This is a genomic window from Pseudophaeobacter sp. 1A16562 (assembly GCF_041008785.1).
Taxonomy (GTDB): Bacteria; Pseudomonadota; Alphaproteobacteria; order Rhodobacterales; family Rhodobacteraceae; genus Phycobacter; species Phycobacter gallaeciensis_A.
Map to the genome: position 1 here is coordinate 57541 of NZ_JAXGFT010000001.1, position 56590 is coordinate 114130.

Here is a 56590-nt window from a genome sequence, read left to right on the forward strand (position 1 = left end):
ATGCGGCACCCGCTTTTCTGATAAAAAGAATCGACTTTGTCATGAGAGGAAGTTGTGCACCTCCCGGGAGCACCCTTCAAGCGTTTTCCGCATCTTCTGAAACGCCGCGGCCTCCAGCTGGCGCACGCGTTCCTTGGACAGGTTCAGCTCGTTACCAAGGCTTTCCAGCGTGCGCGCCTCTTCCCGCAGTTTGCGTTCGGTGATGATGAACCGCTCCCGCTCGTTCAGGGCCTGCAGCGCCTCGACCAGCCAGGCCCGCAGCTGGCGCCGGTCGTGCCGCTCTTCCACCAGTTCAGCGGCCTGCGCGCTGTCATCCTCCAGCGCCTCGATCCATTCGCGGCCCTCGTCCTCGGAAGATTGCACGGCGTTGAGCGAGAAGTCAGAGCCGGACAGCCGCCCGTCCATCATCTCCACATCGCGCAATGGCACGCCGATTTCCGTGGCGATCTGCTGGTTCAGCTGATGCTTGTCGAGTTTGACGCCAGCCGCGCGCGCCTCGCGCTCAAGCTGGGCCTGCACCCGGCGCATGTTGAAAAACAGGGACTTTTGCGAGGAGGTGGAGCCGGTGCGCACCATCGACCAATTGCGCATCACATAGTCCTGGATCGACGCCTTGATCCACCAGACCGCGTAGGTGGAAAACCGCACCCCCCGGTCGGGGTCGAATTTGTCTGCCGCCTTCATCAGCCCGACACCGGCCTCTTGGATGAGATCATTCATCGGCGCGCCGTAGCGTTTGAATTTCGCGGCCATCGAGATCGCCAGCCGCATATAGGCGTGGATCAGCCGGTGCAGTGCTTCTTCGTCACGGTCATCGCGCCAGGCATAGGCTAGGCGCAGCTCCGTTTCAGCGTCCAGAAGCTCGGCCTTCATGGCCTGCTTTGGCAGCGGGTTTTCACTGGTCGTGTCAAGTGCCATGATACTCCCCTCCAAACTGATTACTAATGTTACGCAGTGGCGCCGGGATCGGATCACTTTGGCTGTATTTTTTCTCCAATCAGGCCCGGTTTTCAGCGCCTTACCCCGGTGCATCAGGCCGTTTCAGGCCATCGGGGGCGCCGCTTTGCTCCCCACCTTGGAATCTGTCCGCCCTTGGTCGTGTCCCTGCTGCAGATCCCGGTCCGCATCTGCGGGGCGTCATTGGACATGGCAGGTTCAGGCTTGTTTCAGGCCGGATCAGCAGATACCCAAACTCCTGCAACCATCACCGAACTCAGGGTAGAAGACGTGTCCGCAGCTGTCACATTCATTCTTGGCGGGGCCGCATCGGGAAAGTCTGCCTTTGCTGAAAGTCTATGCTTTTCCTCAGGCAAGCCAAAAGCTTACTGGGCAACTTCACAGATATTTGATGATGAAATGCGCGAAAAAGTTGCAAAACACCTGGCCCAGCGCGGCGCGGACTGGACCACACATGAAGAACCATTCGATGCCGCAAAGGCCCTTGGCGCCCTTGGGGAAGGACAGATCTGCCTGATCGATTGCGCCACCATGTGGCTGACCAATCAACTGCTGGCGGACCATGATCTAGAGGCCGAAACCGAGACCCTTTTGCAGGCGATTGATGACTGCCGCGCAGAAATCGTGATCGTGTCGAACGAAACCGGACTTGGCATCGTGCCCGAGAACGCGTTGGCCCGGAGGTTCCGCGAGGCGCAGGGGCGGCTCAACATCGCAATCGCCGCCCGCGCGCAGACGGTGGTGCAGGTCACCGCAGGCCTGCCGCTGGTGCTGAAAGGAAGCCTTCCATGACCCGCCTCTTCCTTGTCCGCCACGGCCCGACCCACGCCAAATCCATGGTCGGCTGGTCGGATCTTCCGGCGGATCTGTCCGACAGCGCCGCGCTGCACCGCCTGTCCGCTGCCCTGCCCGAAGATGCCTTGGTTGTGTCATCGGACCTGTCCCGCGCAGCAGATACCGCCAGCGCCATCCAAGGCGACCGTGCGCGCCTGCCCCACCTGCCCGACCTCAGAGAAATCCATTTCGGGGAATGGGAGCTGCGCACCTGGAAAGACATCGACGCCGAAGATCCCGAACGCATCCGCGCCTATTGGGACACCCCCGGCGATGTGCGGCCCCCCGGCGGAGAAAGCTGGAATGAGGTCTGCGTCCGCGTGGACCGGGCCATCGACGATCTGATCGAAGCCCACCGAGGCCGCAATCTGATCGTGGTCGGCCATTTCGGCCAGATCCTGACCCAGATCCAGCGCGCCGAACGGCTGACCGCAGAAGAGGCTTTTTCGCACCGGATCGACAACCTGTCGGTCACCGAAATCCACCACCTTCCTGGGGAAGGGACCGATGGTTGGCGCACCGGAAAGATCAATCACCTTCCGTGATGGCACCGCGCACAAATCAGCGATTTGGCACCCCGTGAAGCTGCGCTAGCCTGCTTCCCATGACATATGATCTTTTTATCGGCGACCGCATGTATTCCAGCTGGTCCTTGCGCGGCTGGCTCATGCTTGAAAAATTCTCGCTCCCCCATGTGGTGCATATGGTGGGGCTTTATTCCGGAACCATGGCGGCGGATCTGGCAGATCTGGCGCCTGCCCGGCTGGTACCCACACTTCGCACGCCCGAAGGCACGGTGATCGGCGAAAGCTTGGCTATGGGGGAAACCCTGGCCGAACGGCACCCGGATGCAGGCCTGTGGCCCAGCGATCCGACTGCGCGGGCGACTGCGCGCTGGCTGGTGGCCGAAATGGCCTGCGGGTTTTCTGCACTGCGCGGTGATTGCCCCATGCAACTGAGCCATATCTGGCAGGGATTTACCCCCTCCGAAGCGGTGCAAGAGGATCTTGCCCGGATCGAGACCCTGTTTGCGCATGCCCGCCGGGTGTCTGGCGCTGCGGAGGGCTGGCTTTTTGGCGACTACTGCCTCGCCGATGTGTTCTACACGCCGGTTGCGGCCCGCATCATCGGATATGACCTGCCGGTGTCAGCTGAAACCCGCGCCTATTGCCGCGCGCTCCTGTCCGATCCGGCGGTGCTGCGCTGGCAGGAACAGGCGCGTGAGGTGACTTTCGACCCCGAGCCTTATGTGATGGAACTGGAGCACCGCCCCTGGAGCCTTGACTGACGCGCCGCGTCGTCTGCCCGCAAAGCCAACGACAAAAATACACGCATAACGTGCTTTAAGGGCGACTCCGGTCCACCGTTCGCTATGATTTTCTCTGGTATCTTCAGAGGGATAGCGCAGCATGATTTCACGGGCCTACACAGTCGCCTTTCAGGGGGTGGAGGCCCGCCCGGTCGAAGTGCAATGCGCCGTGGCGCCGGGCCTTCCGGCCTTTTCCATCGTCGGCCTGCCGGACAAGGCGGTGAGCGAAGCGCGCGAGAGGGTGCGCTCGGCCTTTGCCGCCATGTCGATTGCGCTGCCGTCAAAACGGATCACGGTGAACCTGTCACCCGCCGATCTGCCCAAGGAAGGCAGCCATTTCGACCTGCCCATCGCACTGGCGCTTCTCGCCGCGATCGAGGTAATCCCAAGCGAGGCCGCAAGCGAGACCATCGCGCTGGGGGAATTGTCGCTCGACGGGACGTTGATCCCTGTGGTGGGCTCCCTGCCCGCTGCGATGACCGCGGCCAGCGAGGACCGGTTGCTGATCTGCCCCAAGGCATCGGGGGCAGAGGCCGCCTGGGTCGATGCAGCTCGGGTAATCGGCGCCGCCAGCCTGATCGACGTGGTGCGCCATTTCACCGGCAAGATGCCCCTGGCGCAGGCCATCGCGGGGGAAGTCCATGACGACACCGGCGCGCGCGATCTGCGCGACGTGAAGGGGCAGGAACGGGCCAAACGCGCATTGGAAATCGCCGCCGCCGGACGGCATCACATCCTGATGGTCGGCCCGCCCGGGTCCGGCAAATCCATGCTGGCGGCGCGGCTGCCGACGATCCTGCCGCCCCTGACGGCGGCTGAGGCGCTGGAGACCTCGATGATCCAGTCCCTGTGCGGCTTGATCGAGGATGGTGGCATCAACCGGAGCCGCCCCTTTCGCGAACCGCATCACACCGCATCCATGGCCGCCATCGTCGGCGGCGGGCGGCGGGCACAGCCAGGCGAGATCAGCCTCGCGCACAATGGCGTGTTGTTTCTGGACGAGCTGCCCGAATTTGCCCGCCCGGTGCTGGAAACCCTGCGCCAGCCCCTTGAAACCGGCGAGGTCATGGTCGCCCGCGCCAATGCCCATGTGAAATACCCGAGCCGCTTCATGCTGGTGGCTGCGGCCAACCCATGCAAATGCGGCCATCTGGCGGATCCAGCCCGCGCGTGCTCTCGTGCGCCGCTCTGCGCCGAGGATTACATGGGGCGCATTTCCGGTCCGCTGATGGACCGCTTCGATCTGCGCATCGACGTGCCGCCAGTGTCTTATGACGATCTGACCCTACCCGCTGCCGCCGAAGGGTCCGCCGAAATCCTACAAAGGGTGGAAACCGCGCGCGCGCGGCAGGAGCGGCGGTTTTCAGACCATCCCGGTGCGCAGCAGAACGCCGATGCCGAAGGGGCGCTGCTGGAAGACATTGCCGTATTGGATACGGAAAGCCGCGAGATGATGCAGCGCGCCGCCGATCGTTTCGCCCTGACCGCGCGCGGCTATCATCGGGTGCTGCGGGTGGCGCGCACGATTGCCGATCTGGAAGGGGAGCCGGAAATCCTGCGTCCACATGTGGCTGAGGCGCTGGGGTTCCGGCTGGCAGGCTGAAGTGTCGCCAGCCGGAAGTGTCTTACAGTTTGGATTCGATCGCCTGCCAGACTTTCTCGGCGATATTCACGTCATCAAATCGTTCCAGTTCCTGAATGCCGGTGGGTGAGGTCACGTTGATCTCTGTTAGGTAATCACCGATCACGTCGATGCCGACAAAGATCTGCCCCTTTTCCTTCAGAAGCGGGCCAATGGCAGCGCAGATCTCACGGTCGCGCTCGGTCAGGCCGATCTTTTCCGGGCGTCCGCCCACATGCATGTTAGACCGGGTTTCACCGGCGGCGGGCACGCGGTTGATGGCGCCGACGGGTTCGCCGTCCACCAGAATGACGCGTTTGTCGCCATTGCTGACATCGGGCAGGAATTTCTGCACGATCAGCGGCTCGCGGCTGAAACCGGTGAACAATTCGTGCAGCGAGGTCAGGTTGCGATCGTTGGCATCCAGACGGAACACCCCGGCGCCGCCATTGCCATAAAGCGGCTTCAGGATGATGTCGCCATGCTTGGCCTTGAACGCCTTGATCGTGTCCAGATCGCGGGCAATCGCCGTGGGCGGCGTCAGGTCGGGGAAATCCAGAACCAGCAGTTTTTCCGGGTAGTTGCGCACCCAGAAGGGATCATTCACCACCAGTGTCTGCCCCTTGAGGCGGTCCAGCAGATGGGTCGAGGTGATGTAATGCATGTCGAACGGCGGGTCCTGCCGCAGCCAGACCACGTCGAAATCCGCAAGATCCACCTCGCGCTCTTCGCCCAGCACCGCCGGGGTCCCGGCGACGCGCTGCACGGTCATGTCATAGCCGCGGGCGGTGATGCGCCCTTCCTGATAGGCGAGGTGATCGGGGCTGTAGTAAAACAGTTCGTGCCCGCGCGCCTGCGCCTCTTCAGCAAGGCGGAAGCTGCTGTCGGCATTGATGTCGACGCCCATGACCGGGTCCATCTGGAAGGCGATTTTCATGAAGTGCATCCCTTTTGTTTCGGCAAATAGATGGCCCAGCGGGCACAAAGGTTCAATAGAGCAGAACGCTGTCAGCCCTGACCAAAGGCGTTTTCGAGGATCTCGACCTGCCCTTCGCCGTTCACAAACACGGCATCAAGCCGCGCCTCGGTCAATTGGCCCCGTGGTTCTCCTTCCAGAAAATGCGCAGCACTGGCCTGGATCCGCTGCATCTGTGTGGGCGTGATGCGAGCGGCGGCGGATGCAAATGTGGCGCTGTGCTTGACCTCGGCAAAGACCAGCATGTCCCCCTTGCGCAGGATCAGGTCGATCTCACCCCCGGGGCCGCGCCAGCGCCGGGCTTCCACGTGGTAGCCCCGCGCCTCATAGGCGCGCGCAGCCACGTCTTCGGCAGCCTTTCCGGCCAGATGGGCGCGCTGACCTTGATGGTGCCGCCCCTCCATCCGCTCAGCCTGCGTCCTTGGCCAGTTGCAGGGCAAGCTGGTAGACCTTGCGGCGCGGCAATTCGTGGGTTTCCGCCACGATGGATGCGGCATCCTTTACCGAATTGTCCTTCAGCGCCGCGCGCAGGTCTTCCTCAAGGCTGGCTTCGCTCACCTCTTCGCCATGGGCGCGATCCACCAGCATGACAATCTCGCCTTTCACCGGTTTCTCCTCCAGCCCGGCCGCGAGATCACTCAGGCTGCCGCGCCGGATCTCTTCGAATTTCTTGGTCAACTCGCGGCAAAGGGCGGCAGGCCGGTCCCCGAGAACTGCCGCCATATCCGCCACCGAGGCAGCGATGCGTTTGGGCGATTCGTAGAAAATCAGGGTTCCGGGCACGTTTCGCAGCTCTTCCAGCCGCTTGCGTCGGGCGCCGCTGGCGTTGGGCAGGAATCCGGCGAAAAAGAACGCATCGGTCGGCAAGCCCGCCAGTGTCAGCGCTGCCAGCGCCGCCGAGGCACCCGGCGCTACGGTAACCTTATGCCCGGCTTCAGCTGCCGCGCGGCTCAGATCATAGCCCGGATCGGCGATCAGCGGCATGCCTGCCTCAGACGCATAGGCAACCGACTGCCCCGCCTCCATCGCCTGCATCAGCCTTGCCCGGGCGCCTGCGCCGCTGTGATCATGGTAGGCGATGATCTGGCGTCCGTTCAGCGGCACACCATGAATTTCCATCAGCTTGCGCAGCGACCGGGTGTCCTCGGCGGCGATCACATCAGCCGACGCCAGCACATCCAGCGCCTTGAGGGTGATGTCGCGCGCGGTGCCGATGGGCGTGGCCACAAAGTGCAGCCCCGGCAACAATTTGACGATCTGATGATTCACGCTGGACCCGCCTTTTTGGTCGTTTATGATCCCCTTAAACCAATACGGCCACCAACACGGCGCCTAGCGCCGGAAAAGGGGAGTTTCAGGTCCATCATGTTCGCCGTTTTCAAACAGGCCCGCAAGGCGGCATTCGCCGCGATTACCGCAATTTCCGCCTTTGCTCTGAGCGCCTGCAACCCGACCAGCATCGGAAGCGGCCCGAGCATCAACACCTCCAAACCGGTTCCCGTGGCGCTATTGGTGCCGCGCGGATCGGCCAAATCCGGCGACAGCGTTCTGGCGCAAAGCCTAGAAAACGCAGCGCGACTGGCGATCGGCGATTTGAAGGGCGTGCAGGTGGACCTCAAGGTCTATGACACAGCAGGTGATCCGGCGACAGCAGCCAATGCGGCCACCCAGGCCATCAACGACGGCGCACGCATCATCCTTGGCCCGGTCTATGCCGAAGCCGCAAATGCTGCAGGCGTCGCTGCGGCCAAGCGCAACGTCAACGTGCTGGCCTTTTCCAACAACACCGCAATCGCCGGCGGCAATGTCTTTATCCTGGGGGCGACCTTTGCCAATACCGCCCAGCGCCTGACCGAATACGCTGTACGCCAGGGGCGCGGCAATATCGTGATCGTCAGCGGCAATGACGCCGCGGGCCGTGCCGGAAGCGCCGCCATTCAGACCGCAGCCGGGCGCACTGGTGCAACCATTGCCGGGTCGGTCGGATATGAGCTGTCCCAAAAAGGCGTGATCGACGCCGTCGGCCCGATCCGCGACACCGCGCGTGCCAACAATGCCAACGCCGTCTTCATGACCGCGACCACCGCAGGCGCCCTGCCGCTGCTGACCCAGCTTCTGCCCGAAGCGGGCCTGGATAAGGAAAGCACCCAGTACATCGGTCTGACTCGCTGGGACATCCCCTCGCCAACCCTGTCCCTGCCCGGTGTGCAGGGCGGCTGGTTTGCCCTGCCCGACCCGAGCAAATCGCAGCAGTTCATTACCCGCTACAGCTCTGCCTACGGGGGCGCTCCGCATTCCATCGGCGGACTTGCCTATGACGGCATCGCCGCGATCGGGGCTCTGGTCAGTGCCGGGAAATCCGACGCCCTAACCGGCGCCGCCCTAACCCAGGGCGCAGGCTTCCAGGGTACTGGCGGAATCTTCCGCCTGCGCGCCGATGGAACCAATGAACGCGGCCTTGCGGTCGCAACAATCCAAGAACAGAAGGTGGTCGTCATTGACCCAGCTCCCAGCAGCTTCTCCGGCACAGGATTCTGATCCGGCCCATCAAGGCACCCCGCCCCTCGCCCCGGTCAAAGGCCCGCTGATCTGCGCCGCAGACAAGATTTTTGACGCTGCGGCGATACACGAGCAGATTGCTGCCGCAGCCAAGGACATGGAGGCGGCAGCGCTGCGCGCAGAGGTGGTCAGTCTGCTGCGTGAGGCCAACAAGGAAGGCCGCGCGGCGATTGCCGAAGCATTTACCGCGGCGCCCTTTGCCGCCCGTGCGCTGACCCAGTCCTACAGCCACCTGACCGACGGGCTGGTCACGACCGCCTTTCGGGCCGCCACACAGTTCCTGCATCCGCTGGCCAACCCGACCCAGGGCGAACGTATCGCCGTAATGGCCGTGGGCGGTTACGGCCGGGCCGAAATGGCGCCGTTTTCGGACGTCGACCTGCTGTTTCTGACCCCATACAAGATCACCGCCTGGGCCGAGAGCGTCATTGAATCGATGCTATATATGCTGTGGGACCTGCGGCTGAAGGTCGGCCACTCCAGCCGCACGATCAAGGATTGCATCCGCCTTGGCGCCGAGGATTACACCATCCGCACCGCCATGCTGGAACACCGTTTCCTGTCCGGTGACGCCGACCTTGCCCAAGAGCTGGACAACCGGCTGCGCAGCGATCTCTTTTCCAAGGATGCCCGCGAATTCGTCGAGGCCAAGCTGGCCGAACGGGATGAACGCCACCTGAAACAGGGTGAGCGTTACATGGTCGAACCCAATGTAAAGGAAGGCAAAGGCGGGTTACGCGACCTGCAATCGCTGTTCTGGATCTCCAAGTATCTTTATCAGGTGCAGGACGTCGCCGAATTGGTGCCGCTGGGCCTGTTCAGCCGGGAAGAGTTCGAATTTTTCGCCGAGGCAGAAAATTTTCTCTGGGCGGTGCGCTCGCACATGCATCTGGCAACCGGGCGCGCGACCGAACAGCTCACATTCGATTTGCAGGTCGAGGTCGCCGAGCGCATGGGCTATCAGGACCGCGCCGGGCGGCGCGGCGTCGAAGTCTTCATGCAGGACTATTTCCGCAAGGCCACCCAGGTCGGGGATATCACCCGCATTTTCCTGACTAAGCTTGAGGCCAGCCAGCAAAAGGGCGAACCGCTGCTGGAACGGATTTTCCGCCGCCGCCCGAAAATCAAACCCGGCTACAAGGTGGTGCACAACCGGCTGGATATCGTCGATCCCGAAGCATTTCTGGCGGACAAGCTGAACCTTTTGCGGATCTTCGAAGAGGGCCTGCGCACCGGCATGCTGATCCACCCCGATGCGATGCGTCTGGTCACCGCCAATCTGGACCTGATCGACGACGAGATGCGCGCCAACAAGGAAGCGCGCCGCATCTTTCTGGATCTGCTGCTGAAGCACGGCAATCCCGAACGCGCCCTGCGCCGGATGAACGAGCTTGGCGTTCTCTCTGCCTTCCTGCCCGAGTTCGAGCCGATCGTGGCGATGATGCAATTCAACATGTATCATTCCTACACGGTGGACGAGCACACCATTCAGGTGATCTCGAACTTTGCCTCGATTGAACGCGGTGAACTGGAAGACGAACTGCCAGTTTCCTCCGAAGTGCTGCGCAAAGGGGTCAACCGGAAGGTTCTGATGGTGGCCATGCTGCTGCACGATATCGGCAAAGGGCGGGAACAGGACCATTCGATCCTTGGCGCCCAGATCGCCCGCAAGGTGGCGCCGCGGCTGGGGCTTAACAAATCGGACAGCGAGACCGTCGAATGGCTGGTACGCTATCACCTGTTGATGTCGGACATGGCACAGAAACGCGATATTGCCGATCCGCGCACCGTGCGCGGCTTTGCCAAGGCGGTGCAATCGGTGAAACGGCTGGATCTGCTTCTGTTGCTGACCGTCTGCGATATCCGTGGCGTCGGACCGCACACCTGGAACAACTGGAAAGCCGCCCTGCTGCGCTCGCTTTACAACCAGACCCGCCGCGCGCTGGAAGACGGCATGGAGGCGCTGAACCGCGAACACCGAGGCACAGCCGCCAAGAAGCGCCTGCGCGCGGCGCTGCCAGACTGGACCAAATCCGATCTCAAACGCGAAACCTCGCGCCATTATCCGCCCTATTGGCAAGGCCTGCATGTGACCGCGCATGTGGATTTTGCCGAGATGCTGCGCGAGTTGGAAGAGATCGGTGATCCGGGTGAAGTCATCATCCGCATGCATCCCGATGAAGACCGCGATGCCACCCGCGCCTGTTTTGCCATGGCTGACCATCCCGGCATCTTTGCCCGTATGGTGGGCGCCCTGGCACTGGTCGGGGCCAATGTCGTCGATGCACGCTCTTATACGACCAAGGACGGCTATGTGACCGATGCCTTCTGGATTCAGGACGCCGAAGGCCACCCCTATGAGGCCTCGCGCCTGCCCCGCCTGACCCAGATGATCCTGAAAACCCTGAAGGGCGAGGTCATCGCCCGCGAGGCGCTGGTGTCGCGCGACAAGATCAAGAAGCGTGAAAAGGCCTTCAACGTGCCGACCCACATCACCTTTGATAACGAAGGGTCAGAGATCTACACCATCATCGAGGTGGATACCCGTGACCGGGCTGGCCTGCTGTATGATCTGGCGCGCACCCTTGCAGATGCCAATGTCTATATCGCCAATGCAGTGATCGCGACCTACGGCGAACAGGTGGTCGATTCCTTCTATGTCAAAGACATGTTCGGCCTGAAATACCACTCGGAATCCAAGCAGAAGACCCTTGAGCGCAAGCTGCGCGAGGCCATTTCCGCCGGGGCCAAGCGAGCCGGTTCATGAAGCCGATCAAACTGCTGTCCGGCTTTGTCACGGTTGGTTTCTGGACACTGGCCAGCCGCATCCTCGGCTTTGTGCGCGAAATCCTGATCGCAGCCTATATCGGCCCCGGTCCGGTGCTTGATGCCTTTGTCGCCGCCTTCCGCCTGCCCAACCTGTTCCGCCGCTTCTTTGCCGAAGGTGCCTTCAACGCGGCCTTTGTGCCCCAGTTCGCCGACCGGCTGGAGGCCGATGAAGACGCAGAAGGCTTCGCCCAACAGGCGTTCAACCTACTCGCCGCTGCGGTACTGGCCCTGACCGGCCTTGGCATGGTCTTCATGCCCGCGCTGGTCTGGGCAACGGCCGAAGGTTTTGTCGGGGATGCGCGTTTTGATCTGGCTGTAGGATATGGTCATATCGTCTTTCCCTACATCCTGTTCATGTCGCTGGCGGCGCTGTTTTCCGGTGTCTTGAACGCTACGGGGCGGTTTGCTGCTGCTGCGGCGGCGCCTGTGCTGCTGAACATCTTTGCCTGCAGCGCGATGATCACTGGGGCCGCGCTTGGCCATGAGGTCATCACCTGGCTGGTCTGGACCATCCCGGTTGCTGGCGTTGCGCAGTTGGCGCTGGTCTGGCGCGCGACCGAGCGTGCGGGCATCCGCCTGCGCCCCGGCCTGCCGCGCGTCACCCCCGCCATGCGCCGCCTCGTGCGAGTGGCGGTTCCGGCCGCGCTGGCCATGGGCGTCACCCAGGTCAATCTGGTGGTGGGGCAGCTGGTCGCCTCGGATATTGAGAACGCGGTCAGCTGGCTGTTCATTGCCGACCGTCTGTATCAACTGCCGCTTGGCGTGGTCGGGATTGCTGTTGGCATCGTACTGCTGCCGGATCTGACCCGGCGCCTGCGCGCAGATGATGATACAGGCGCGCGCGAGGGGCTTTCGCGCGCCGGGGAGTTCTCATTGTTGCTGACGCTGCCCTCGGCCGCCGCTTTCATCGCGGTGCCGGTGCCGCTGGTCTCCGTGCTCTACGAACGCGGCGCAACAGGCCCCGAGGACGTGGCGGCCATTGCTCTGGCTGTGGCGATCTACGGCGCCGGGCTGCCTGCCTTCGTGCTGCAAAAAGTCCTACAACCGCTCTATTTTGCACGGCAGGACACCCGCACGCCGTTCTACTACGCGCTGGTAGCGATGATCCTCAACGCGGTGCTGGCCATCGGGTTGAAGCCACTTGTGGGCTGGGTCTCTCCCGCCATCGCCGCATCGACGGCAGGCTGGGCGATGGTCGCTCTGCTGTGGATGGGGGCCGGGCGCCGCATGGGGGATGTCGCCCGCTTTGATGCGCGTTTCTTCCGACGCGGCTGGCGCATTCTTGCGGTCTCGCTGCTGATGGGAGCGGTGCTTCATATCGGCACACAGCAGCTGGCCTGGCTCTTCTACCTGCCAAGCTGGCGCTATCTGGCCCTTCTGGGACTGATCCTGACCGGGGCGGTGATCTACTTTGGCGTCGGACAGGCCGTTGGCGCCTTCCAGCTCGCAGAATTCAAAAAGGCACTCCGCCGCAACCGGGGCTGACCGCGCCGCGCCCTGGCACGGCGCCCGGCCCAACGGGATCAGGCATGGTGTCCTGCCGCAATCCGGGCGGGAGCCCCCTGCCCGCGTTCAGTCGTGACGGATCTTGTTGCGGAACCGCGCCCAGCCGCCGGGCGCCAGGAAAAACGACAGGAAGAACCCGGTGGCAAAGCCCGTCAGATCCGCGATCCAGTCGGGTTGGCCGCCAAACAGCAGCGCAAACAGCAGCTGGATCCCCATCAGAAAGGCGATCAGCGAGAACGCCCGGCTCTGCTGCGCGCCCACCAGCGACAATTGGCGCCACAGGATATAGGTAAAGGCCCCGATCAACCCGTAAACCGCCGGAAATCCGCCAATCAGGGGCACCGGACTGCCGGAGAAGATCGCATAGCCCAGGGCGCCACCGATGGCAGAAAGGATAAAGATCAGGATCATGGCAATATCGCCGAAGACCTCTCCGACCATCTTGCCCATGGCCAGCACGAAGACGCAGACAAATAGCGCATGGGTGAAACTGCCGTGCACAAAGGCAAAGGAGACAAACCGCAGCAGATGCTGCGCTGGCCATTGTCCGGTCTCCCACATCCACCAGAAGATCTCGGCCGAAAACGCGTAAGACTGGAAAGCCTCCAGCCGCCAGCCCACGGCGGACGGGCCGCCGACGATGCCGCGCGCGCCAAGCGAAAACGCCGCCTCGATCCCCATGATCACCAGCACCAGCGCCACCACCACGGGCGGCAGCGGGTTCACGGGCGATGGGTTTTCACTGCTGCTCATATCTTTCCTGCCCTTCTTGCCTGTCCCGGCCTTTTGACGCGCCCTTGTGCACCCGCCACCTGGACGGGCTGTTGACGACCGTTGCGCCCATGGTTAAGCCACCGCAGGCCCTATTTCCAGACGGGAGTTTCTCGATGACCGAGACCACTTTCACGCCGCGTGTCTTTTCCGGCATCCAGCCCTCGGGCAACCTGCACCTTGGCAACTACCTTGGTGCGCTCAAACGGTTTGTCGACTGGCAGGACAAGGACATGGAGACCATCTATTGCATGGTCGACCTGCACGCGATCACCGTCTGGCAAGATCCCAACGATCTGAAAAAAGCCACCCGCGAACTGTGCGCCGGGTTCATTGCCGCCGGGCTTGATCCGGAGAAATCCATTCTCATCAACCAGAGCCAGGTGCCTGAACATGCGCAACTGGCCTGGGTTTTTAACTGTGTCGCCCGCATGGGCTGGATGCAGCGGATGACCCAGTGGAAAGACAAGGCGGGCAAGAACCAGCAGAACGCCTCGCTGGGTCTTCTGGCCTATCCGTCGCTGATGGCGGCGGACATCCTAATCTACCACGCCACGCATGTGCCGGTGGGCGAGGACCAGAAACAGCACCTTGAACTCACGCGCGACATCGCGGCCAAGTTCAACCACGACTATGGCGTTGATTTCTTCCCGCTGACCGAGCCGGTGATCGAAGGCGCCGCCACGCGGGTGATGAGCCTGCGCGATGGGTCCAAGAAGATGTCGAAATCGGATCCTTCGGATGCAAGCCGTATCAACCTGACTGACGATGCCGACACAATCGCCAAGAAGATCCGCAAGGCCAAAACTGACCCGGAAGCCCTGCCGTCGGAAGCCGCGGGCCTGGAAGAGCGCCCCGAAGCGCGCAACCTCGTCAACATCTACGCGGCCCTCGCCGAGCAGACCGTGGACCAGGTGCTGGCTGATGTTGGCGGGCGGCAGTTCTCGGAGTTCAAGCCGATGCTGGCAGATCTGGCCGTGTCCAAGATGGCGCCGATCTCGACCGAAATGGCCCGGCTGATGGGTGAGCAGGACGAAATCGACCGCATCCTGTCGCGCGGCTCTGAACGTGCCCGCGAAATCACAGCGCCGATCCTGCGCAAGACCTATGACATTATTGGCATGGTCGGACCGGTCAGCCTGTGATAGGCATTTGAATACCTTCGCACGTTGCGGAGGAAGTCTATACTGGAGATATCGGATGGCCAATGGCACCGTAAAATGGTTCAACGCAACTAAAGGCTACGGCTTTATCGAGCCCGAAGCTGGCGGAAAAGATGTGTTCGTGCACATCTCGGCGGTTGAACGCTCGGGCCTCAACGGTTTGAACGACAACCAAAAAGTTTCCTATGAACTGGAAACCGGCCGTGACGGCAAGCAGTCCGCAGGTTCGCTGGAACTGCTCTGAGGTTGTTGGCAGAGTAACCCTCTGCACAAACCACATTAAAAATGATGACGGTGCTTTTGCTTCCCGAATCACCAAAGGCCGCCCTCCCGGGCGGCTTTTTCGTTTCCTGGGCACCCCTCGGGCCTTAGAGCCCCTTCACACCGTTCAGCGTCAGCGTGGTGACAATATCGGCATAGCCTTCGCGGGCGTCGGAGCCTGCGCCGGAATTCCACATGTAATACCAGTTCAGCATGCCAAAGACCGACATGGTCGCTGCGCGCAGCTTCGCCGCATCCCCGGCAAAAACCTCGGGCGCAACCGCGCTGATCGCATCGCTCATGAAGGTCACCAGCTCTCGCTGATAGCCCCGCAGCAATGTCTGCTGTTCTTCCGGCAGGGCCGACATGGCGCTGATCTGCACCTGATGCTCGTCATCGGCCCCCTGATAGGCGAGCAATATCTCCGCCACGATGCGGCGCAGGCGGGCCTCTGCCTCAAGGCCCGACAGGTCCAGCTCGCAGACCCGATCCCGCAAATCGCTCAGATAGGTTTCAAGGAGGCCGAAGAGAACGGCATCCTTGCTGTCATAGTAGTGATAGATATTGGCCTTGGAGATCCCGCACTCCCGCGCCAGCTGGGTCATCGACGCGCGGTCATAACCGGCGTCAGCGAAGACCTTGGCCGCAGATTTGAGGATCTGCGCCCGTTTCAGGTCATGGTCTTTTGCGATCGTGCGGGCCACTGCTCTGGTTATCCTTTGTCGCGGTTGTCGACGACGCGCTTGGCCTTGCCCTGGCTGCGCTCCACCTCGCCCGGCTCGCCAACAATGATCTCGGTCGAGACCCCGACCATATCCTTGATCCGTTTGGTCAGCATCCGCGCTGCAGCGGTTTTCGACATTTCGTCGGTGGCATCCGGGTTGGCTTCGACAAAGACGCGCATCGCATCCATGCGGCCCGATTTGTAAAGCTCGATCTGGTAATGCGGCGCCAGACCACCGGTGGCCATCAGCTGCTCTTCGATCTGGCTGGGGAAGACGTTGACGCCGCGCAGAATGATCATGTCGTCGCTGCGGCCAGTGATCTTTTCCATCCGCCGCATGGTGCGGGCGGTGCCCGGCAGCAGGCGGGTCAGATCGCGGGTGCGGTAACGCACCATCGGCAGGCCTTCCTTGGTGAGCGTGGTAAAGACCAGCTCGCCCATTTCGCCGTCGGGCAGCACTTCACCGGTGACGGGGTCAATGATCTCGGGCAGGAAGTGGTCTTCCCAGATGACCGGGCCGTCCTTGGTTTCCACGCATTCGCTGGCCACACCCGGCCCCATGATTTCCGACAGGCCGTAAATATCCACCGCGTGCATGTCAAAGGCGTCTTCGACCTCCTTGCGCATGGCATCGGTCCAGGGCTCGGCGCCGAAGACACCCACCTGCAGCGAGCTGTCGCGCGGGTCCAGACCGACCTTGTGGAACTGCTCAAGGATGTTGAGCATGTAGGAAGGCGTCACCATGATCCCGTCAGGTTTGAAGTCGGTGATCAGGCCCACCTGTTTCTCGGTCTGGCCGCCGGACATCGGCACCACAGTGGCGCCCAAGCGTTCGATCCCGTAATGGGCGCCAAGCCCGCCGGTGAAGAGCCCATAGCCATAGGCGTTATGCACCATGTTGCCCTTGCGCAGACCGGCGGCGCGCAAGCTCCGCGCGACCAGATCGGCCCAGTTGTCGATGTCACCCTTGGTATAGCCCACGACGGTCGGCTTGCCCGTAGTTCCCGAGGACGCGTGCAGGCGGATGATTTCCTCGCGCGGCACGGCAAAGAGACCGAACGGGTAGTTGTCGCGCAGGTCATTCTTGTAGGTGAAGGGGAACTTCGAAAGATCCGAAAGCTGCTGCAGATCGTCAGGATGCACGCCCGCCTCATCGAACCGCTGCTTGTACATCGGCACGTTTTCATAGGCATGGCGCAGCGACCATTTCAGGCGCTCCAGCTGCAGGCTGCGGATTTCGTCGATGGAGGCGATTTCGATCGGGTCGAGCTCGGCCTTGTTGGGGGTCAGGTCTTTCATGGCGTCCTCCTCGCCTATTCTTCAAAAAGATGGCCTTTGATCGCACGGGACAGGCCCCGGAACTCTGCGATCACCAGATCATCCTGATTTTTGACGGTCACGTCGTAGATGCCGCTGCGCCCGGTCAGGGAGACCTCACGCGCATCGGCGGTCAGCCGGTCGCCAAGGCGTCCCGGCGCGGTATAGGTAATGCTGTTGCTTTGCGCCACGGTGGCCTGATTGCGGCTGTTGCAGGCAAAGGCAAAGGCGCTGTCGGCCAGCATAAAGGTCACGCCGCCATGGCAGATACCGTGGCCGTTGCAATGGTGCGCTTCGACCGTCAGCTGCAGTACCGCGCGCCCGGCGTCGACCTCGGCGATCTCCATTCCGGCCCATTTCGACGCATTGTCGCTGGACCACATGGCGGCGCTGGATTTTTCCGCGCGTTCTTTCGGAGTCATGGTCATTTGCCTTTGAACTCCGGGCTGCGCTTTTCCAGGAAAGAGGCAACGCCTTCGGCATAGTCTGCGCTTTCACCGCAGGTTTTCATGGCGTCCGCTTCCATCTCCAAATGGTCGGTCAGCGTGTCGACGGCGGCAGCTTGAATACATTGTTTGGTCAGCCCCAGACCCAGCGTCGGACCATTTCCGAATTTCTCGGCCATGGCGCGGGCTTCGGTCATAAGCTCTTCATCCGGCAACGCCTTCCAGATCAGCCCCCAGTCCTCGGCCTTTTTGGCGGGCAGCGGCTCGGCAGTGAAGGCCAGCCCCTTGGCGCGGGCTTCGCCCAGCAGGCGCGGCAGATGCCAGCTACCGCCAGTGTCGGGGATCAAACCCACCTTGGAGAAGGATTGGATGAACTTGGCGCTTTCGGCCGCCAGAACCACGTCACAGGCGAGTGCGATATTGGCCCCTGCCCCGGCAGCGACGCCATTCACGGCGCAAATCACCGGGAAATTCAGTGAGCGGATCAACCGCACCAGCGGCGCATAGAAGGTGCGTACGGTGTTTCCAAGATCCGGCGGGCCATCCATCTTGCGCGGATCGCGGTCGCCCAGATCCTGCCCGGCGCAAAAGCCCCGGCCAGCACCGGTCAGCAGAACCGCCCGGGCGCCACCATCGCGGGCAGCCTCCAGCGCGGCGCGCAAGGCATTGTGCATCTCATCGTTGAAGCTGTTCAGCCGGTCCGGGCGATTCAGGGTGATTTCCACCCACTGCCCGTGATCCGCGACCAGAATCGAATCTGTCATTCCCCTCACCCCCAATATCACTTGATCCGCCAGAAGGCTGTTTTCTTTCCGAAATCACCAGCTCGGGCGGCGTCTGGACAATTTTCTTGCATAAACCGACCGGACGGTCAATATATATCGCAAATCAATCCTGCCCGCCATGCGGCATCTGATCCTGCCCCGTGTCCGGGGCGAACAATGCTGGCACGGGCAACCTAGGGAGACAGCAATGAGCCTTCTTGAGATTTCCAGCTACGCCGCCGGAGACTGGGTGAAACCTGGCGCAGGCGCCCGCAATATCGCCAGTGCGGTGACCGGCGCCACGATCGCCAGCGCCGGCAATGATGACCTTGATGTGCAGGCAATGCTGGATCATGCCCGCAAGGTGGGTGGCCCTGCCTTGCGCAAACTGACCTTCCACGACCGCGCACGCATGCTGAAGGCGCTGGCCACCGAACTCGGCAAGCATAAGGACGCGCTCTACGATCTGTCCTTCCACACTGGCGCCACCCAGTCGGATCACATGATCGATATCGACGGCGGCATCGGCACCATGTTCGTCTTTGCCTCCAAGGGGCGCCGCGAAATGCCCGATGGCCATGTCTATCTGGACGGCGATGTCGAACAGCTTTCCCGCACAGGCAGCTTCCTCGGCCAGCATATCTGCACCCCACTGCAAGGGGTTGCGGTGCATATCAACGCCTTCAACTTCCCGGTCTGGGGCATGCTGGAGAAACTGGCGCCCACCCTGCTGGCGGGTGTTCCTGCCATCGTGAAACCAGCGACCGCGACCTGCTATGTCACTGAACTGGCGGTAAAGATCATGCTCGATAGCGGCATCTTGCCCGAGGGCGCGCTGCAGCTTGTCTCGGGCGGCATCGGCGACATGCTGGACCGTCTGGATTGCCAGGACGTGGTCAGCTTCACCGGCTCTGCCAACACCGCGCTGAAACTGCGCAACACCCCGGCGATTGTTGAGAACTCAGTGCGGTTCGTGGCCGAACAGGACAGCCTCAACGCCTCGATCCTGGGGCCTGACGCAGCGCCTGGCACGCCGGAATTTGACCTGTTCATCAAGGAAGTCAGCCGCGAGATGACCGCCAAGGCAGGTCAGAAATGTACCGCCGTGCGCCGCATCATCGCCCCCGAAGCGCAGGTTCAGGCGGTGATCGAGGCCCTGTCGGCGCGCCTCGCGAAAGTGGTGATCGGCGATCCGCGCCTGGAAACCACCCGCATGGGCGCGCTGGTGTCTGGCAGCCAGAAACGCGACGTGTTGGAAAAAGCGGCCCTGATCGGCACCGAAGCCAAACGCGTCTTTGGCGATCCCGAAAATTTTGCCGTCGAAGGCGCCGACGCCGAACAGGGCGCCTTTGTGCCGCCGATGCTGTTCCACTGCGAAGACCCTGACACAGCTGTGCATGTGCATGACACCGAAGCCTTCGGCCCGGTCTCGACCGTGATGGGCTATCGTGATCTGGACCACGCCATCGCGCTGGCCAATCGCGGTCAGGGCTCGCTTGTTGCCTCGGTCATCACCCATGATCCGGCAGTCGCGCGCGCTGTCGCGCTTGGCTCCGGCGCCTTCCACGGGCGCCTCTATTTCAACAACCGCGACTCGATGAAGGAATCCACCGGCCACGGCTCTCCGCTGCCCCATATGGTGCACGGCGGTCCGGGTCGCGCTGGCGGCGGCGAGGAGCTGGGCGGCGTGCGCGGCGTCAAACACTACATGCAGCGCACCGCCATCCAGGGCAGCCCTGATATCCTGTCCGCAATCGGTGACAAATGGGTGCCGGGCGGCACGGAAATCGCGGCTCCGGCACATCCCTTCACCCGGAAGTATGGTGAATTGTCAATTGGAGAGACCCTCCACACAGCTCCACGCACCGTCACGCTTGATGATATCGAACATTTCGCTCATTTCACCGGCGATACCTTCTATGCCCATATGGATGACGCCGCAGCGAAGCGGAATCCCTTCTTCCCGGGCCGCGTCGCGCATGGCTATCTGCTCCTGTCCTTTGCCGCGGGTCTCTTTGTGCAGCCAGACGAAGGCCCGGTGCTGGCCAACACCGGCCTTGATGGTCTGCGCTTCATGAAACCGGTGTCAGCCGGCGACAGCATCAAGGTGCGCCTGACCGTCAAGAAGAAGACGCCCCGCAACGAAGAATACGGCGAGGTACGCTGGCACGTGACCCTGACCAATCAGGACGACGAACTGGTCGCGGAATACGAACTGCTGACCATGAACGCCTTCTGATAGCAGGCGGCAATCAAAGAGAAATTTTGCCCGGGCTAGCGCAAGCGGCCCGGGCATTCTATTCTGTGAGAATGAGCACAGAACAAAACCAGTGGTTTGAAGCCAGCGTCGCGCAGCTGAACGATCCGCAGAACCTGCGGGTCTGGTCGATCATCGTCTCCCTTTTTGGTGATCTTGCGCAGAAGGAGGGCGCCCAGATCAGCGGCAGCGCCCTGACGCGGATTATCACGCCCATGGGCATCAAACCCGAAGCCATCCGCGTGGCGCTGCACCGCCTGCGCAAGGACGGCTGGGTCGAAAGCTCTCGTTCCGGGCGCGCTTCTGTGCATTTCCTGACGAAATTCGGCCGCAGCCAATCCGCTGCGGTGACCCCGCGCATCTACGAGCGCCACCCGCCCGCACCCACCGACTGGCACCTGCTAATCAGTGAGGAAGGCGCAGGACAGGCCACGCTGGATGACGTTCTTCTGCTCCCGCAATATGTGGCGGTTAACCGGCACACCGCCCTTGGCCATGGCAAGATACCGGGGAACCTTGATGACCTGCTGGCCATCGAGTTTTCAAAGATCTCGGTGCCCGTCTGGCTGAAAGACCGTCTCTTCCCCGAGGACCTGCAAGAGGCCTGCGATAGGCTCAACACGGCCCTGCAGGGGATCAAGACCCCGCCGACGGATCTGGATCCGGCCCAGATCGCCACGCTGCGCACCCTGATCGTGCACCGCTGGCGCCGGATCGTGCTGCGCCACCCCGGCCTGCCGCCGATATTCCACCCCGCATCCTGGAGCGGCGAAGCCTGCCGGGACCGGGTGTTTCAATTGCTGGACGCCCTCCCCTCCCCGGATCTTTCAGAGCTGGGCGCGCCGCAGGAACGCTAACCCCACCCGGAGTTTTCAATGTCGGTTTTCAGTACGCTTTCGATTGCAGCCCTCGCGGCGCCCGCAGCGTTGTTCGGCGCGGCGCATATCAGTACACGCAAGCAGGCCCGCGAGGCAGAGCGACTGGTGCCTCCGGTCGGACAGCTCCACCAGACCGCCCACGGTCGGCTGCATTACGTGGAAATGGGACCGCAGAAAGCGCAGACACTGGTGCTGATCCACGGCCTGTCGGGGCAATTGCAACATTTTACTTATGCGCTGGCCGGACGTCTGGCGCAGGATTTTCATATCATTGCATTGGACCGGCCCGGTTGCGGATACTCCACCCGCAACAGCGACACACTTGCCCGCCTGCCCGCGCAAGCCGCGATGATCCAGGAGCTTCTGGATGCCAAAGGGGTGAAGAACCCGGTTCTGGTGGGGCACTCGCTAGGCGGCGCGGTATCGCTGGCAATGGCACTGGCCGCGGCGGACAGGATCCGGGGGCTGGCGCTGCTGGCGCCCCTGACCCATCCTTCGGCGGGCGGGGCAGATGCCTTCAAGGGGCTGATCGTACATTCCCCCATGGTCCGGCGCCTGATGGCCCATACGGTTGCCATCCCCGCGGCCAAACGCACCGCTGAGGCGGTTCTGACGCAGATCTTCGCTCCTGAAACCTGCCCTTCGGATTTCCTTGACCGGGCCGGGGGCATTCTGGGCCTGCGCCCGCAAAGCTTTATCGCCGCCTCGGCCGATGCCACGCTGCTCTATCCGGCTATCGCAGAACAGGCCGCCCGTTACCTGCGCGAGCTGCGCACGCCCGGCGCGGTGCTGTTCGGAGCGGATGACGCGATACTGAATTCCGAAGAACAGGGCCGCGCGATGGAGGCCTTTGGCCTCAAATGCCGGATCGAACCGGGCTTTGGCCATATGCTGCCCATCACCCAGCCCGCGCTTTGCGAGGACTTCATCCGGGCGACGGTAGCCAGCCTGCCGACATGATCCCCGGCAGGCTGGTGTTGCTATCTGGTCAGAGCACCTCATCCAGGACCGATGTCAGGCGCTTCAGCGTGCCTTCCACATCATAAAGCTTATCAAGACCGAACAGTCCCAGACGGAAGGTGCGGAAATCATCGGGCTCGTCGCATTGCAGCGGCACGCCTGCGGCGATCTGCATGCCCAGCGCCAGGAATTTCTTGCCGTTCTGAATCTCAGGATCGCTGGTATAGCTGACCACGACGCCCGGCGCACCGAACCCTTCGGCGGCGACCGAGACCACGCCCTTGTCCTTCAGATAGGCGCGCACGCCGTTACCCAGTTGCCATTGCGCGTCCCGCAGCCGGTCAAAGCCGTACTCGCGGGTTTCCAGCATGGTATCGCGGAAGGCGCGCAGCGCATCGGTGGGCATGGTGGCGTGATAGGCGTGACCGCCGTCCTCATAGGCCTTCATGATGGCGCGCCACTGCTTCAGGTTGATGGCGAAACTGTCCGATGTGGTCTCCTCCAGACGTTTCAGCGCCGCATCGGAGAACATCACGAGCCCCGCCGAGGGAGACGCGCTCCAGCCCTTTTGCGGGGCCGAGATCAGCACATCAACGCCAGTGGCCTTCATATCGACCCAGGCACAGCCCGACGCGATGCAATCCAGCACCATCAGCGCGCCGACCTCATGGGCGGCGGCGGCCATGGCTGTCACATAATCATCCGGCAGGATCACCCCGGCCGATGTTTCCACATGCGGCGCAAAGACGATATCGGGCTTTTGTTCGCGGATCGCCTGCACCACCTCTTCGATCGGCGCGGGGGTAAAGGGCGACGGGGTGCTGTTGCCGGTCTGGCGCGCCTTCATCACCGTGCTGGAAGCGGTGAAGCCGCCGCTTTCAAAGATCTGGCTCCAGCGGTAGGAGAACCAGCCGTTGCGCACCACCAGAGCATTGGCGCCGCGGGCAAACTGGCGGGCGACAGCCTCCATCGCGAAGGTACCGCCACCGGGCACCAGGGCCACAGCCTCGGCGCTGTACACCTCTTTCAGCATGTCGCTGATATCCAGCATCACCTGCTGGAAGGCCTTCGACATATGGTTGAGCGAGCGGTCGGTGAAGACCACCGAAAATTCATCCAGCCCCTTCGGGTCCACGGTATCAAGCAATGCCATCGGTGATCCTCCTTCTTTTGCTGTCTATCGCTAGCGCTGTCGCCCTGCTTTGGCAAAGTCTACTTTGGCATACGGGGGCGCGATGCTGGCCTTGGTATGTGCGGGGCAGGTGAAAAAGCATAGATCAAAGCGACGCCCCGCCGCATGGAAAATGGAAATCGGGTTTCCGATCATCGACAAAGCGCAGCCTATCCCAGCGGCCCCGGCCTGCGCTCTTCGGAGAGCAGCACATTGGCATCCACGTTGCCGACCCCCGGCAAGGTCATGATCCGGCGCCGCAGCACCCGTTCGAAATCGGCAATGTCCCGGGCGGTGACGCGCAGGCGGTAGTCGTACATACCAAGGATGTGTTCGACCGTTTCCACCTCGGGTATGGCAGAGACCGCGCGTTCGAAGTCCTCAAGGCTGACACGCCCCTTGGTCGCCAGCTTGATGCCCAGAAACACTGTCACGCCAAAGCCTAGCTTCTTGCGGTCCAGATCCAGACGACGCCCCAGCAGGATCCCCGCCTGCTGCAGGCGGCGGATGCGGCGCCATGTGGCGGGCTGGCTGAGGCCAAGTTCCCGCCCCAGCGCCCCGGCAGTGCGCGTGGCATCCCGCGACAATGCCCGCAAGATGGCAAAATCGATATCGTCGAGATCGCTGCGGCTCATAGTGGCAGGCTTTCGTTCGATTTAATCCGCGCCACATGCATCAGCGCCTCGATATCGGTGATATGCGGCAGGGTCAGGATCTGGGCCCGGTAGATCTCCTGATAATGCGGCATGTCGCGGGCAATCACCGAAAGGCGCACATCGACCTGCCCCAGAAAGGTCTGGATCTCCAGCACCTCGGGGATCAGCCGCGCGGCCTCCAGGAATTCGTCAAAGGCGCGCGGGTTGGTCTTGTCCAGTGTCACCCGCAAGGAGACCTCTACCGCATAGCCCAGCGCGCGCCAGTCGATCACCGCGTGCTGGCCCAGAATGACGCCTGTCTCGCGCAGCTTTTCCAGCCGCCGCGACAGGCGCGACGGCGTGAGGCCCAGCCGTTCAGCAAGATCCGGAATCGATTGTTCCGGCTCGCTTTGCATGTGGCGCAGAATGCGCCGATCCAGATTATCAAGCATGATCCAGTCAATATAGATCAAATCAACGAATGACTATTGCAAAATGAGCGCGATTTATGCGCGCAGATCCATCGCAATCGCCCCCTCACTGTCTATGATCACCATCAAACGTCAACCGGAGGATTTTGACATGCGCGTTTACTATGACCGCGATTGCGATGTGAACCTGATCAAGGACAAGAAAGTGGCCATCCTGGGCTACGGTTCGCAAGGCCACGCCCACGCCCTGAACCTGCGCGACAGCGGCGCAAAGAACCTTGTCGTCGCCCTGCGCGAAGGCTCTGCCTCGGCCAAGAAAGCCGAAGCCGAAGGACTGCAGGTCATGGGCATCGCCGAAGCGGCAGCCTGGTGTGACGTGATCATGTTCACCATGCCCGATGAACTTCAGGCAGAAACCTACAAGAAATACGTCCACGACAACATCAAGCCCGGCGCAGCCATCGCATTCGCCCACGGCCTGAACGTGCACTTCGGCCTGATCGAGCCGAAAGAAGGCGTCGACGTCATCATGATGGCGCCCAAAGGCCCCGGCCACACCGTACGCGGCGAATACACCAAAGGCGGCGGCGTGCCCTGCCTGGTTGCCGTGGACAATGACGCCACCGGCAAGGCGCTGGAAATCGGCCTGTCCTACTGCTCCGCCATCGGTGGCGGCCGCTCGGGCATCATCGAAACCAACTTCCGCGAGGAATGCGAAACCGACCTCTTTGGTGAGCAGGCCGTTCTCTGCGGTGGTCTCGTTGAACTGATCCGCATGGGCTTTGAAACCCTGGTCGAAGCCGGTTACGCGCCGGAAATGGCCTATTTCGAGTGCCTGCACGAAGTGAAGCTGATCGTCGACCTGATCTACGAAGGCGGCATCGCGAACATGAACTACTCGATCTCGAACACCGCCGAATACGGCGAGTATGTCTCGGGTCCGCGCATCCTGCCCTACGACGAAACCAAAGCCCGGATGAAAGCGGTTCTGACCGACATCCAGACCGGCAAATTCGTGCGTGACTTCATGCAGGAAAACGCCGTTGGCCAGCCGTTCTTCAAAGGCACCCGCCGTCTGAACGACGAACACCAGATCGAGCAGGTCGGTGAGAAACTGCGCGACATGATGCCCTGGATCTCGGCCGGCAAGATGGTCGACAAAGAAAAGAACTAAGGCGCCTTTTCGGCTTGGCGGGCCTGTCCCGCCGCCTTATTCCTCTGCAGGGCGCTTCGGGCAACCGGAGCGCCTCTTTTGTATTCGGAGTATTCCCATGCACGACGGCCCCGGCACCCTCAACTGGATCAAGCTTCTGTTTCTCGGCATGATCTGGGGCGCCTCCTTCATGGCGGTTTCGGTCGCTTTGGATGGTCTTGGGCCGGTCACGATCGCAGCCGCGCGGATCACGGTTGGCGCCCTGTGCCTGCTGGCCATCATCCGCGCCATGGGGATCTCACTGCCGCCGATAACAAACCGTGCCGGGCGGCTGATCTGGGCCTGCGCCTTTGGCATGGGCTTCTTCAGCAACGCGCTGCCCTTTACCCTGCTCAGCTGGGGGCAGACCCATGTGGCTAGCGGTTTTGCCGGGGTCTGCATGGCAGTTGTGCCGCTCTTCGTACTGCCGCTCTCGCATTTTCTGGTACCGGGCGAGCATATGACCCTGCGGCGCAGTATCGGTTTCCTGACCGGCTTTGCAGGCGTGGTTGTGCTGATCGGGCTTGAGGCCTTCAGCAGCGCGGGCACGGATTTTGAATCGCTTGCGCGCCTTGCCTGCCTTGGCGCTGCGCTCTGTTATGCGGTCGGCTCCATCATCACCCGGCTCTGCCCCTCTGTGAATATGCTGTCGCTCTCGGCGGCGGCGCTCAGCTGTGCTGCCATGATGATTGTGCCCGCCGCGCTCTGGGCCGAGGGCGTCCCGCAGTTGCCGGAGACAACGCCGCTGGCAGCGGTTCTGTACCTTGGGCTGCTGCCCACCGCGCTGGCGCAGGTTTTGCTGGTGCAAATCGCCCGCAGCGCCGGGCCTTCCTTCCTGTCGACGGTGAATTATCAGGTGCCAGTCTGGTCGGTGCTGTTCGGCGCCACCCTGCTGAACGAGACCCTGCCACCACAGCTCTTTGCAGCTTTGGTGCTCATCCTTGGCGGGCTGCTGCTGAGCCGCACGCCCCGCCGCCGCGCCCTTGCCCATTCCTGAGACAACCGACAAGCCCTTCGCAATCCTGAACGCCCTCCTGAACCAAAGACTAATTGGTTGACCTCGGCGCAGCGCTCGGGTCTTGTCGCGCGGCTGACGCAAGAGGGGTGTCAGTCAGGTTGACTGCCCCACCTTGGGGCAATCACTTGCAGGCGAACTAGGGACAGCGAAAAGATGCCAGAGCGGATGGGAAAATACTGGGCCATGATCGCCACCCTCGGGCTGGTCTGGGGCGGCACTTTTCCCCTGATTAAAGTGGCTCTGGAAGGGATTACGCCCTTCTGGCTGGCAGCCGGACGCATTGGCTTTGCCGCCGTTTTACTCTGTGCAATCTGGGGCTTGCGAGGCGGTGGTTTATTCAAGGCGCAGACCAGTTGGACGCCTCTTCTGATTATCGGCTTTGCCAGCACGGCCCTTCCCTTCATGCTGATCAATTGGGGACAGCAGCATGTCTCGGCCGGCTTCACGGGGCTTAGCATGGCAGCAATCCCGCTCTTTGTGCTCCCCTTGGCGCATTTTTTTGTACCCGGCGAGCGCATGATCCTGCGGCGTGTGATCGGCTTTGTGATCGGTTTTGTCGGTGTTGCCCTGCTGATCGGCGGCAAGGCCTTTGAAAGCAGCAATTCAGAGCTGGAACTTCTGGGCCGTATCGCCTGCCTCTCTGCCGCAGGATGCTATGCGGTCAGCTCGATCCTGACCCGCCGCCTGCCGCCCGTCGATCCGGTGGGTCTTGCCGCGATCCTGCTGGTCATCGGCAGCGTCATCATCCTGCCCACAGCCTGGGCCATAGAAGGCCCTCCGGTCATGCCGGATACGCACACTCTTGCGATTATCGCCTTCCTGGGGCTGATCCCAACCGCTGCCGCCAATTTCCTGCGGGTGATTGTGGTGCGCGAGGCCGGGCCCACCTTCATGACCCTGACGAATTATCAGGTGCCTGTCTGGGCCGTGGTCATTGGTGCGGTTTTTCTGGGCGAAGCCCTACCCGCCTCGATGCTTTTGGCGATGGCCCTGATCCTGAGCGGCCTCTGCATCAGCCAATGGGGCGCCCTGCGCCGCCTGTTTTCGCGCGCCTAAGCCTGTTTCAGCGCACAGCCTGCCACAGGCGCACGGCCTGCGCGGTCTCTGCCACGTCATGCACGCGCAGGATCTGAACGCCCTGCGCCAGACCAGCCAGCCCGACAGCGATTGATCCCGGCGCGCGGGCATCTGGTGCAGGTGCCTGACCGATCTTGCCGATGAAGCCCTTGCGCGACACGCCCAAAAGGATGGGACAGCCAAGACCATGAAACAGGCTAAGATTACGCAGCAGGGTCAGGTTGTGCTCCTGCGTCTTGCCAAAGCCGATGCCGGGATCGATGACGATCCGGTCCCGCAGAACCCCAGTCGCCTCGAGCCGGTCCACCTGCGCCGCCAGAAAGTCATAGACGTCCAGCAGCACATTTTCATAAACCGGGTTTTCCTGCATGGTGGCGGGATCGCCCTGCGCATGCATCACGCAGACCGGCACCCCGGCCTGCGCCGCCAGCGGCGCCAATGCGGCATCAAAGGTAAATCCCGACACATCGTTGATCAGCCCGGCCCCGGCCTCCAGCGTTTCCGCGGCGACCTCGGCCTTGCGGGTGTCGATGGATATGGCCACCTGCGACGCCTCGCGGATGGCGGCAATCACCGGCGCGGTGCGGGCGATTTCCTCGTCCTCGGGGATAAAATCCGCGCCGGGGCGGGTCGATTCGCCGCCCACATCGATGATCGAAGCGCCTTCCTCGACCATCCGCAGGGCGGCAGCGCAGCCTGCCTCTACCCCGCTGTGGCGGCCGCCGTCTGAAAAACTGTCCGGGGTGACGTTCAGAATCCCCATGACCTGCGGCTGGGTCATATCAAGACCGGCAATCGCAGCGCGGCGGCCACTCAGCCGGTGACAGATGTCTTCCGGGATAAGCCCTGCTGGAATAAGGCGCGGCGGCGCATCGCGGCTCAGCACCTCTGCCTCGGAAAACCACAGTGAAGATCCGCCCGCCAGGGGCACCGCCCCTTCGGGGCGGAGGTCTCCGTGCTGCACCAGCGGGCGGTAATACATCACAGTGTGGTTTGCTCCATATCGACGGCGCGCAAGGGCACCTGCGGATCGGCTGGCAGGTCCGCACCGATCACGATCATCTCTCCTGCTTCGAATGTTGCCGCAAACCACGAGGCAAGCGCAACCGCTTCGGCAGGGGCAGCCGAGGGACCATCGACGGCATCCAGCACGATCTTGGACGGGGCCCAGACGCAGATCTGGCCGTTTTTCATCGCCCAGTCCAACTCGGTCCGGGTCGCCACCACAACGCAGCGGTGGTCCTTGGCCGCCAGACGCCAGGCGTTCTGCTCGATCGCCAAAAGGTCGATCCGGCGCTGGGTCATCTTGTGGCCGGTCTGCGGCACCGCAAGAGGATGCGCGCCGACACAAAGGATCAGCGGTCGTTGACGACACTCCATCTGATCGATCCAGCCGGTCAGATTGTCGCTGTCGATGGCCTCATTGGACAGGTACATCAGGCGCGGATGCGGGACTTCGCCTTCGTCCACCGTGTGCGTGACCTGATCCTTGGAGCGGACGATTTCCACCCCCAGCGCCCCCGGCCCACGGTCCAGTTTCTCCACCCGTACGAAACAGCGGATCGCCTGCGGTTCCAGCAGGACCCGTTCGGCCACGCGTTCGGCCAGAGTTTCAAGGAGGTTCAGCCGCTCGGCGGCCAGTTCATAGGCGATTGCCTCAGTCACCTTGTCATAGGACAGGATGCGGTCGACATCATCATCCAGATCCGCAGGCAGCGGCGCCACTTCGACCACCACATTGAAACAGATCCGCTGAGTGGTGCCGCGCTCGGCCTGAAAGGCGCCGATTTCCACTTCGACCAGGTGATCCCGCAGCGAGATCCGGTCCAGAGGACCACCGCTGGCGGTCGCGATCGACCGTTCCGAAGGGTGTTCAAATGCGAGACGGATTTCTGAGGGCATGGCTGCGGGCCTTTGTCTGGCGGTATCAAAACGTACGGTGTCCACCGTACATCTGTCTCCCCGTCCATAGCAGGCCCGCATGCGCCGTACCAGCGACCGAAACCGCCTTTACGGCGATCCGGTCGGTGCAATCACCCTTGCTGCCCGATCACTCGCTGGAAGCGGTGCGGAACCGGTCGTCACGGTAGAACTGGTGTACGCCAATCCGTGCGGTTTTGGTGAAATGGCTGCTCCAGCGCGGGCGCACTGCGGTGGTGTGGTAATAGGTGGCGCCCTTGGTCAGACCGGTATCAACACCGTCAAGAACCAGACGGGCCACCTTGGCCACGCGTTCAAAGGCACGTTTTTCGCGAATGACTTCTTTATGGCCATCGCAGGTATAGGTGAACTGGCACTGATAGCGGCGGCCGGTTCCCTGATTGATGACACCGCAGAAGCTGCCGGGGAACTGGCTGCTTTCAACGCGGTTGCGGATCACCTCGGCGACGGCGAACTGGCCTTTGACAGTCTCGCCGCGTGCTTCGAAATAGAGCGCCTCCGCGAGGCAGGCAAAGTTTTCGCCGCCAGTCGCCTTGGGTTGTTCGTCGAGCCATGCACGGGTGAACCGCAGGTCCTTTACATCCGGCTTGGATGGGGTACGCTTGAACCCGAAAAATCCGTTCAGGCGGCGTGTGGGCACGGCGTTCAGGGTGGACTGTTCGCGTTCGAACAGAGACTTCAGGCCAGTCTCGGCATGGGCCATGGGTGACGTGACCGTCAGGGCCGCCAGAGTGGCAGCCAGCGTCAGGAGTTTCATCTACAGATCCTCGTTTGTCAGCTCGCGCACGGCCTCCCCAGGTTGCGCGGTGGCAGGCTCTAAACGAATATCCGCAGATCGTCCACCTATACGAATGGTCAGGTCCCTGTGCGCCCAGTAGGGAACCGCCCAAATGGACCCAGCCAAAACTGTCTGAAATCGAATTTTATTAAGTCTTTACGTAGGTTGGAGCGGCCTTGCCGATCTTCTCTCCAATCGCCAGCTGCGCCGCAGCCAGACGCACCACCGGAACGCGGAACGGAGAGCAAGACACGTAATCAAAGCCCGCCTCACGGCAAAAGGCAATCGATTCGGGGTTGCCGCCGTGTTCACCGCAGATCGACAGAGTGATATCTGCGCGCCCCGTGCGCCCCCGCTGCGCGCCAAGTTTCAGCAATTCTCCGACCCCGTCCACGTCCAGAACGTGGAACGGATCCTCTGGGAAGACGCCCTGCTGCACGTAGTTCGACATGAAACGGCCCGCATCATCGCGCGACAGACCATAGGCCATCTGCGTCAGGTCGTTGGTTCCGAAGCTAAGAAACGCCGTATGTGGCGCGATCTCTTCGGCGCGCAAGGCAGCGCGCGGCGTTTCGACCATGACGCCCAGACGGTAATCGAACTTCTGACCGCGCTCGGCGCTGACGGCCGAGGCCACCGCATCGATGCGCGCCTTGACCAGTTCCACCTCGCGTTTGGCCGAAACCAGCGGAATCATGATTTCCGGCACCACGGGAGCCCCGTCCTTGGAGGCCTCGAGCGTGGCCTCAAAAATGGCGCGGGCCTGCATATCGTAGATTTCCGGCACTGTGACCCCCAGCCGTACACCGCGCAGACCCAGCATCGGATTGTACTCGTGCAGTTCCTCCACCCGCCGGGTGACATCGCTGACGGGAATGCCCAGCGCCTCGGACAGCTCACGCTGACCGGACAGCGATGTGGGCAGGAATTCGTGCAAGGGCGGATCGAACAGCCGGATGCAGACCGGCAGCCCCTCCATAATCCGGAACAGCTCGCGGAAATCGTCCCGCTGCATCGGCAGTAGTCGGGCCAGAACCGCCGCCCGTCCGGACGAAGTTTCGGCAAAGATCATCTCGCGCATCACGGTCAGCCGACCGGGATCAAAGAACATATGCTCGGTCCGGCACAGCCCGATGCCTTCGGCCTTGAAGTTGCGCGCCGTCTGGGCGTCGGCAGGCGTATCCGCATTTGCGCGAATTCCCATGTCGCGCGCCTCGTCCGCCCAGGTCAAAAGGGTCTGGAAGGCATCGTCCTGCGCCGCCTCCAGCATTTCCGGCTCACCGGCCAAAACCTGACCGTTGCTGCCATCGATGGTGACGGTGTCACCGGCCTTGAAAACCCGGCCGTCCGTGGCCACTAGCTGTTTTTGCTTGGTCAGGAACTTCATGTTCGAGGCGCCAACGATACACGGCACTCCCAGCCCCCGGCCGATCACCGCTGCGTGGCTGGTCATGCCGCCCCGTTCGGTCAGCACTGCGACGGCCGCATGCATGCCGCGAACATCTTCTGGCGAGGTTTCACGCCGCACCAGAATACATGGCTCACCGCGCGCGGCGCTGGCCTGTGCTTCGGCCGCCGTGAACACGAGCCTGCCTGTCGCAGCGCCTGGGCTAGCCGCGATCCCGGCACCAATCACATCCCGTTCGGCCGTTGGCAGCACCTGCCGGTGCAAAAGCTCGTTCAGGGCATGGGCGTCGACCCGCATCACCGCCTCGTGCGGGGGGATGATACCATCCTGCGCCAGCGCTACCGCGATCCGTACTGCCGCCTGCGCCGAGCGTGCCACCCGCACCCCGTCGAGAATATGCACGTCGTCGTCCTGAATGACGAATTCCACCTGCATTTCTTCGCGCAGCCGACGCCGCATCAATCCGGCATAGGATTTCAGATCGGCAAAGGCCGTGGGCGCCAGTTCCTCAAGCGAGGGACCCCGGGCGTCCTTTTCCAGAAACAGCGCGCGCGCCCCGGCGCCCAGCGCCTCGCGGCCCTGCGACTGGCTCAGGTAACGGCCGGTGAGCTGCGGCTTACCGGTGCGGCTGTCGACCAGCTGCAACACGCCAGAGCCGCATTCCCCCTGCCCCAGCCCCGGAATCATCTCCTGCACCACAAGACCCAATCCAGCATCCGCCGGAGCGCCCTTGGCCTGGCGCAACAGCCGTGCCGAGGTGCCTTCCCAGGCACGCGCCATCGAGCGCAAAACGGCCGCCAGTTGCTCAGCCGGATCCTGCGGAAAGGGCTCATCCGTCTCCGCCTCATAGGCCATCAGCGTTTCGCGCAGCGCATCCGGGCCGCCATCCTCGACATCGTCAAAGGCGTCCGGGTCCAGCCGCGCCACATGCACCGCATAGGATTGCACGAACCGCAAATACAGACCCGCTGCTGCCTCTTCTCCAAGCCGATTGCACAGCCCTTTGCAGCGGTCCTCGTTCATACCGATGTTGAGGATCGCCCCCGGCCCACCCCAATCCGGATCTTCGGATGAGGGCCGTACGCAGAGCAGCGCATCGGTTGGAAACTCCGACAGGATGGCGCTGATATCCGGCATATCTCCCGCGGCGATTTCGTGCACCGCATCAAAAGACAGGGCAACGGTGCGCGGCACCGGCAGATCCAGCCGGACCAAGCGCTGCAGACATTTGGCGCGCCCGCCATGACTGGAGGTCGCAATTGGGGCTGTCTGGGTGATCAGCGTGGCCAGGGGCGCATCGGGCATTGTCTATCCTGAACTTTCTGCACTGCGGCACTCACAGTTTCCTAGCAGCATAAGCCGCCTTTGCGCTCCTGCAAGAGGAGAACAGAAGAGAAGCCCATGCAACGCCATATTTTCCTGACGTTATCCACGCCGAGCCGGGTGCCCTGCGAAGACCCTGCCGCCTCCTACGAAAAACGCCGCGCAATCAGCGCGGCGTTTACTATAGTTTCATCCGGGCTTGATGCTCGGGATGCCGTTCAGCCTTCCAGGCGGGTCAGGTCAGCCACCTGGCCACAGACCGCGCGGATCTGGTGCAGCAGGTTCAGCCGGTTACGGCGCACGATTTCCTTGTCCGAATTGACCTGCACCGCTTCGAAGAAGGCGTCGATCGGCGCCCGCAGCGCCGCCATGCCGCCCATGGCGGCCGCGAAATCTTCGGCCTCGATGGCCGAGGAGATCGCCCCCTCGCCCAGTTCAAGCGCATCGAACAGCGCAATCTCGCTGTCGTCCTCGGCGAATTTCTTGTCGGCGCCAAAGGAGTATTCGACCCCGTCCTTCTCTTCGGCCTGGGACAGGATGTTATTGGCGCGTTTGAAGCCCTGCAGCAGGTTCTCGCCATCCTCGGTCTTGAGGAAGGCTTCCAGCGCCCGGGCGCGTTTCACCAGCAGTGTCAGATCGTCGTTGCCGTCCATGGCAATACAGGCATCGATCACATCGTGGCGGATACCCTGATCGCGCAGGAACACCTTCAGCCTGTCATGGAAGAACGTCAGCAGATCGCGCGACACATCCGGCAGGCTGTCCTTCAGCTCTTCCATATGCTTGGGCAGATCGCCGTCAAAGGCATCCAGGACTGTGCGCACTGCGGAGCCGAAGACGCCATGTTCGGCGATTTCCTTGATCATGTCGCGCATCAGCCCGGCCGATACAGCGTCATCGCCGTTCTGTTCCAACTCGTGGCGCAGCAGATGGGTGTCGATATGCTGGTCCAGCGGCGTGCGGATGTCATTTTCCAGCACCAGCCGGATGACGCCCAGCGCCGCGCGGCGCAAAGCGAAGGGGTCTTTTGACCCGGTGGGTTTTTCATCGATGGCCCAGAAACCGGTCAGCGTGTCCAGCTTGTCCGCCAGCGCGACCGCGACCGAGATCTTCTCACTCGGCACATCATCCGACGGGCCAAGCGGAGAATAGTGCTGTTCGCAGGCATTCGCCACTTCTTGCGGCAGACCCGCGGCCTCGGCGTAATAGCGGCCCATCAGGCCCTGAAGCTCAGGGAATTCATAGACCATTTCCGACGACAGATCCGCCTTGGCCACGCGAGCCGCCTGTTCGGCCAGATCCGCGTCGGCGCCCAGCACCGGTGCCAGCTCGCGGGCAAGCGCGGCAATCCGCTCGATCCGCTCGGCCTGGGTGCCCAGCTTGTTGTGGAAGGTCACGTTCGACAGCGCCTCGGTCCAGGAGGACATACCCTCTTTGGCCACGCGCAGATCGTTCTCCCAGAAGAATTTCGCATCGGCCAGACGCGCCGACAGAACCTTCTGATTGCCCGCCAGAATGGTGGCGCCGTGATCGGCGGTTTCGCGGTTGGCAACGGTAACAAAGCCTTCGATCCGGCCCGTCTTTGGGTTGCGGACCGAGAAGAACTTCTGGTGCTCCTTCATCGAGGTCTGCAGCACCTCGGGCGGCAGCTCCAGAAAATCGTCGTCGATCTTGCCCATCAGGACCACTGGCCATTCCACAAGACCCGCGACTTCGGTCAACAGCCCCTTGTCCTCGACCACCTCAAGACCACCAGCGAAGGCTTGGTTGGTAGCATCATGCCAGATCGCTGCCTCGCGTTCTGCCGGGTGCAAGATCACGTAAGCGCGTTTGAGCTTGGCGGAATAGTCCTCAAAACCGGTGACGGTAAAGCTGTCCGGCGCCATGAAGCGGTGGCCCCGGGTGCTGTCGCTCGCCTTCAGGCCTTCGATTTCAAACGGCACCACCTCGGCGCCGCCCTCATCCGACAGGATGCAGAGGATCGATTGCAGCGGACGCACCCAGCGCAAGGAACCAGCGCCCCAGCGCATGGATTTCGGCCAGGGGAAGTTGCGGATCGTCGTCTCCAGCACCTCGGCGATGATCTCTGCCGCCGGGCGACCGGGTTTTTCGATAGTGGCGAAATAGACGGCGCCCTTTGGCGTCTCGCGCTCTTCCAGCTGATCACGGGAAATTCCGGCACCGCGCAGGAAGCCTTCGACGGCCTTGTCCGGCGCGCCGACCTTGGGGCCCTTGCGCTCGTCGCGCAGGGTGGGGCTTTCGGCCAGCAGACCATCGACAGCAAGGGTCAGACGGCGCGGTGTCGACAGGGCATGGGCGGCGGCATAGGTCAGACCGGCCTCGACCAGACCGTCGGTCATCCGTTTTTTCAGATCCGCCGCCGCACGCGCCTGCATACGGGCCGGGATTTCTTCGGAAAACAGTTCAATCAGCAGATCGGGCATTCCAGGTCCTCGGGGGTAGATGCGCCGGTGGCGCGAAAAATCTTCAGTCAGTGCAGCAGCCCCGGATGGGCTGACAGATGGTTTACTCGTCCCGCTCCGGGCAGGCGCCCTCCACCACAGAGGTGCCATCATAGGTTTGTTTGCCGCAATCGTTCATATCGTGCCAGACAAAGCCCTGTCCCTGATCGGTGATCGCCACGATGCGATCGACACCATAGGAAATGTTCTTCACTGAAACGAAAGCGGTGGCAGTACCTTCCTCAAGCGCCGTGCCCAGCGCTTCGGCGTCGAAACAGTCGAACCAGCCCGGCGCATTGCGCGGCACGGTCTGCTTGGAGGGGGTGAATTCCGCTGCCAGATCCTGCCACGTCAAATCGGTCGTGAAGCAGGCCCGGTAGCGGATCGGAGAGCTGTCCGCGTCGATGGCCTGGAAATCATCATAGGCGATCGGGCGCGGCTCGCTGCCATCAAGTGGCAACAGCACCACGTCGCGGCCCGGTTGCGGCGCGACCTCTTCATAGAAGCCATAGACCTGAAGATAGTACATGGCGCCGCCCGCCACGAGCGCGGACAGTCCAAGAATGATCGCAAGAACCTTGCCTAGCATGGCGTCTGTCCCCTTCAGGCGGCCTGTCCGCCAGCGGCTGTCTGCACAAAGGCATCGGCGCATTGCTTGGCCAGCGCCCGAACCCGGCCGATATAGGCTTGGCGCTCGGTGACCGAAATCACCCCGCGCGCATCCAGCAGGTTAAAGATATGGCTCGCCTTGATGCATTGATCATAGGCCGGATGCGCCATGATGATACGCTTGCCGGTCTTGGGGTCGTCATGCGCCTGCGACAGGATCGTGTTGCACTCCGCCTCGGCCTCTTCGAAATGGCGCAGCAGAACCTCGGTGTTGGCCACGTCGAAGTTCCAGCGGGCGTATTCCTCTTCGGTCTGCTTGAACACATCGCCATAGGTCAGCGGGATCGGCGCATTCGGATCATTGAAAGGCATATCCATCACGTGGTCGATACCCAGAACATACATCGCCAGACGCTCCAGACCGTATGTCAGCTCACCCGACACCGGCGCGCAGTCATGACCGCCGACCTGCTGGAAATAGGTGAACTGGCTGACTTCCATGCCATCGCACCAGACCTCCCAGCCCAGCCCCCAGGCACCCAGTGTCGGGCTTTCCCAGTCGTCCTCAACGAACCGGATGTCGTGCAACTCCATGTCGATGCCGATCGCCTCGAGGCTGCCGAGATAAAGCTCCTGCAGGTTCGGCGGGCTGGGTTTGATCAGCACCTGATACTGGTAGTAATGCTGCAGACGGTTGGGGTTCTCACCATAGCGGCCATCGGTGGGACGACGTGAAGGCTGCACATAGGCCGCAGCCCAGGGCGCCGAGCCTAGCGAGCGCAGCGTCGTGGCCGGATGGAAGGTGCCGGCGCCGACCTCCATGTCATAGGGCTGCATGATAGCGCAGCCCTTGGATGCCCAGTAGGCCTGCAGCCGCAGGATGATTTCCTGAAACGAGCGCGGCGCGTCGGTGGAGGCAGTGGTGGCGGCGGCGCCGCTGGTGGTCTGGGTCATATCAGATCCCTCTCTGGGACATCTCAATAGGGCAGCAAATGCGGGGTTCTTCCTATGCAAGCCCCCGCCGGGGGTCAACGGCTAGTCGCCTTTGAACGGCAAGGTAAGGGATGCTTTGCGCCTCTGGCTGCGGCAAAGGTGATGGTTTGCTGCATCAAGGCACGAATTCCCCCTTCTGCAGGAGTTTTCTTTACCCCATCAAAATGCTTATCTGCGCAACAACAAATTGCCCCATCGGGATAGAGGTCCTGTAATGAAAAGAATAGTCACCGCCCTGCTGCTGGCGCTCAATATGTTTGCATTTGCTCTGGCTAGCCCAGCACAGGCGCAACAAGCCGGACAGGAGACCGTCTGGATCCAGATCGCGGCCCGCCCGTCTCTGGCCGATGCCCAGCAGGAAGCGCAGAGCTATGCCGCGCGACTGCCCGATGTGGCCGGTTTCACCCTTGGCGCAGGTTGGTACGGCATCGTTCTTGGCCCCTATACCCGCCAGGATGCCGAACGGGTCCTGCAGGTCTACCGCAGCGAAGGGCAGATCCCCCGCGACAGCTTCATCGCCTTCCAGGCCAACCTACGCAATCAGTTCTATCCGGTCGGCGCACAGGATCAGGCCACCGCGACGGCTCCGACCACGGCTCCGGCCGTGCCGCAGGTGTCCGAACCTGTTGTTGAATCGCAGCCGCAAATCACCCTGCCCGATGAAACCCCGGCCGAGGCCCGCCGCAGCGAACGCCTGCTGACCCGAGAAGAGCGCGAGGAGCTTCAGATCGCCCTGAAAGCCGCCGGTTTCTATGCTGCTGCGATCGATGGCGCCTTTGGTCGCGGCACGCGCCGGTCCATGTCGGACTGGCAGTCCTTCAAGGGTTTTGAGCCCACCGGCGTTCTGACCACCGCACAGCGTCAGGTTCTGCTGGATGATTACAACGCGCCGCTGATTTCCGTCGGCATGGCCAATGTCATCGATACCGGCGCCGGGATCTCGATGGATATTCCCGCTGGTGAAGTCGCCTTCTCCCGCTATGAATCGCCCTTTGCCCATTACGACAGCCGCGGCTCTTTGGGCGTGCGCGTGCTGATGATCAGCCAGCGCGGCGACAAGAACACGCTGTTCGGTCTTTATGACATCATGCAGACGCTTGAGATCGTTCCTCTGGACGGCCCCCGGCAGCGCGGCAATGACAGCTTCACCATCGAAGGCAGCAACGGGCAGATCGTCTCTCATACCGAGGCCAGACTGCAGAATGGTGAGATCAAGGGCTTCACCCTGATCTGGCCGACCGGGGATGAGGACCGCCGTGCCCGGGTGCTGGCCGCCATGCAGAACAGTTTCCAGCGGCTTGACGGGGTGCTGGACGCCGCCGCAGGCAGCGATGTGCGCCAGAGCGTCGATCTGGTGTCCGGTCTGGAAGTGCGCAAGCCCCGCCTGTCCCGGACCGGTTTCTTTGTCGACCAGAACGGCGCCGTGGTGACGACCTCGGATGTGGTTGCAGGCTGCAGCCGGATCACGCTGGACCATGGCTATCAGGCAACCGTCGCCGCAAACAATGCCGAGGATGGCCTCGCGATCCTGCAGCCTGTCCAGAACCTGGCCCCGATGGCCGTTGCTGGGTTCACCACCCAGACGCCGCGCCTGCAATCCGAAATCGCCGTATCGGGTTTCTCCTACGAGGGCATTCTGGGCGCTCCCAGCCTGACCTTCGGCACCCTAGCCGATATCAAAAGCCTTGATGGCAACAACGGCGTGATCCGCTTGGATCTCGCAGCCCAGCCCGGCGATGCGGGTGGTCCGGTGCTGGATGCCTCTGGTGCGGTTCTGGGCATGCTGCTGCCGCGCGAAATCAAGGGCCGCCAACTGCCCGAAGGCGTCAGCTTTGGCATCAATGCCACCGCGCTGCGCAATGCAATCACGGCTGCAGGGATCGCCAGTGCCGATCAATCCGCCGGCGCCGCGCCCCTGTCGAACGAGGCACTGGTACGCCACGCCAGCGGCATGACCGTTCTGGTCAGCTGCTGGGAGTAACGACGTAGAAAAGACCTGCACATAAAGCAAAACGCCAGAGCCTGACCGCTCTGGCGTTTTCATTTGGCGACACGCGTTGGTTCGGCTCAGAAGGCGTGAATACGGCCATCCCAGGTGTGAAAGCAGCCTGTCGTCTGCAGTGTCAGCACGTCGAATTCATGCATCAACCCAGCCGCCGATTCCTGGACCGAGATATCCCCTTCGCTGCCGCCCATATCAGTGCGCACCCAGCCGGGATGATAGATCCCGACCGAAATACCTTCAGGTTTCAAATCCGTCGCCAGATTGCGCCCGATGTTCAGCGCCGCCGCCTTTGAGGCGCGATAGGCATAGCTGCCCCCTGGGGCGCGGGCATGGCTGGCCATCTGGGAAGAAATGATCGCGATTTTCGGGTTATCCGACAGGCGCAGGTTCGGCAGCAGCGCCTGCACAGTCAGGAACACGCCGGTGACATTCACCGCCAGGGACTTGCTCCAGACCTCAGTGGTGTAATCCTCCAGCGCCATGCCTTTGTCGATATAGACACCAGCGTTGCAGACCAGAAGATCAACCGGCTTGTCGCCCAGGTGGGCGGCAAATCGCGCCTGCTGGCCGGAATCGCAGACATCAAGCCGCACCCCCGAGGAATGATCCCGCGAGGTGCCTGTCACCTCGTGCCCGGCCTCTGTGAGCTGCTTTACCAGCTCCCGGCCAATGCCCCGGCTCGCCCCGGTCACAACTGCGTGCATATGCCTGTCCCTTTAATTCGTTTTTCGCGTCGGACCGAAAGGCAGCGGCAAAACCGGCACCCCGTCCTCGATCAATGCCTTTGCCTCGTCCAGCCGCGCCTCGCCGTGAATTGCCCGTTCGGGCGCATCGCCCAAATGCATGGCACGCGCTTCCGAGACGAAGTCCTTTCCGACGTAGTCCGAGTTCTCCTCGACCTGGCGCCGCAGCTCGCGGAGGGCCTTTTCCTGCTCGCTGGCAGGAGCACTGAGGGCACCTGGCGCCCCCTCCGGCACCTGGGCAGGGACAGAAGCCTGCGGCGAAGCTCCGCCTGCCTGCGCGGACGCGGCGGCGGCATCGGGGTCAGTTGAGGGGGAAACAGACTTGCGACCGGGACGCACATGCGGCGCCATAATGGCCTTCTCCACCTTTTGCGAACCGCAGATGGCGCAGGACACCATCCCGGCGGCGGCCAGTTTGTCAAAGGCAGCAGCCGACTGGAACCAGCTGTCAAAGCTATGACCCTCGGCGCATTTCAGACTATACTGTATCATCTCGTTTCTCGCAGCGGATACTGCCCATTACGCGTTCCCCTCACCTCACTTCAAGAGTTGAAAAGTTCAGAGCCGATCCCATCAGGATCAAACCGGGTAAGAATTTTCTTCAGCGCCTTTTCCTGCACCAGCCCAGCAGCCTTGCGCGGGGATGTCCACGCCCGCTGGCGCTGATGCCGTTCGGGGAACTCATCCTGCAGGGCCGTCACGATGACGGGATAGACCCGCACGACACAGGGCACAGGTGATAATTCGCTGCGCCATTTGTCATAGGTAAACTCGCCCAGGCAGCTGTCCACCGGAACGCCCCGCACGCCCGCTTCCTCCCAGGCTTCAATAGCTGCGGATTCGGCCAGGCTGCGCCCCGGGATCGGCCAGCCTTTCGGCAAGATCCAGCGCCCGGTTCCTCGCGACGTGATCATCAGAATCCGCGGCTTGCCGGTCTTAGTGATGCGAAAACACAGCGCCGCGACCTGGGTTGCGGTCCCCGTCCCCGACTTTGAAATGGCAGACAGAGCGGATCTGTTCAATGTGGCACCACCTGGGCTTGCAGGGTTTCTGTGGATACAGCCCCTATCCTCCTTTCACGATAGCAGAGAAAAGGCCCCCAGTTGAAGCGGGATCGACCGCTTAATCCTGCGTGCGGGTCCAGCGGGTCACATCTCCGTCAACACCGTCCCAGGCATCCGCGATCAGCGCCAGTCCCAGCACCCGGTCGGGGTTGGTGGGCGGCGGCATCAACACGCCCTCAAGCTTCTCGAAGCCGAACCGGCGGTAATAGGGCGCATCGCCCACCAGCATGACGCGCGCCCAGCCAGAATCGGCGGCCCGCGCAAGGCTGTCCCGGATCAGGGACCCGCCCAGCCCCTCCCCCTGGTGGGTCGGGTGTACCGCCACCGGCCCCAGCAACAGCGCATCCGCCGTACCCACATGCACCGGCCAGAACCGGATCGCACCGGCCAGAATGCCCTGCTCATCCCGCGCCACAAGGCTGAGGCCCGAAACCGGCGGAACCCCGTCGCGCAGGCGATAGGAGGACAGCGCCTCACGCCCCGGCGCAAAGCACAGATCATAAAGCGCCTCCACTTCCCAGCGGTCGTCCGGCTGCTCCGGTTTCAGTTCGATCACGCCACTCACGCCTCCGCGAAATCACCCGTAAAGGGGTGGAATTCGCCCTAGCACGGGCCTAAGCATTGAGCAAACAATTGGAGATGCGCATGTTCTACCGCCCCGAAGACGGCCACGGCCTGCCCCATAACCCGTTCAACGCCGTGATCACGCCGCGCCCGATCGGCTGGATCTCGTCCCGCTCGGCTGACGGTGTCAACAACCTGGCGCCCTATTCCTTTTTCAACGGCGTCGCCTATACCCCGCCGCAGGTGATGTTTGCCTCCACCGGCAGCAAGGATGACCAGGACAACACCAAGGACAGCATGGCCAATATCGAGGAAACCGGCGTCTTCTGCGTCAATATCGTCTCCTACGCCATGCGCGATGCGATGAATGCCAGCTCGCAGACCTTGGGCAAAGAGGTCGATGAATTCGCCCATGCGGGTCTTACCGCCGAGGACTGCCAGACCATCAATTGCGCCCGCATTGCCGGTGCCCCCGCCGCGCTTGAGTGCAAGCTGACCAAGATCGTGACGCTGCCCGGAGTCTCCAACCGCGTCGCCTTTGGCGAAGTGACCGGCGTGCACCTGCGCGATGACTGCATGAAGGACGGCATGTTCGACGTCACCACATTTGAACCGCTGGCCCGCCTTGGTTACCGCGATTATTCCCGCGTGACCGAGGTCTTCTCGCTGGCCCGCCCCGACGACTGAGCCCCATCATGCCCCTTCCCGATCCCGGCCTGCGCCACCCGATCATCCTGCCAGACGGCACGCCCCATGCGGGCACCGTGATGCTGTCGCGCGCGGTGGACCATCCCAATTTCCAGGTGGGCGACTACAGCTATGCCTCGGATTTCGATCCGCCAAAGGACTGGGCGTCGCATCTGGCGCCCTACCTGTTCCCCGGTGCCCGCGAAAGGCTGGTGATCGGACGCTTTTGCCAGATCGCCCATGGCGCGCGTTTCATCACCGCCTCGGCCAACCACGGGCAGGACGGGCTCAGCTGCTACCCCTTTCCGGTCTTCGACCCCGCGCAGATGGCAGGTTTTCAGCCCGACACCCGCGATACCGTGATCGGTAATGACGTCTGGATCGGCTATGGCGCGATAATCCTGCCCGGTGCGCGCATCGGCGATGGCGCCATCATCGGCGCAGGCGCTGTGGTGCGCGGCTCGGTTCCGGCCTATGGCATCGTCACCGGCAATCCCGGACGCGCCGAGCGCTTTCGCTTTTCAAAACCCCAGATCGCGCGGCTTCTGGCCCTCAAATGGTGGGACTGGCCTGTCGATCTGATCCTGCGCGCCGAGCCTGCGCTGCTGTCCGGCGATCTCGATATGCTCGAAAGCCTCGCGCCCGACTGACACCTGCCCAAGCTGCTGCTTCGGAGCCGCCCTCGACGCAAGCCTGCGGGCACGAAGCCGGACCAAGTGCAAGCCAAATTGCCGAGGTTCCGCGCCCCAAACAGGGGCGTGGATACGGCCATTTTGCTTGTCGCGCGGGACAGGGTTCGTGACAGACAGGCCGCGCGTGGGCGGATCCGGGGCTGCTGCTTTGGTGAGCCCGAGACTGCTTTCTTAATACCCTACACACATCAAAAAGGGGCCTCCGCATTCGGAGGCCCCATTCTATTTTCCAGACTTGACCCAGACGGTCAGTGGCCGCCCAGAACCCCGGTCTTGACCGAGTAATCCACCGCCAGCGCGTATTCCGGATCATCGTCGCTGTCGACCATCAAGTGGCCGGCCTTGGACAGGAGCTGGTGGCAATCACGGCTGAGGTGACGCAGCACGATGGTCTTGCCCTCCTCCTCGTACTTTCCGGCCAGCGCCTCGATCGCCTGCAGAGCAGACTGGTCCACCACCCGGCTGTTCGCAAAATCGACGATCACACGCTCGGGATCGCCTGCCACGTCGAAGAGCTCGATGAAACCATCGGTGGAGCCAAAGAACAGCGGACCTTCGATTTCATAAACCTTCGCACCCTTGTCGCTGGCGGATTCGCGGGTGCGGGCGTGAATGCGGCGCGCGTTGTTCCAGGCATAGGCCAGCGCCGAGACGATCACCCCGACCACCACGGCGATGGCAAGGTCGGTCATCACCGTCACCACCGTCACCAGCACGATCACAAAGGCATCCATCAGCGGCACCTTGGTCATGATCTTGAGACTGTTCCAGGCGAAGGTGCCGATCACCACCATGAACATCACGCCCACCAGCGCCGCCAGCGGGATCTGTTCGATCAGCGGCGAGGCAACGACGATAAAAGTCAACAGGAACAGCGCCGCCGCGATGCCCGCAATCCGGGTGCGGCCACCCGATTTCACGTTAATCATCGACTGGCCGATCATGGCGCAGCCGCCCATGCCGCCAAAGAAACCGGTGACGATATTCGAGGTGCCCTGCGCGATGCACTCCTGGCTGGCACCGCCGCGCTTGCCGGTGATTTCGCCCACCAGGTTCAGCGTCAGCAGGCTTTCGATCAGACCAATGGCGGCCAGGATCACCGCATAGGGCAGGATGATCTCAAGGGTTTCCAGATTGAACGGCGCCAGCGCAGTCCCATAAAGGCCAATGCCATTACCAAAGGGATTATGAAAGGCCGGAAAGCCGCCTTCGATCGAGGCCAGATCGCCGACCCGCGGTACATCCAAGCCCAGTGCGATCACAAGGATTGCCACGATGCCAATGCCCGCCAGCGGCGCCGGGATCACCGAGGTGATCTTGGGCGTGCCCCAGATAATCGCCATGGTCAGGGCCACCAGCCCCAGCATCATATAAAGCGACAGGCCGGACAACCACTCGGTGCCACCGCTGCCGGGGACCTTGAACTGCGTGAGCTGCGCCAGGAAGATCACGATGGCCAGACCGTTCACAAAGCCCAGCATCACCGGATGCGGCACCAGACGGATGAATTTACCCCAATGCATCACCCCGGCGATCACCTGCAGGATGCCCATCAGCACCACGGTCGCAAAAAGATACTCGACGCCGTGTTCCGCCACCAGCGCCACCATGACCACCGCAAGCGCCCCCGTCGCCCCCGAGATCATGCCGGGCCGTCCGCCGATCAGCGCCGTGATCAACCCCACCATAAAGGCCGCATAAAGACCCACCAGCGGGTGCACCCCGGCGACAAAGGCAAAAGCCACCGCCTCGGGGACCAGCGCCAACGCCACGGTCAGCCCCGACAACAGCTCGGTGCGCACGCGGCCCACGGACCAGCCCTCGTCCTGCATGATGGATAGGTTCGGCGGGGAAATACGATTGGCCAAAAGGGCCATGGCGGCGCGTTTCATCAAGAATACCTGCGGTTGGAGGAGGTCACGTTGTGGCCCGCCCCTAGCTGAAACTGGCCTTGGGGGCAAGGCTCGTGATCCGATCTGACCTCCTCTCGCCATTTGGTTAGTGGGCTGAAATCACCTGCAATAGCGCACTGCCCAAAAACAGACCAAACCCAAAAAGACCATGCGTGATCAGACTGTTCAATCGAGCGCGCCACGGAAAGGCTGTCTTGCGGGCGGCAAATCCCAAACCCATTGCGGGCTGCAACAGGCAAAAGGGCAAGACCACCGTCAATACTCCGTAGCCAAGCGTTAGACCAAAGGCGGGTGCCTGAAGCCATCCTGCGCCGACTATGCCGCACAGGCCGAAGGCTAGCGCGCCCCCAACCGCATAGTGAAACATCCAGCCCAGCGCGGTTTCAAAACCCCTTGGGGGCATCTTCTTTCCCCCCGGCGCCCAGCATCAGGCATCCTTGGAAAAGACCCAACACCCAGCGCGCGACAAGTCCCCAGTTCGGCCCCGGCACGCCCATCCAGCGTCCTCGCGCCCATGCTGCGACATCAATCAGCGCAGTTGCAACGCCCCCAACGAAAGTGACCTGCCAGATCAGGCTCCAATGCATCTCCATAATTTGCTCCTGTTTCATAACTCAAACTGCTAGAGATCTGAGGTGTGCAAATTCAAGCCAGCTTGAGGTCAAGATGAAATCCCTGGATATCGCCGAGGTTGCCCGGTGCAGCGGCGTCAAACCCTCTGCCCTGCGATACTACGAAGATATCGGCCTGATCCGCGCCGACAGCCGGAAGGGATTGCGACGTCAGTATGACGACAGCGTTCTGGACCGGCTCGCGCTCATTGCCATGGGACGGGCCGCCGGGTTCAGCCTGCAAGAGATAGGCGCCATGCTGGGCAATGCAGACGGGTTCGATCTGGACCGCCAAAGACTGCACGCGCGCGCAGATGAGGTCGAGCAGCGCATCCGAAAGCTCCGTGTTCTGTCCCGTGCGCTGCGCCATGTGGCAGAATGCACTGCTCCGGACCACAGTCAGTGCCCCACCTTCCGGCGCATGATGGACAGCGCCTTGACCCGCGCATCGACACCAAAGCGCTGACCTCTCGCACGGGATTACCTGCGCGCCCAGCCCATCCGGTTTCGGCATCGTGAGACAGCGGGGCTTGCCAAAAGGGCGCCGTCTTGCGCATACCCAAGAAGCAACATCAGCAGGAGAATAGGACGTGACCAAGGACACCATGATCGCCGTCATCGGCGGCTCCGGCATCTACGATATCGACGGGCTGGACGGGGCCGAGTGGGTCAGCGTTGAAACCCCCTGGGGTACGCCCTCGGATCAAATCCTGACCGGCACGCTGGACGGCGTGAAAATGGCCTTCCTGCCGCGGCATGGGCGTGGCCACGTGCATTCCCCGACCGAAGTGCCCTACCGCGCCAATATCGACGCGCTGAAACGGCTGGGCGTTACAGATGTGTTTTCCGTCTCTGCCTGCGGGTCTTTTCGCGAAAACATGGCGCCGGGCGATTTCGTCATCGTCGATCAGTTCATCGACCGCACCTTTGCACGGGAAAAATCCTTCTTCGGGACCGGCTGCGTCGCCCATGTCAGCGTCGCCCACCCCACTTGCGAGCGGCTCAGCGATGCGGCCGAGGCGGCAGCGCGCGATGCCGGGATCACCGTGCACCGCGGCGGCACCTATCTTTGCATGGAGGGGCCGCAGTTCTCCTCGGTGGCGGAAAGCAAGATGTACCGCGAAAGCTGGGGCTGCGACGTGATCGGCATGACCAACATGCCCGAGGCCAAACTCGCCCGCGAAGCAGAGCTGTGCTACGCCTCCATCGCGATGGTGACAGATTATGACAGCTGGCACCCCGACCACGGCGCCGTGGACATCACCGAGATCCTGGCCACGCTACAGGGCAACTCCAGCAACGGGCGTGAACTCGTGCGTCGCCTGCCAGGCATTCTGGGCGCCGAGCGCGCGCCCTGTCCGCATGGCTGCGACCGGGCTCTTGAATACGCCATCATGACCGCTCCCGAGAAACGCGACCCTGCGGTTCTGGCCAAACTGGATGCGGTGGCAGGCCGCGTGCTCAGCGCCTGATCGCCCTCCAATCGTCTTGGGTCCGCTCACCGCCGCTCTGCGGCACCGGGCGGCCCAGGATCGCAAGGTTTTCCTTGCATGGGCGGCGCGCTTCGGCCAAACCCCGTGGCGGCTCCGGTGCCCCTTTACCGGTCCGGGCCGCACCCATCCGCGCCATCCGTTCCCGCAAGCAGGAGCCTTCCATGCCCAAGAAAACCGCCGTCAAAGACTACATCCGCACCATCGTCGATTTCCCGCACGAAGGGATCATGTTCCGCGATGTCACCACCCTGTTCGCCGATCCGCGCGGGTTCCGTATGGCCATCGACCAGATGCTGCACCCCTACGCCGGTGAGCGGATCGACAAGGTCGTGGGTCTTGAGGCGCGCGGGTTCATCCTGGGCGGCGCCATCGCTCACCAGCTGAGCGTCGGCTTTGTGCCGATCCGCAAGAAAGGCAAGTTGCCCGGCACCACCATCAGCGAAGAATACCAATTGGAATACGGCGAAGCGATTGTCGAGATCCACGACGATGCCATCCAGCCCGGAGAAAAGGTGCTGGTGGTCGATGATCTGCTGGCCACCGGCGGAACCGCAGGCGCCGGGATCAAGCTGATCGAGCGGCTGGGGGGCGAGATCATCTCCTGTTCCTTCATTGTCGACCTGCCCGATCTGGGCGGCCGCAAGAAGCTTGAGGATCTCGGAATGGACGTCCACGTCCTGTGCGAATTCGAAGGCGACTGAACCGGCCCGCGCCGAAACAGGGTCACGGATCACTCACAGCCTGATCACGTTTTGTTGATTGGAAATCATGACGCCGCCGGGCTTAGCTCCGGCGGTTTTCTTGTCAAACCCCTCCCGGCGAAAACCCGCTTCATCCGGACCGCCTCCTCTGCCGTAGGTCTCACGATGCCTCACGAAAGGTGTCGCACAACCGAAACACATGAGGAGACCAAGATGTTCCGCAAGATGATGACGACCACCGCAGCCACGCTGTTCATGGCCGGAGCGGCCTTCGCAGGCGGTCATTCCAAGGATATCGTCGACACCGCTGTCGGCGCCGGAGACTTCAACACCCTGGTCGCCGCCGTCAAAGCCGCCGGTCTGGTGGACACGCTGAAAGGCGAAGGTCCTTTCACCGTCTTCGCCCCGACCGATGCCGCCTTTGCCGCCCTGCCCGAAGGCACGGTCGAAGACCTGCTGAAGCCCGAGAACAAGGAAAAGCTGGTGTCGATCCTGACCTACCACGTGGTGCCGGGCAAGGTGATGTCCGGTGACCTTACCGACGACATGAGCGCCGCAACCGTGCAGGGCAGCGCGGTGATGATTGATCTCGACAAGGGTGTGATGGTCAATGATGCCAGCGTGGTCACCGCCGATATCGAGGCCGAGAACGGCGTGATCCACGTGATCGACAAGGTCATCCTTCCGAAGTAACCGCAGACGCGAATTCGTGATGGCGAATTCAGTTGCAGCCCGCCGGCACGCGCCCTAGCGTGCCGGCATGAACACTGCCGCGATCCTTGACAGCCGCTATTCCTGGCTTCGACTTCTCATCACCCTGGCCATTGCAACCGTGGCCAATGTGGGTATGTGGGCGATCATCGTCATCATGCCCGCCGTCGAAGCCGAATTCGGCTCCGGGCGCGCGGCCTCTTCCATGCCCTATACGCTTACCATGGTGGGTTTTGCCCTTGGCAACCTGCTGATTGGGCGGCTGGTGGACAGGTTTGGCATTACCCTCGCGCTGATTGGCGCCGTTGCCGCGACGGCTTCGGGCTATGTGCTCTCTACCTTTGCGCCGACGATGGCGGTTCTGTCTCTCACACACCTGCTTCTGGGTCTCGGCACAGCAGCAGGTTTCGGCCCTCTGATCGCAGATATCTCGCACTGGTTCCTGCGCCGGCGCGGTATCGCCGTGGCGCTGGTGGCCAGCGGCAATTACCTCTCCGGTGCGATCTGGCCGACGCTGCTGGCCGGGCTGTTGGAGAGCGGCGGCTGGCGCATGGTCTATTTTGCCCTGGCCGCGATCACCGTTGCCGTGGTGATCCCGCTGGCGCTGCTGCTGCGCCGCCGTGTCCCGGCCGAGGCCTATGCCGCCTCTGATGCAGCCTCGGCGCTCAATGCGCGCAGCACCGGCATGTCGGCGCGCACCCTGCAATGGCTGCTGGGGCTGGCCGGGATCGGCTGCTGCGTCGCCATGTCGATGCCCCAGGTGCATATCGTTGCCTATTGCGTCGGCCTTGGCTACGGGCCTGCAGTGGGGGCGGAGATGCTGTCGCTGATGCTGCTGGGCGGTGTGGTCAGCCGGATCCTTTCAGGCCTTGCGGCGGACCGGCTCGGCGGCGTGGCGATCCTGCTGATCGGTTCGGTCCTGCAATGCATCGCGCTGTTCTTCTACCTGCCCTTTGACGGCATGGTGCCGCTTTATCTGGTGAGCGCACTGTTCGGCCTCGCGCAGGGGGGCATCGTGCCCAGCTATGCGCTGGTGGTGCGCGAATACATGCCCCCGAAAGAGGCCGGCGCGCGGGTCGGCTTTGTGATGATGATGACCATCCTCGGCATGGCTCTGGGTGGCTGGATGTCCGGCTGGATCTACGACGTGACCGGCAACTACCAGATGGCCTTCATCAACGGCATTGCCTGGAACGGGCTGAATATCCTGATCATCGGGTACCTGCTGATGCGCAGCCGCCCGCAGAAACCGTCGGCCACTCCCAGCATCGCCTGACCCTTCACCCGCGCCCTGCCGAACGGTGCGCCCTGCGCACAGCGGGCTTTGCCCGCTGCCGGACCCAAAGCTGTGAGCGTTCTGGCAAAACCAGATCCTTCGGGCGCAGGAGAGCTACGTTGTCAGGTGCCCTGCCGCAACACCGCGCCGGGATTCATGATGCCATGGGGATCGAGCGCCGCCTTAATGGCGCGCATCGCTGCCAGTTTTACCGGATCGCCATAGCGCTCCAGATCGCCGGTTTTCATACGCCCGATGCCGTGCTCAGCGCTCATCGACCCGTCGAATTCGGCCACCAGATCATGCACCGTGCGTTTCACATCCTCGCGCAGGTGTTCGTACTCCTTGCGCGTCTTTCCCGCCGCCGGGAAGACGTTGTAATGCAGGTTGCCATCGCCCAGGTGGCCAAAGCAGTTGATCCGCATATCGCCCTCTCCCAGCCGCGCAATAGCCTCTCCGCCGCGCGTGATGAAATCCGGAATTTCCGAGATCGGCACCGAAATGTCGTGGCTGGAAATCGCGCCGATTAGACGGTTGGCCTCGGGGATCGTCTCGCGCACCGTCCACAGGGCCTCGCGCTGCGCCGCCGACTGGGCAATCACCCCGTCCTGCGCCAGATCGGCCTCCAGCGCCGCCTCGAACAGGTCCGCAAGCGCCTCTTCCGGGTCCAACCCGCGCGCCAGCCCCAGTTCAATCAGCACGCACCATTCCGGTGCCTCGGCAAAGGGTTGGCGTACCTGCGGCATGGTTTCTGCCAGAAACGCCAGCCCCTGCCGGTGCATCAGTTCAAAGGCGCTGATCCCTTCGCCCAACTGGTCACGCGCCAGCGACAGCAGCGCAATTGCCGCCTGCGGCGATGGCACCACAAAGACCGCCGTGCCCTGCGCCGCCGGGATCGGTGACAGTTTCAACGATGCCGCAGTGATGACGCCCAGAGAGCCTTCGGAGCCGACCAGAAGATTGCGCAGATCGTAGCCGGTGTTGTCCTTCCTGAGGCGCGACAGCCCGTGCCAGATATCTCCATTGGGCAGCACCGCCTCCAGCCCCAGGCACAGATCGCGGGCATTGCCATAGCGCAGCACATTGACCCCGCCTGCATTGGTCGCAAGGTTGCCGCCAATCCGGGCCGAGCCTTCGGCGGCCAGCGACAGTGGGAACAAGCGTCCGGCCTCAGTCGCGGCCGCCTGCACATCGGCAAGGATCGCGCCCGCTTCGGCAATCAGCACGTTTTCCGCGGGGTAGACGCCGCGGATCGCGGTCATCTTTTCCAGCGACAGCAGTAAGGGCGCCGGGCCTTCCGGCATTACCTGACCGCCGACCAGACCGGTACCGCCGCCATAGGGGACCACCGGCACCCGCGCCTCATGCGCAGCGCGCACCAGCGTTGCGACCTCTTCGGTGGAGTGCGGCAGGGCCAGCAACCCCGCCTGCCCCTGATACCTTCCACGCGGCTCTTCCAGATAACGCGGATCGGCAGGGCGCAAAACGCCCTCGGGCAGTTGATCGGCAAGGCGGGCGGCAAAGGCGGAATCGGCAGAATTCAGTGTCATGAAACCTGCATGTCCAATTGCGCCTCTCAAGGCAAGACTGCTTACTCGTCTTTGCGCAGATAAGAGGGGCGCAGCACATGGATCGTCGGCCTGTCCGGCAGGCTGCGCAGCGAAACAGTGATATCTGCCGCGCCATCCTGCACCACATCGAACTCCGGCCCGATCTGCGACAGGAAACGCTCCAGCGAGTAATCGGTGAACCAATGCATCGGCAGGATTACCGAGGACCGCAGCCGGTTCAACACCTCGACCATTTCAGGCAGCGCCAGGGTCATGCCGCCATCCACGGCAGCCATTACCACATCAAGCCGCCCCAGCGCCGCGAACTGCTCGGGCGTCGGCACGTGGTGCAGATGGCCTAGGTGCCCGATGCACAGCCCGGCGACCTCAAACACGAAAATCGAATTCCCGGCCACCTCGACCCCATCGCTGTAGGCAGAGCGGATATCGGTGGGCACGTTGCGGATCAGCATTTCACCCAGATCCAGATGGTGGCTGATCCCCTCACCAAAGGCACCCCAGCCTTCCAGCACATGCGGGATGGCCGGATCGGGGTGGGCGGTCCAATGGGTTTCATGAGCGTGGTTCATGGTGACCGCATCCGGGATGAAATTGGCCGATCCGGTAAAGCCGGTGAAGTCGGTCACCACGTTCAGGCCGCCTTCGGTCTGGATCAGAAAACTGGCATGCGAGAGGTAGCGGATGCGCACCGAGTGCTGGGGCACCGGCGCCTGCCAACTGGCCTTGTGCAGATAGGCGATCCCGGGCGAGGCCTCCGCCAGGGCGATGCAATGGCTGGCGCGGCGCTCCTGCGCCGCCAGAGGGGCGGCGCTGGCGACGGCGAAAAAGACTGAAACCAGAAACTGAACAAAAACACGCATGGCAGAAGTGTAGCGCACTCGCCCTTTCTGTCAGCCTGTTTTACGCAAAATCAGCGCAAGAGAGCCTTTGCCGCCGACATCTGTCGCTCTCTTATACGCCACCCGGTCCTGTACTGGGGCGCAAGGCTCCCGCCCGGCCCGCGGCATTCACAGAATGCCCCTGCCCCGTTGGGCCCGGCGCCGCGCCAGGCGCGGCGCTGCACCGGGCAGCGCACGGTGCCATGCCCAAGGCCGCCAAGGGGCATCGGCACAACCGGTGCATCTGCTGGCGCGGGAGGGGTCGCCCTCATACTTCGAAGAGGTATTTCTAAGCCTGACCAACCAGGGTCTTGCCGCGCCTATCGTGGCGCAGCGAGGCGTAGAGCACATGCGTGCGCCAGCGGCCATTGATCTGCAGATAGGATTGCGCCACGCCTTCGTATTTGAAGCCTGAGCGTTCCAGCAATCCGCGCGAAGCCACGTTTTCCGGCAAGCAGGCTGCCTCGATTCGGCTGAGGTCCAGCTTGCCAAAGGCATGATGCACCACCGCGCCAATCGCCTCGGCCATGTAACCACGCCGCGCAAAGGGCTGCCCGGTCCAGTATCCAAGGGTACCCGCCTGCGCCGGGCCGCGGCGGATATTGTCCAGCGTGATCGCCCCCACCAGTGCCTGATCCGACCGCCGGATCAGGAACAGCGGCAGCGCCGAGCCGGAGGACACCGCCCGCTGCGCCCAGTAGACCCGGTTGGTAAAGGCCTTGCGGCTTAGGTGATCCGGCGCCCAGACCGGCTCCCAAGGAACAAGATAATCCTGGCTTTGCAGCCGCAACGCGGCCCAGCCGTGAAAATCGCCATGCACCGGCGGTCTGAGCGTCAGACGTTCTGTTTCAAGCCGGACTTTACGGCGGGACAGCAGCATCAGGCAGCGCGCCTCTCCTGCAGCCGCGCCAGACTGGGCGCATCTGCGACCGGACCATAAAGCGCCAACGCCGCCGGTGCGGCGACCGCAAGGCGTTCGGCCAAAGCCCGCACCCCGGCGACGGTTACCGCGTCAATGCGGGCCACGGTATCCTCCAGCGGCGGCACCCGGTCCCAGATCTGCACCAGACGGGCCAGACGTTCGGCCCGGTTCGACGGGCTTTCCAGCCCCATCAGCATGCCGGCCTTCATCTGCGCGCGCGCACGCGCAACCTCGTCTTCGCGCATATCTTCGGCGGCGCGCTTCATTTCGTCGATGGTGATATGCGCCAGATCGGCAAGCTGATCGCCCGAAGTCCCTGCATAAATCGTCGTCGACCCGGTATCCGCATAGGCGCCTGCCTGCGCAAAGATAGTATAGCAAAGACCCCGCTTTTCCCGGATTTCCTGGAACAGACGCGAGGACATGCCGCCGCCAAGGGCGCTGGCATAGATCTGCGCGGTGTAGATCTCATCATCGCGGTAGCCGGGGCTTTCAAGAGCCAGCGCAAAATGAGCCTGCTCCAGCTGCTTATCCCGCCGCGCCTCGCCGCCACCGGTAAAGCGCGCGGCATCCGGTTCCGGCACTGGCCGTGGCGCCATATGGCCGAACTGCGCCTCGGCCAGCCGCACCAGCGCGTCGTGATCCACCGCACCGGCCGCGGCCAGAATCATCTGTCCCGGTCCGTAGTGCTGATCGACAAAGCCTTGCAGGTCATTGCGGGAAAAGCTGCGAATGCGTTCTGCCGGGCCCAGAATGGTGCGCCCCAGCGCCTGATCGCGATAGCTTTCTTCCTGCAACCAGTCAAAGATCACATCGTCCGGCGTATCCAGCGCCTGACCGATCTCCTGCAGGATCACCCCGCGCTCGACCTCAATCTCACGCGGGTCGAACACCGGATTGAGCAGGATATCCCCGATCACATCCATCGCCAGCGGCACGTCATCCTTCAGAACCCGCGCGTAATAGGCTGTAACCTCGCGGCTGGTATAGGCGTTGATATAGCCTCCCACATCCTCGATCGCCTCGGCAATCTGCAGCGCCGACCGGGTCTCAGTCCCCTTGAAGGCCATATGCTCAAGAAAATGGGCGATCCCGTTCTGTTCAGGCCGCTCGTGGCGGCCGCCTGCTGTCACCCAGATCCCGATAGAGGCGGATTCCAGCCCCGGCATGTTCTCCGAAACGATGCGGAACCCGTTGGCGAGTGTGTGTTGCTGGACTGTCAATTCGCGATGTTCTTTCTGATATGCGCCTCAAGGGCGGCCAGATCGTTGTCGATGCGGGTGACGCGCTCGTCGCGCTCATAAAGATCCGCCATGCGGGCGGGCAGCGGCGGGTGTATACCACTCGCCTCTTCCACCGCGGCTGGGAATTTCGCCGGGTGGGCCGTCGCCAGCGTCACCATGGGGATATCGGCAACGCGCAACTGGTTTGCAACCTTCACACCAACGGCGCCGTGGGGGCACAGCAGTTCGCCAGAGGCGGCCCATTCGGATTTGATCGTCGCCATGGTTTCTTCTTCCGAGGCCCGGCCCGAAACATAGGTCTCCTGCAGCGCCTGCATGGCGCCCTGGCTGACCTCAAAGCCGCCCGTCTTCAGCTCATCCATCAGTTGACCCACGGCAGCGCCATCCTGCCCGTAGGCGTAGAACAGGGCGCGTTCAAAGTTGGAAGAGACCTGAATGTCCATCGACGGGCTGATCGAGGGAATGGTGTCGCCCTTGAAATAGCCCTGCCCCGAGAGGCAGCGGTGCAGAATATCGTTCTGATTGGTAGCGACCACCAGCTGGTCGATGGGCAGGCCCATCTGTTTGGCGATATAGCCGGCGAAGATGTCACCAAAGTTGCCCGTGGGCACGGTGTAGCTGATCTTGCGATGCGGCGCGCCAAGGCTGACGGCGGAGGAGAAGTAATAGACCACCTGCGCCAGCACGCGGGCAAAGTTGATCGAGTTCACACCGGCAAGGCGCACGCTGTCGCGGAACTCAAAATCGTTGAACATGTCCTTGACCGCCGCCTGGCAGTCGTCGAAGTCGCCTTCGACCGCCAGCGCGTGCACGTTGGTGTCCCCAGGGGTTGTCATCTGGCGGCGCTGCACCTCGCTGACGCGGCCGTGTGGGTAAAGGATGAAGACATTGACCGCATCCAGCCCCCGGAAAGCTTCAATCGCGGCAGAGCCGGTATCGCCAGAGGTGGCGCCGACGATGGTCACGCTTTCGCCGCGGCGTTTCAGGGCGACTTCGAAGAGCTGACCGATCAGCTGCATCGCGAAGTCTTTGAACGCGAGGGTCGGGCCGTGGAACAGCTCCAACAGGAAATGATTGGGCGCCAGCTGTTTCAGCGGCGCGCGAGCAGCGTGACCAAACCCGGCATAGGCCTTGGCGATGATCTCGCGGAATTCGTCATCGGTGAAGCAATCGCCGAGGAAGGGACGCATCACCCGGAAGGCAGTTTCCTCGTAAGACAGGCCCGACAGGGCCGCGATCTCATCATGGCTCATCTGCGGGATCTCGGCGGGCACATAAAGGCCGCCGTCGCGGGCCAGCCCGGTCAGCATCGCCTCTTCGAACGTCAGCTCGGGCGCCTGCCCGCGGGTGGAGATGTATTTCATCGCTTCAGCCTTCGGATTTGGCGCGGTTGCGCCACAGGAAATAGGCGGTCATCGCGGCCCAGATAAAGGCCAGCGAAAACCAGGTGAGTGCATATTGCAAGTGGTCATTGGCAATGCCCGATATGGTGACGGGCTGCGGCAGGGTCGCGCCGGGATCCACTACGTCCGAGCGCAGCTCGCGCAGGATCACCATCGCCGGTTCGGTGTCCAGCTCTGCCGCCATCGGCGCAACGTCGCGGGCATACCAGATGTTCTTTTCCGTGTCCGGCTCCGGTGTGAACCCGTCCACCTCGACCGGCCAGTGCAGGTTGCCGATCACGGTCGCCCGGCCGGTGGTGCGGGTCTCATCCTTGCGGCTGGCGATGATGAAGCCACGGTCCAGCAGCAGGCGACGACCGCCGTCGGTCACGAAAGGCGCGATAACGCGATAGCCCGCGCCGGTGCCCTGGATCGAGGTCAGAACGTGCAATTCACCCGGCAGGATCTCGCCCTCAAGACGCACAGGCAAGTATTTGTCACGCTCCGGCTCCAGCACCTCGGGCAAGGGGCCGGGGGCATCCGCAATGCGCGCTTCGATGGTGGCCAGGATGTCTTCCTTCCATGCCAGGCGCTGCATCTGCCAAATCCCAAGCGATAACAGCGCCAATAGGCCCAGCCCGCCAACAAGGGATAGAAAGATAAACCGCCGCATCGCGTCCTCATCGCCAATGGAAAAGCGCGCGGAGGAAGCCCCCGCGCGCTGCGTTTCTTACGGGCTGTCTGCGGATTTTGGAACCACAAACCTGTACCCGCTACAATTTCCGGTGTCGCCCGGGTCGGCTTAGTGCGCCAGACCTGCGGTGCCCCAGACGTAGACCGCTACGAAGAGGAACAGCCAGACAACGTCAACGAAGTGCCAGTACCAGGCAGCGGCCTCGAAACCGACGTGCTGCTCGGGGGTGAAGTCACCTTTCAGCGCACGGATAAGGCAAACCGTCAGGA

General features: G+C 62.6%; 56 protein-coding genes (1 of these 56 cut by a window edge). 23 read left to right on the plus strand and 33 right to left on the minus strand.

What is annotated here, in order from left to right; translation table 11 throughout:
• Positions 1 to 39: 39 nt before the first annotated feature.
• A complete protein-coding gene (locus tag SM764_RS00250; RefSeq protein WP_065272752.1) occupies positions 40 to 918 on the minus strand; it encodes an RNA polymerase factor sigma-32 in 879 nt (292 codons plus the stop codon).
• 228 nt (positions 919 to 1146) lie between these two features.
• Between SM764_RS00250 and cobU the strand changes: the two genes are divergently transcribed.
• The 4 genes from cobU to SM764_RS00270 all read left to right on the plus strand — a co-directional run bounded on the left by cobU (position 1147) and on the right by SM764_RS00270 (position 4703).
• Positions 1147 to 1749 carry a bifunctional adenosylcobinamide kinase/adenosylcobinamide-phosphate guanylyltransferase gene (gene cobU, locus SM764_RS00255; protein WP_369000722.1) on the plus strand — a complete coding sequence of 201 codons (603 nt, stop codon included), beginning with the start codon at positions 1147 to 1149 and terminating at the stop codon, positions 1747 to 1749.
• Positions 1746 to 2336, plus strand: a complete 591-nt coding sequence (locus SM764_RS00260; RefSeq protein WP_369000723.1) for a histidine phosphatase family protein — start codon at positions 1746 to 1748, stop codon at positions 2334 to 2336. Before cobU ends, SM764_RS00260 begins: the two co-directional genes overlap by 4 nt.
• A gap of 59 nt (positions 2337 to 2395) precedes the next feature.
• Entirely contained in the window at positions 2396 to 3079 is a 684-nt protein-coding gene (locus tag SM764_RS00265) for a glutathione S-transferase (RefSeq protein ID WP_369000724.1), read from the plus strand.
• A gap of 121 nt (positions 3080 to 3200) precedes the next feature.
• Positions 3201 to 4703: a YifB family Mg chelatase-like AAA ATPase gene (locus SM764_RS00270; protein ID WP_369000725.1), complete on the plus strand. Its 1503-nt coding sequence runs from the start codon at positions 3201 to 3203 to the stop codon at positions 4701 to 4703.
• A gap of 22 nt (positions 4704 to 4725) precedes the next feature.
• Here SM764_RS00270 and gshB read toward each other — a convergent pair whose 3' ends face one another.
• From gshB to rsmI, 3 genes are all read right to left on the minus strand, one after another.
• A complete protein-coding gene (gshB, locus tag SM764_RS00275; RefSeq protein ID WP_274827788.1) occupies positions 4726 to 5658 on the minus strand; it encodes a glutathione synthase in 933 nt (310 codons plus the stop codon).
• Positions 5659 to 5729: 71 nt separating this feature from the next.
• Positions 5730 to 6101 (minus strand): YraN family protein, encoded by a 372-nt coding sequence (locus SM764_RS00280; protein ID WP_369000726.1) that lies wholly within the window; start codon positions 6099 to 6101, stop codon positions 5730 to 5732.
• Between the two features lie 4 nt (positions 6102 to 6105).
• Positions 6106 to 6966 carry a 16S rRNA (cytidine(1402)-2'-O)-methyltransferase gene (gene rsmI, locus SM764_RS00285; protein WP_274827786.1) on the minus strand — a complete coding sequence of 287 codons (861 nt, stop codon included), beginning with the start codon at positions 6964 to 6966 and terminating at the stop codon, positions 6106 to 6108.
• Between the two features lie 96 nt (positions 6967 to 7062).
• Here rsmI and SM764_RS00290 point away from each other — a divergent pair, with 96 nt between their 5' ends.
• From SM764_RS00290 to murJ, 3 genes are read left to right on the plus strand one after another with little or no spacing between them, the layout of a single operon-like run.
• A complete protein-coding gene (locus tag SM764_RS00290) occupies positions 7063 to 8235 on the plus strand; it encodes a penicillin-binding protein activator (RefSeq protein WP_369000727.1) in 1173 nt (390 codons plus the stop codon).
• A complete protein-coding gene (locus SM764_RS00295) occupies positions 8195 to 11023 on the plus strand; it encodes a [protein-PII] uridylyltransferase (protein WP_369000728.1) in 2829 nt (942 codons plus the stop codon). Before SM764_RS00290 ends, SM764_RS00295 begins: the two co-directional genes overlap by 41 nt.
• Positions 11020 to 12570, plus strand: a complete 1551-nt coding sequence (murJ, locus tag SM764_RS00300) for a murein biosynthesis integral membrane protein MurJ (protein ID WP_369000729.1) — start codon at positions 11020 to 11022, stop codon at positions 12568 to 12570. The genes SM764_RS00295 and murJ overlap by 4 nt, the downstream gene beginning before the upstream one ends.
• 87 nt (positions 12571 to 12657) lie before the next feature.
• On the opposite strand, the gene SM764_RS00305 is transcribed toward murJ, so the two are convergent.
• Positions 12658 to 13344 carry a rhomboid family intramembrane serine protease gene (locus tag SM764_RS00305; protein ID WP_065272743.1) on the minus strand — a complete coding sequence of 229 codons (687 nt, stop codon included), beginning with the start codon at positions 13342 to 13344 and terminating at the stop codon, positions 12658 to 12660.
• A gap of 134 nt (positions 13345 to 13478) precedes the next feature.
• Here SM764_RS00305 and trpS point away from each other — a divergent pair, with 134 nt between their 5' ends.
• Together trpS and SM764_RS00315 are read left to right on the plus strand one after the other, a co-directional pair.
• A complete protein-coding gene (gene trpS, locus SM764_RS00310) occupies positions 13479 to 14507 on the plus strand; it encodes a tryptophan--tRNA ligase (protein ID WP_274831268.1) in 1029 nt (342 codons plus the stop codon).
• 55 nt (positions 14508 to 14562) lie between these two features.
• On the plus strand, positions 14563 to 14769 hold the full coding sequence (locus tag SM764_RS00315) for a cold-shock protein (RefSeq protein WP_065272741.1): 207 nt from the start codon (positions 14563 to 14565) through the stop codon (positions 14767 to 14769).
• Positions 14770 to 14893: 124 nt separating this feature from the next.
• Here the strand turns inward: SM764_RS00315 and SM764_RS00320 are convergent, their stop codons facing one another.
• From SM764_RS00320 to paaG, 4 genes are read right to left on the minus strand one after another with little or no spacing between them, the layout of a single operon-like run.
• Complete coding sequence (locus SM764_RS00320) at positions 14894 to 15490, minus strand: TetR/AcrR family transcriptional regulator (protein WP_065272740.1); 597 nt, start codon at positions 15488 to 15490, stop codon at positions 14894 to 14896.
• An 8-nt stretch (positions 15491 to 15498) separates the two neighbouring features.
• Positions 15499 to 16809 carry a phenylacetate--CoA ligase PaaK gene (gene paaK / locus SM764_RS00325; protein WP_274827783.1) on the minus strand — a complete coding sequence of 437 codons (1311 nt, stop codon included), beginning with the start codon at positions 16807 to 16809 and terminating at the stop codon, positions 15499 to 15501.
• 14 nt (positions 16810 to 16823) lie between these two features.
• Complete coding sequence (paaI, locus tag SM764_RS00330) at positions 16824 to 17249, minus strand: hydroxyphenylacetyl-CoA thioesterase PaaI (RefSeq protein ID WP_065273739.1); 426 nt, start codon at positions 17247 to 17249, stop codon at positions 16824 to 16826.
• 2 nt (positions 17250 to 17251) lie between these two features.
• Positions 17252 to 18037, minus strand: a complete 786-nt coding sequence (gene paaG, locus SM764_RS00335; RefSeq protein WP_065272738.1) for a 2-(1,2-epoxy-1,2-dihydrophenyl)acetyl-CoA isomerase PaaG — start codon at positions 18035 to 18037, stop codon at positions 17252 to 17254.
• Positions 18038 to 18245: 208 nt separating this feature from the next.
• Between paaG and paaZ the strand changes: the two genes are divergently transcribed.
• From paaZ to SM764_RS00350, 3 genes are all read left to right on the plus strand, one after another.
• The gene (paaZ, locus tag SM764_RS00340; protein ID WP_369000730.1) at positions 18246 to 20276 is read left to right on the plus strand and encodes a phenylacetic acid degradation bifunctional protein PaaZ; all 2031 of its coding nucleotides are present in this window, start codon (positions 18246 to 18248) and stop codon (positions 20274 to 20276) included.
• A 71-nt stretch (positions 20277 to 20347) separates the two neighbouring features.
• Entirely contained in the window at positions 20348 to 21151 is an 804-nt protein-coding gene (locus tag SM764_RS00345) for a PaaX family transcriptional regulator C-terminal domain-containing protein (protein WP_369000731.1), read from the plus strand.
• 18 nt (positions 21152 to 21169) lie between these two features.
• A complete protein-coding gene (locus SM764_RS00350; protein WP_369000732.1) occupies positions 21170 to 22132 on the plus strand; it encodes an alpha/beta fold hydrolase in 963 nt (320 codons plus the stop codon).
• 28 nt (positions 22133 to 22160) lie between these two features.
• Here SM764_RS00350 and SM764_RS00355 read toward each other — a convergent pair whose 3' ends face one another.
• The 3 genes from SM764_RS00355 to SM764_RS00365 all read right to left on the minus strand — a co-directional run bounded on the left by SM764_RS00355 (position 22161) and on the right by SM764_RS00365 (position 24390).
• Entirely contained in the window at positions 22161 to 23285 is a 1125-nt protein-coding gene (locus tag SM764_RS00355) for an aminotransferase class V-fold PLP-dependent enzyme (protein WP_369000733.1), read from the minus strand.
• A 188-nt stretch (positions 23286 to 23473) separates the two neighbouring features.
• The gene (locus SM764_RS00360) at positions 23474 to 23938 is read right to left on the minus strand and encodes an Lrp/AsnC family transcriptional regulator (protein ID WP_065272733.1); all 465 of its coding nucleotides are present in this window, start codon (positions 23936 to 23938) and stop codon (positions 23474 to 23476) included.
• Complete coding sequence (locus SM764_RS00365; protein WP_369000734.1) at positions 23935 to 24390, minus strand: Lrp/AsnC family transcriptional regulator; 456 nt, start codon at positions 24388 to 24390, stop codon at positions 23935 to 23937. Before SM764_RS00365 ends, SM764_RS00360 begins: the two co-directional genes overlap by 4 nt.
• Before the next feature lie 130 nt (positions 24391 to 24520).
• Between SM764_RS00365 and ilvC the strand changes: the two genes are divergently transcribed.
• From ilvC to SM764_RS00380, 3 genes are all read left to right on the plus strand, one after another.
• Complete coding sequence (gene ilvC / locus SM764_RS00370; protein ID WP_065273738.1) at positions 24521 to 25543, plus strand: ketol-acid reductoisomerase; 1023 nt, start codon at positions 24521 to 24523, stop codon at positions 25541 to 25543.
• Positions 25544 to 25640: 97 nt separating this feature from the next.
• Positions 25641 to 26558 (plus strand): DMT family transporter, encoded by a 918-nt coding sequence (locus SM764_RS00375; RefSeq protein WP_369000735.1) that lies wholly within the window; start codon positions 25641 to 25643, stop codon positions 26556 to 26558.
• Between the two features lie 174 nt (positions 26559 to 26732).
• Positions 26733 to 27635: a DMT family transporter gene (locus SM764_RS00380; RefSeq protein WP_274839468.1), complete on the plus strand. Its 903-nt coding sequence runs from the start codon at positions 26733 to 26735 to the stop codon at positions 27633 to 27635.
• A gap of 7 nt (positions 27636 to 27642) precedes the next feature.
• On the opposite strand, the gene folP is transcribed toward SM764_RS00380, so the two are convergent.
• From folP to SM764_RS00415, 7 genes are all read right to left on the minus strand, one after another.
• Positions 27643 to 28641 (minus strand): dihydropteroate synthase, encoded by a 999-nt coding sequence (folP, locus tag SM764_RS00385; protein WP_368947160.1) that lies wholly within the window; start codon positions 28639 to 28641, stop codon positions 27643 to 27645.
• Positions 28638 to 29558, minus strand: coding sequence for a dihydroneopterin aldolase (locus SM764_RS00390; protein WP_065272728.1), 921 nt, complete (start codon positions 29556 to 29558; stop codon positions 28638 to 28640). The genes folP and SM764_RS00390 overlap by 4 nt, the downstream gene beginning before the upstream one ends.
• A 148-nt stretch (positions 29559 to 29706) precedes the next feature.
• Entirely contained in the window at positions 29707 to 30354 is a 648-nt protein-coding gene (locus tag SM764_RS00395; protein ID WP_065272727.1) for a cell wall hydrolase, read from the minus strand.
• A gap of 169 nt (positions 30355 to 30523) precedes the next feature.
• Positions 30524 to 33088, minus strand: coding sequence for a putative PEP-binding protein (locus SM764_RS00400; RefSeq protein ID WP_065272726.1), 2565 nt, complete (start codon positions 33086 to 33088; stop codon positions 30524 to 30526).
• A gap of 236 nt (positions 33089 to 33324) precedes the next feature.
• Positions 33325 to 35550 carry a glycine--tRNA ligase subunit beta gene (gene glyS, locus SM764_RS00405; protein ID WP_369000736.1) on the minus strand — a complete coding sequence of 742 codons (2226 nt, stop codon included), beginning with the start codon at positions 35548 to 35550 and terminating at the stop codon, positions 33325 to 33327.
• 82 nt (positions 35551 to 35632) lie between these two features.
• The gene (locus SM764_RS00410; RefSeq protein ID WP_369000737.1) at positions 35633 to 36157 is read right to left on the minus strand and encodes a DUF6446 family protein; all 525 of its coding nucleotides are present in this window, start codon (positions 36155 to 36157) and stop codon (positions 35633 to 35635) included.
• Between the two features lie 14 nt (positions 36158 to 36171).
• A complete protein-coding gene (locus SM764_RS00415; RefSeq protein ID WP_065272723.1) occupies positions 36172 to 37131 on the minus strand; it encodes a glycine--tRNA ligase subunit alpha in 960 nt (319 codons plus the stop codon).
• Positions 37132 to 37384: 253 nt separating this feature from the next.
• Here SM764_RS00415 and SM764_RS00420 point away from each other — a divergent pair, with 253 nt between their 5' ends.
• Positions 37385 to 39151, plus strand: a complete 1767-nt coding sequence (locus SM764_RS00420; RefSeq protein ID WP_369000738.1) for a trypsin-like peptidase domain-containing protein — start codon at positions 37385 to 37387, stop codon at positions 39149 to 39151.
• Positions 39152 to 39237: 86 nt separating this feature from the next.
• Here the strand turns inward: SM764_RS00420 and SM764_RS00425 are convergent, their stop codons facing one another.
• The 4 genes from SM764_RS00425 to SM764_RS00440 form a co-directional block, all read right to left on the minus strand.
• Complete coding sequence (locus SM764_RS00425) at positions 39238 to 39879, minus strand: SDR family oxidoreductase (protein ID WP_274827773.1); 642 nt, start codon at positions 39877 to 39879, stop codon at positions 39238 to 39240.
• A gap of 12 nt (positions 39880 to 39891) precedes the next feature.
• Entirely contained in the window at positions 39892 to 40410 is a 519-nt protein-coding gene (locus tag SM764_RS00430; protein ID WP_274831279.1) for a DUF1178 family protein, read from the minus strand.
• Positions 40411 to 40460: 50 nt separating this feature from the next.
• Positions 40461 to 40940 (minus strand): NUDIX hydrolase, encoded by a 480-nt coding sequence (locus SM764_RS00435; protein ID WP_274827771.1) that lies wholly within the window; start codon positions 40938 to 40940, stop codon positions 40461 to 40463.
• A 100-nt stretch (positions 40941 to 41040) separates the two neighbouring features.
• Complete coding sequence (locus tag SM764_RS00440; RefSeq protein ID WP_274827770.1) at positions 41041 to 41538, minus strand: GNAT family N-acetyltransferase; 498 nt, start codon at positions 41536 to 41538, stop codon at positions 41041 to 41043.
• An 89-nt stretch (positions 41539 to 41627) separates the two neighbouring features.
• Between SM764_RS00440 and SM764_RS00445 the strand changes: the two genes are divergently transcribed.
• The gene (locus tag SM764_RS00445) at positions 41628 to 42233 is read left to right on the plus strand and encodes a flavin reductase family protein (protein WP_368947165.1); all 606 of its coding nucleotides are present in this window, start codon (positions 41628 to 41630) and stop codon (positions 42231 to 42233) included.
• 8 nt (positions 42234 to 42241) lie between these two features.
• Positions 42242 to 42883 carry a CatB-related O-acetyltransferase gene (locus SM764_RS00450; RefSeq protein WP_065272718.1) on the plus strand — a complete coding sequence of 214 codons (642 nt, stop codon included), beginning with the start codon at positions 42242 to 42244 and terminating at the stop codon, positions 42881 to 42883.
• 290 nt (positions 42884 to 43173) lie between these two features.
• Here SM764_RS00450 and SM764_RS00455 read toward each other — a convergent pair whose 3' ends face one another.
• From SM764_RS00455 to SM764_RS00465, 3 genes are all read right to left on the minus strand, one after another.
• Complete coding sequence (locus SM764_RS00455; protein ID WP_369000739.1) at positions 43174 to 44817, minus strand: SulP family inorganic anion transporter; 1644 nt, start codon at positions 44815 to 44817, stop codon at positions 43174 to 43176.
• Positions 44818 to 44923: 106 nt separating this feature from the next.
• Positions 44924 to 45241, minus strand: a complete 318-nt coding sequence (locus SM764_RS00460) for a DUF2938 family protein (protein ID WP_369000740.1) — start codon at positions 45239 to 45241, stop codon at positions 44924 to 44926.
• Positions 45222 to 45449, minus strand: coding sequence for a hypothetical protein (locus SM764_RS00465; RefSeq protein ID WP_369000741.1), 228 nt, complete (start codon positions 45447 to 45449; stop codon positions 45222 to 45224). Before SM764_RS00465 ends, SM764_RS00460 begins: the two co-directional genes overlap by 20 nt.
• 55 nt (positions 45450 to 45504) lie before the next feature.
• Between SM764_RS00465 and SM764_RS00470 the strand changes: the two genes are divergently transcribed.
• The 5 genes from SM764_RS00470 to SM764_RS00490 all read left to right on the plus strand — a co-directional run bounded on the left by SM764_RS00470 (position 45505) and on the right by SM764_RS00490 (position 49630).
• Positions 45505 to 45915 carry a helix-turn-helix domain-containing protein gene (locus SM764_RS00470; RefSeq protein ID WP_369000742.1) on the plus strand — a complete coding sequence of 137 codons (411 nt, stop codon included), beginning with the start codon at positions 45505 to 45507 and terminating at the stop codon, positions 45913 to 45915.
• Between the two features lie 139 nt (positions 45916 to 46054).
• Positions 46055 to 46921 (plus strand): S-methyl-5'-thioadenosine phosphorylase, encoded by an 867-nt coding sequence (locus SM764_RS00475; protein WP_065273734.1) that lies wholly within the window; start codon positions 46055 to 46057, stop codon positions 46919 to 46921.
• A 182-nt stretch (positions 46922 to 47103) separates the two neighbouring features.
• Positions 47104 to 47643, plus strand: coding sequence for an adenine phosphoribosyltransferase (locus SM764_RS00480; protein WP_065272715.1), 540 nt, complete (start codon positions 47104 to 47106; stop codon positions 47641 to 47643).
• A 213-nt stretch (positions 47644 to 47856) separates the two neighbouring features.
• Positions 47857 to 48336, plus strand: a complete 480-nt coding sequence (locus SM764_RS00485; protein ID WP_274827765.1) for a fasciclin domain-containing protein — start codon at positions 47857 to 47859, stop codon at positions 48334 to 48336.
• 67 nt (positions 48337 to 48403) lie between these two features.
• The gene (locus SM764_RS00490; protein WP_065272713.1) at positions 48404 to 49630 is read left to right on the plus strand and encodes an MFS transporter; all 1227 of its coding nucleotides are present in this window, start codon (positions 48404 to 48406) and stop codon (positions 49628 to 49630) included.
• A gap of 122 nt (positions 49631 to 49752) precedes the next feature.
• Here SM764_RS00490 and SM764_RS00495 read toward each other — a convergent pair whose 3' ends face one another.
• The 7 genes from SM764_RS00495 to SM764_RS00525 form a co-directional block, all read right to left on the minus strand.
• A complete protein-coding gene (locus SM764_RS00495) occupies positions 49753 to 51180 on the minus strand; it encodes an FAD-binding oxidoreductase (RefSeq protein ID WP_369000743.1) in 1428 nt (475 codons plus the stop codon).
• Positions 51181 to 51221: 41 nt separating this feature from the next.
• Positions 51222 to 52061, minus strand: coding sequence for an MBL fold metallo-hydrolase (locus SM764_RS00500; RefSeq protein WP_369000915.1), 840 nt, complete (start codon positions 52059 to 52061; stop codon positions 51222 to 51224).
• Positions 52062 to 52368: 307 nt separating this feature from the next.
• Positions 52369 to 52959 (minus strand): GNAT family N-acetyltransferase, encoded by a 591-nt coding sequence (locus tag SM764_RS00505; RefSeq protein WP_274831287.1) that lies wholly within the window; start codon positions 52957 to 52959, stop codon positions 52369 to 52371.
• Positions 52959 to 54224, minus strand: a complete 1266-nt coding sequence (locus SM764_RS00510) for a M16 family metallopeptidase (protein WP_369000744.1) — start codon at positions 54222 to 54224, stop codon at positions 52959 to 52961. Before SM764_RS00510 ends, SM764_RS00505 begins: the two co-directional genes overlap by 1 nt.
• Complete coding sequence (thrC, locus tag SM764_RS00515) at positions 54221 to 55609, minus strand: threonine synthase (protein WP_369000745.1); 1389 nt, start codon at positions 55607 to 55609, stop codon at positions 54221 to 54223. The genes SM764_RS00510 and thrC overlap by 4 nt, the downstream gene beginning before the upstream one ends.
• 4 nt (positions 55610 to 55613) lie before the next feature.
• Positions 55614 to 56300 (minus strand): SURF1 family protein, encoded by a 687-nt coding sequence (locus SM764_RS00520; RefSeq protein ID WP_369000746.1) that lies wholly within the window; start codon positions 56298 to 56300, stop codon positions 55614 to 55616.
• 129 nt (positions 56301 to 56429) lie between these two features.
• A protein-coding gene (locus tag SM764_RS00525; protein ID WP_065272707.1) for a cytochrome c oxidase subunit 3 crosses the window boundary here: on the minus strand, positions 56430 to 56590 show its 3' end. It continues 655 nt past the right edge of the window; 161 of the gene's 816 nt are visible here — the last part of the coding sequence; its start codon lies off the right edge, out of view; it ends in the stop codon at positions 56430 to 56432.

Coding starts and splice junctions, on each gene's coding strand:
- SM764_RS00250 (WP_065272752.1), bottom strand. CDS start 918: ATGGCACTTGACACGACCAGTGAAAACCCGCTGCCAAAGCAGGCCATG.
- cobU (WP_369000722.1), top strand. CDS start 1,147: ATGGCAGGTTCAGGCTTGTTTCAGGCCGGATCAGCAGATACCCAAACT.
- SM764_RS00260 (WP_369000723.1), top strand. CDS start 1,746: ATGACCCGCCTCTTCCTTGTCCGCCACGGCCCGACCCACGCCAAATCC.
- SM764_RS00265 (WP_369000724.1), top strand. CDS start 2,396: ATGACATATGATCTTTTTATCGGCGACCGCATGTATTCCAGCTGGTCC.
- SM764_RS00270 (WP_369000725.1), top strand. CDS start 3,201: ATGATTTCACGGGCCTACACAGTCGCCTTTCAGGGGGTGGAGGCCCGC.
- gshB (WP_274827788.1), bottom strand. CDS start 5,658: ATGAAAATCGCCTTCCAGATGGACCCGGTCATGGGCGTCGACATCAAT.
- SM764_RS00280 (WP_369000726.1), bottom strand. CDS start 6,101: ATGGAGGGGCGGCACCATCAAGGTCAGCGCGCCCATCTGGCCGGAAAG.
- SM764_RS00290 (WP_369000727.1), top strand. CDS start 7,063: ATGTTCGCCGTTTTCAAACAGGCCCGCAAGGCGGCATTCGCCGCGATT.
- murJ (WP_369000729.1), top strand. CDS start 11,020: ATGAAGCCGATCAAACTGCTGTCCGGCTTTGTCACGGTTGGTTTCTGG.
- SM764_RS00305 (WP_065272743.1), bottom strand. CDS start 13,344: ATGAGCAGCAGTGAAAACCCATCGCCCGTGAACCCGCTGCCGCCCGTG.
- trpS (WP_274831268.1), top strand. CDS start 13,479: ATGACCGAGACCACTTTCACGCCGCGTGTCTTTTCCGGCATCCAGCCC.
- SM764_RS00315 (WP_065272741.1), top strand. CDS start 14,563: ATGGCCAATGGCACCGTAAAATGGTTCAACGCAACTAAAGGCTACGGC.
- paaK (WP_274827783.1), bottom strand. CDS start 16,809: ATGAAAGACCTGACCCCCAACAAGGCCGAGCTCGACCCGATCGAAATC.
- paaI (WP_065273739.1), bottom strand. CDS start 17,249: ATGACTCCGAAAGAACGCGCGGAAAAATCCAGCGCCGCCATGTGGTCC.
- paaG (WP_065272738.1), bottom strand. CDS start 18,037: ATGACAGATTCGATTCTGGTCGCGGATCACGGGCAGTGGGTGGAAATC.
- paaZ (WP_369000730.1), top strand. CDS start 18,246: ATGAGCCTTCTTGAGATTTCCAGCTACGCCGCCGGAGACTGGGTGAAA.
- SM764_RS00345 (WP_369000731.1), top strand. CDS start 20,348: ATGAGCACAGAACAAAACCAGTGGTTTGAAGCCAGCGTCGCGCAGCTG.
- SM764_RS00350 (WP_369000732.1), top strand. CDS start 21,170: ATGTCGGTTTTCAGTACGCTTTCGATTGCAGCCCTCGCGGCGCCCGCA.
- SM764_RS00355 (WP_369000733.1), bottom strand. CDS start 23,285: ATGGCATTGCTTGATACCGTGGACCCGAAGGGGCTGGATGAATTTTCG.
- SM764_RS00360 (WP_065272733.1), bottom strand. CDS start 23,938: ATGAGCCGCAGCGATCTCGACGATATCGATTTTGCCATCTTGCGGGCA.
- SM764_RS00365 (WP_369000734.1), bottom strand. CDS start 24,390: ATGCTTGATAATCTGGATCGGCGCATTCTGCGCCACATGCAAAGCGAG.
- ilvC (WP_065273738.1), top strand. CDS start 24,521: ATGCGCGTTTACTATGACCGCGATTGCGATGTGAACCTGATCAAGGAC.
- SM764_RS00375 (WP_369000735.1), top strand. CDS start 25,641: ATGCACGACGGCCCCGGCACCCTCAACTGGATCAAGCTTCTGTTTCTC.
- SM764_RS00380 (WP_274839468.1), top strand. CDS start 26,733: ATGCCAGAGCGGATGGGAAAATACTGGGCCATGATCGCCACCCTCGGG.
- SM764_RS00390 (WP_065272728.1), bottom strand. CDS start 29,558: ATGCCCTCAGAAATCCGTCTCGCATTTGAACACCCTTCGGAACGGTCG.
- SM764_RS00395 (WP_065272727.1), bottom strand. CDS start 30,354: ATGAAACTCCTGACGCTGGCTGCCACTCTGGCGGCCCTGACGGTCACG.
- SM764_RS00400 (WP_065272726.1), bottom strand. CDS start 33,088: ATGCCCGATGCGCCCCTGGCCACGCTGATCACCCAGACAGCCCCAATT.
- glyS (WP_369000736.1), bottom strand. CDS start 35,550: ATGCCCGATCTGCTGATTGAACTGTTTTCCGAAGAAATCCCGGCCCGT.
- SM764_RS00410 (WP_369000737.1), bottom strand. CDS start 36,157: ATGCTAGGCAAGGTTCTTGCGATCATTCTTGGACTGTCCGCGCTCGTG.
- SM764_RS00415 (WP_065272723.1), bottom strand. CDS start 37,131: ATGACCCAGACCACCAGCGGCGCCGCCGCCACCACTGCCTCCACCGAC.
- SM764_RS00420 (WP_369000738.1), top strand. CDS start 37,385: ATGAAAAGAATAGTCACCGCCCTGCTGCTGGCGCTCAATATGTTTGCA.
- SM764_RS00425 (WP_274827773.1), bottom strand. CDS start 39,879: ATGCACGCAGTTGTGACCGGGGCGAGCCGGGGCATTGGCCGGGAGCTG.
- SM764_RS00430 (WP_274831279.1), bottom strand. CDS start 40,410: ATGATACAGTATAGTCTGAAATGCGCCGAGGGTCATAGCTTTGACAGC.
- SM764_RS00445 (WP_368947165.1), top strand. CDS start 41,628: ATGTTCTACCGCCCCGAAGACGGCCACGGCCTGCCCCATAACCCGTTC.
- SM764_RS00450 (WP_065272718.1), top strand. CDS start 42,242: ATGCCCCTTCCCGATCCCGGCCTGCGCCACCCGATCATCCTGCCAGAC.
- SM764_RS00455 (WP_369000739.1), bottom strand. CDS start 44,817: ATGAAACGCGCCGCCATGGCCCTTTTGGCCAATCGTATTTCCCCGCCG.
- SM764_RS00460 (WP_369000740.1), bottom strand. CDS start 45,241: ATGCCCCCAAGGGGTTTTGAAACCGCGCTGGGCTGGATGTTTCACTAT.
- SM764_RS00465 (WP_369000741.1), bottom strand. CDS start 45,449: ATGAAACAGGAGCAAATTATGGAGATGCATTGGAGCCTGATCTGGCAG.
- SM764_RS00470 (WP_369000742.1), top strand. CDS start 45,505: ATGAAATCCCTGGATATCGCCGAGGTTGCCCGGTGCAGCGGCGTCAAA.
- SM764_RS00475 (WP_065273734.1), top strand. CDS start 46,055: ATGATCGCCGTCATCGGCGGCTCCGGCATCTACGATATCGACGGGCTG.
- SM764_RS00480 (WP_065272715.1), top strand. CDS start 47,104: ATGCCCAAGAAAACCGCCGTCAAAGACTACATCCGCACCATCGTCGAT.
- SM764_RS00485 (WP_274827765.1), top strand. CDS start 47,857: ATGTTCCGCAAGATGATGACGACCACCGCAGCCACGCTGTTCATGGCC.
- SM764_RS00490 (WP_065272713.1), top strand. CDS start 48,404: ATGAACACTGCCGCGATCCTTGACAGCCGCTATTCCTGGCTTCGACTT.
- SM764_RS00495 (WP_369000743.1), bottom strand. CDS start 51,180: ATGACACTGAATTCTGCCGATTCCGCCTTTGCCGCCCGCCTTGCCGAT.
- SM764_RS00500 (WP_369000915.1), bottom strand. CDS start 52,061: ATGCGTGTTTTTGTTCAGTTTCTGGTTTCAGTCTTTTTCGCCGTCGCC.
- SM764_RS00505 (WP_274831287.1), bottom strand. CDS start 52,959: ATGCTGCTGTCCCGCCGTAAAGTCCGGCTTGAAACAGAACGTCTGACG.
- thrC (WP_369000745.1), bottom strand. CDS start 55,609: ATGAAATACATCTCCACCCGCGGGCAGGCGCCCGAGCTGACGTTCGAA.
- SM764_RS00520 (WP_369000746.1), bottom strand. CDS start 56,300: ATGCGGCGGTTTATCTTTCTATCCCTTGTTGGCGGGCTGGGCCTATTG.